Origin of the sequence: Enterobacter cloacae complex sp. IR5458 (assembly GCF_049238025.1) — a bacterium.
In the GTDB taxonomy this organism is placed as follows: domain Bacteria; phylum Pseudomonadota; class Gammaproteobacteria; order Enterobacterales; family Enterobacteriaceae; genus Enterobacter; species Enterobacter kobei.
Window position 1 is genome coordinate 57,672 of sequence record NZ_JBMKIF010000017.1, and the last position, 57,671, is coordinate 115,342.

Consider the following 57,671-nt stretch of genomic DNA (forward strand, 5'->3'; position numbering starts at 1 on the left):
TCGCCCGCAACCAGGCCAGCGACTGGCAGCAGTACAATATTAAGCAGAACGGTGATGAGTTTGTCCTGACGCCGAAAGGCAGCAACGGCAACCTGAAGCAGTTCACCATCAACGTCAGCACCAACGGGACCATCAATCAGTTCGGCGCGGTTGAGCAGGACGATCAGCGCAGCAGCTACCAGCTCAAGTCTCAGCAGAACGGCGCCGTGGATGCTTCGAAATTCACCTTCACCCCGCCGCAGGGCGTAACGGTGGACGACCAACGCAATAAGTAAGAGGCATGAGTGAGCAATCTGTCGCTCGATTTTTCAGATAATGCGTTTCAACCTCTGGCCGCTCGTATGCGGCCAGAAAATTTAGCGCAGTACATCGGCCAGCAGCACCTGCTGGCTGCGGGGAAACCCTTGCCGCGGGCCATTGAGGCCGGGCATTTGCACTCCATGATCCTCTGGGGACCACCCGGGACCGGTAAAACGACCCTCGCTGAAGTGATTGCCCGCTATGCCAACGCTGACGTCGAACGTATCTCGGCGGTCACGTCTGGCGTAAAGGAGATCCGCGAGGCAATCGAGCGCGCGCGCCAGAACCGTAATGCCGGGCGCCGCACCATCCTCTTTGTCGACGAAGTTCACCGCTTCAACAAGAGCCAGCAGGATGCTTTTTTACCGCATATTGAAGACGGCACAATTTTCTTCATCGGCGCGACCACCGAAAACCCCTCGTTTGAACTGAATTCGGCGCTGCTCTCTCGCGCCCGCGTTTACCTGCTCAAATCCCTGACCGCCGAGGATATCGAAAAGGTTTTGACCCAGGCGATGGACGATAAAGCACGCGGCTACGGCGGGCAGGATATCGTTCTGCCTGACGAAACGCGCAGGGCGATTGCGGAGCTGGTTAATGGCGATGCGCGCCGCGCGCTGAACACCCTGGAAATGATGGCCGATATGGCCGAAGTGGATGATGCCGGAAAGCGGGTGCTGAAGCCGGAACTCCTGACCGAAATTGCCGGTGAGCGCAGCGCGCGTTTTGATAATAAAGGCGATCGTTTCTACGACCTGATCTCGGCGTTGCATAAGTCCGTCCGCGGCAGCGCCCCGGATGCGGCGCTTTACTGGTACGCGCGCATAATCACCGCGGGTGGCGATCCGCTGTACGTGGCGCGCCGCTGTCTGGCGATTGCCTCAGAAGATGTCGGCAATGCTGACCCGCGCGCCATGCAGGTTGCCCTTTCTGCCTGGGACTGCTTTACCCGCGTGGGCCCAGCAGAAGGCGAGCGTGCGATTGCGCAGGCGATTGTCTATCTGGCCTGCGCGCCGAAAAGCAATGCTGTCTATACCGCCTTTAAGGCCGCGATGTCGGACGCACGTGAACGCCCGGATTACGATGTGCCGGTTCATCTGCGCAACGCGCCAACCAAACTGATGAAGGAGATGGGCTACGGGCAGGAGTATCGCTATGCGCATGACGAGCCCAACGCCTATGCCGCCGGGGAGGAGTATTTCCCGCAGGAAATGGCACAAACCCGCTATTATCACCCTACAAACAGAGGTCTTGAGGGCAAGATTGGTGAAAAGCTCACCTGGCTCGCCGGACAGGATCAAAATAGCCCTATAAAACGCTACCGTTAGTTCGATCGTTGCGGTAATGTTGGCATAGTATCCTTGTGACCGCAGGCTGTGGTCACATTTTCCTATTTTAATTCGATAAGCACAGGATAAGCATGCTCGATCCCAATCTGCTGCGTAATGAGCCAGACGCAGTCGCTGAAAAACTGGCACGCCGGGGCTTTAAGCTGGATGTAGATAAGCTGCGCGCTCTTGAAGAGCGTCGTAAAGTTCTGCAGGTACAAACTGAAAATCTGCAGGCAGAGCGTAATTCTCGATCGAAATCCATTGGCCAGGCGAAAGCGCGCGGGGAAGATATTGAGCCATTACGCCTGGAAGTGAACAAATTGGGTGAAGAGCTGGATCAGGCGAAAGCCGAGCTGGACGTTCTTCAGGCCGAAATTCGCGATATTGCGCTGGCGATCCCGAACATTCCTGACGACAGCGTGCCTGTCGGCAAAGACGAGAACGACAACGTTGAAGTGAAACGCTGGGGTACGCCTCGCGAGTTCGACTTCGAGGTGCGCGATCACGTCACGCTGGGCGAAATGCACGCGGGTCTGGACTTTGCGGCCGCGGTTAAGCTGACCGGTTCTCGCTTCGTGGTGATGAAAGGCCAGATTGCCCATCTGCACCGTGCGCTGGCCCAGTTCATGCTGGATCTGCACACCGAGCAGCACGGTTACAGCGAAACCTACGTCCCGTATCTGGTCAACCACGATACGCTGTACGGTACGGGTCAGCTGCCGAAATTTGCCGGCGACCTGTTCCATACCCGTCCGCTGGATGAAGAAGCAGACAGCAGCAACTATGCGCTGATCCCTACCGCAGAAGTGCCGCTGACTAACCTCGTGCGTGATGAGATCATCGACGAAGACGAACTGCCGATCAAACTGACCGCACACTCTCCGTGCTTCCGTTCTGAAGCGGGATCTTATGGCCGCGACACGCGTGGTCTGATCCGTATGCACCAGTTCGATAAAGTCGAGATGGTGCAGATTGTTCGTCCGGAAGACTCCATGGACGCGCTGGAAGAGATGACGGGTCACGCCGAGAAAGTCCTCGAGCTGCTGGGCCTGCCGTATCGTCGTATGGCGCTGTGCACCGGTGATATGGGCTTTGGTGCCTGCAAAACCTTCGACCTGGAAGTGTGGGTACCTGCGCAGAACACCTACCGTGAAATCTCCTCCTGCTCTAACGTCTGGGATTTCCAGGCGCGCCGCATGCAGGCACGCTGCCGCAGTAAATCTGACAAGAAAACCCGTCTGGTGCATACCCTGAACGGTTCTGGTCTGGCTGTGGGTCGTACGCTGGTTGCCGTGCTGGAAAACTATCAGCAGGCAGATGGCCGTATTGAGATCCCTGAAGTGCTGCGCCCATACATGAAAGGTCAGCAGTACATCGGCTAAATATGTGCCTCAAAACAAAAAAAGCGCCTTCGGGCGCTTTTTTTATGCCTGTGAATTGATACGACGCAATACCCCCTGCCTCTAAAGTAGTAATACTCCTCCGAATGAAAGTCAGCAGAAAAAGCTGATAACGAATAATTTCGTTATATATAAAACCACATAGCGGTTTGTGCCGCCTCTCTTTTCTTTGTGAGCAACCAAAGTGAGTCTCTATGAAAATCAACGCGCCTGAAGAATTGCTGGCTGCCGAGGTCACTCGCCGTGGTTTGATGAAAACCACGGCAATAGGCGGCCTGGCTGTAGCCAGCAGCGCTTTCACGCTCCCTTTTACCCGACTGGCGTCAGCGGCGGATGCACTATCCCCGGCCTCAGTCCCGGAAAAAGTGGTGTGGAGTGCCTGTACGGTAAACTGCGGTAGCCGTTGCCCGCTGCGTATGCACGTAGTGGATGGCGAAATAAAATATGTCGAAACCGACAATACCGGGGACGATAACTACGAAGGGTTACACCAGGTTCGCGCCTGTCTGCGTGGCCGCTCCATGCGTCGTCGCGTCTATAATCCGGATCGTCTTAAGTACCCAATGAAGCGCGTGGGTAAACGTGGGGAAGGGAAGTTCGAGCGCATTAGCTGGGATGAAGCCTACGATATTATCGCCACCAATATGCAGCGGCTGATCAAAGAGTATGGCAACGAATCCATCTACCTGAACTATGGTACCGGAACGCTGGGCGGCACGCTAACCCGCTCCTGGCCACCGGGAAAAACGCTGGTGGCGCGTCTGATGAACTGCTGCGGCGGTTATCTTAACCACTATGGTGACTACTCCTCTGCACAAATCGCCGCAGGACTGAAATACACCTACGGTGGCTGGGCAGACGGCAACAGCCCGTCTGATATCGAAAACAGCAAGCTGGTCGTTCTGTTCGGGAACAATCCGGGTGAAACGCGTATGAGCGGCGGCGGGGTGACCTACTACATCGAACAGGCGCGTGCTAAATCCAATGCCCGCATGATCATTATTGATCCACGCTATACCGACACCGGTGCAGGGCGCGAAGATGAGTGGATCCCAATCCGCCCAGGTACCGATGCCGCGCTGGTCTCCGCGCTGGCGTGGGTGATGATCACTGAAAATCTCGTCGATCAGCCGTTCCTGGATAAATACTGCGTCGGTTATGACGAGAAAACCCTGCCAGCCAGTGCCCCAGCTAATGGCCACTACAAGGCGTATATTCTCGGTCAGGGCAGCGACGGCGTGGCGAAAACGCCGGAGTGGGCGTCTACCATCACCGGTATTCCGGTCGAGCGTATTGTTCAACTGGCGCGTGAGATTGGCTCAGCAAAACCGGCCTATATCAGCCAGGGGTGGGGACCGCAGCGTCATGCGAACGGTGAAATTGCCACCCGCGCAATCTCCATGCTCTCCATTCTGACCGGCAACGTGGGTATTCATGGCGGTAACACTGGTGCGCGTGAAGGCTCATATGAAGTCCCGTTTGAACGTATGCCAACGCTGGACAACCCGGTGCAAACCAGCATTTCCATGTTTATGTGGACCGATGCGATTGAACGTGGCCCGGAAATGACCGCCTTGCGCGACGGCGTGCGCGGTAAGGACAAGCTGGACGTGCCGATCAAGATGATCTGGAACTACGCCGGTAACTGTCTTATCAACCAGCATTCGGAAATCAACCGCACTCATGAAATCCTGCAGGACGACAAGAAGTGCGAGATGATTGTGGTGATCGACTGCCACATGACCTCCTCGGCAAAATACGCCGACATTCTGCTGCCGGACTGCACCGCGTCTGAGCAGATGGACTTCGCGCTGGATGCCTCCTGCGGCAACATGTCTTACGTGATCTTCACCGATCAGGCGATCAAACCGCGCTTCGAGTGCAAAACCATCTATGAGATGACCTCCGAGCTGGCGAAGCGTCTGGGCGTTGAGCAGCAGTTTACCGAGGGACGTACTCAGGAAGGCTGGATGCGCCATCTGCATGAACTCTCCCGCAAAGCCATCCCAGACCTGCCGGATTTCGATACCTTCCGCAAGCAGGGCATGTACAAACAGCGCGATCCTGAAGGGCATCACGTTGCCTACAAAGCGTTCCGCGAAGATCCGCAGGCGAACCCGCTGACTACGCCGTCGGGCAAAATTGAAATCTACTCCGAAGAACTGGCAAAAATTGCGTCTACCTGGGAGCTGCCGGAGGGGGACGTTATCGATCCGCTGCCGATCTATACGCCAGGATTCGAAAACTATAACGATCCGCTCACGGCGAAATTCCCGCTGCAGTTGACCGGTTTCCACTATAAAGCGCGCGTTCACTCCACCTACGGTAACGTCGACGTACTGAAAGCCGCCTGCCGCCAGGAGATGTGGATCAACCCGATGGATGCGAAAGCGCGTGGTATTAACAATGGCGATCGCGTGCGCATCTTCAACGGCCGCGGGGAGGTGCACATTGAAGCCAAAGTCACGCCACGCATGATGCCAGGCGTCGTGGCGCTGGGAGAAGGGGCATGGTACAGCCCTGATGCCAACCGCATCGATCAGGCAGGCAGCATTAACGTACTGACCACGCAGCGTCCGTCGCCGCTGGCGAAAGGCAACCCGTCTCACACAAACCTTGTTCAGGTTGAAAAGGTTTAAGGAGTAACCGATGACAACCCAGTATGGATTTTTCATTGATTCCAGCCGTTGCACCGGGTGCAAAACCTGCGAGCTGGCCTGTAAAGATTACAAAGATCTCACCCCAGACGTGAGTTTCCGTCGCATCTACGAATACGCCGGAGGCGACTGGCAGGAAGATAATGGTGTCTGGCATCAGAACGTGTTTGCCTATTACCTGTCGATTGCCTGTAACCACTGCGAAGACCCGGCCTGTACGTAGGTCTGTCCGAGCGGGGCGATGCACAAGCGTGAAGACGGTTTCGTGGTCGTGGATGAAGATGTTTGTATCGGCTGCCGCTACTGCCATATGGCCTGCCCGTACGGCGCACCTCAGTACAATGCCGCCAAAGGGCATATGACCAAGTGCGACGGCTGCCACTCTCGCGTCGCGGATGGCAAAAAACCGATCTGCGTCGAGTCCTGTCCGCTGCGCGCGCTGGACTTTGGCCCTATAGAAGAACTGCGTCAAAAACATGGTCAGCTTGCTGCGGTAGCACCGCTGCCGTCCGCGCACTTCACGAAGCCGAGTATTGTGATTAAACCCAACGCCAACAGCCGTCCTACAGGTGATACCACCGGCTACCTGGCAAACCCGAAGGAGGTGTGAGATGGGAAGTGGATGGCATGAATGGCCGCTGATGATCTTCACGGTCTTTGGTCAGTGCGTGGCGGGTGGCTTCATCGTGCTCGCGCTGGCACTGCTGAAAGGTCAACTCACCGCTGAACAGCAGCAGCGTTTAGTGTTGAGCATGTTTGGCCTGTGGGTGCTGATGGGGATTGGTTTTATCGCCTCTACGCTGCACCTGGGCTCACCGATGCGCGCGTTTAACTCGCTTAACCGCGTGGGGGCATCGTCCCTCAGTAACGAGATTGCCAGCGGGGCGATTTTCTTCGCCATCGGCGGGCTGGGCTGGTTGCTGGCAGCGCTTAAAAAATTGCCTGCAGGTCTGCGTAGCCTCTGGCTGATCGTGACCATGGTGCTGGGCGTGGTGTTTGTGTGGATGATGGTGCGTGTCTATAACACCATTGATACCGTCCCTACCTGGTACAGCGTCTGGACGCCAATGAGCTTCTTCCTGACGATGTTTATCGGCGGGCCGCTGCTCGGCTATCTGCTGTTGCGCGTGGCGGGGGTAGACGGCTGGGCCATGCGTTTGCTGCCAGCCGTATCGCTGCTGGCGCTGGTGGTGAGTGCAATTGTTGCTCTGATGCAGGGCGCTGAGCTGGCCACCATTCATAGCTCCATTCAGCAGGCCTCTGCGCTGGTGCCGGATTACGGTTCTCTGATGGCCTGGCGTATCGTGCTGCTGGTAGCGGCGTTGGTATTCTGGATCGCGCCTCAGCTAAAAGGCTACCAGCCTGCTCTGCCGTTGTTATCACTGGCCTTTGTGCTGGTGCTGGCAGGGGAGTTGATTGGTCGTGGCGTCTTTTATGGTCTGCATATGACGGTCGGTATGGCCATCGCCAGCTAATCTTATTTTTTGTTATAAAAAGCCGGGACATAGCGCCCGGCTTTTCTTTTTTCATTCATGAAATTTTTCGACTGACGTTTTGTTTTAATTTCTACCATTAATAAATAAAAACAGAGACATAATTAATATCTATAGCAGGCACTGCATTAGCAGGATAAGTTTTTTAAATCGACAGGGAACATATCGTGCGAGCCGGCTAAATCAGTGGATTGACTTTGTTTTTGCCAGTGGCATGATGCGCACGAAATCTGAACTTCCTCACGGTTTTTAATCCATGACCACCTATACCCGGCCAGTGCTACTGTTGCTCTGTGGCCTGCTTCTGCTGACCCTGGCGATCGCAGTGTTGAATACGCTCGTCCCGCTGTGGCTCGCCCATGAAAACTTACCGACCTGGCAGGTGGGTATGGTTAGCTCGTCCTTTTTCACCGGGAACCTGCTGGGCACATTATTAACCGGTAGCATGATTAAACGCTTTGGCTTTAATCGCAGCTATTATCTGGCTTCGCTGATTTTCGCCGTCGGGTGTGCCGGGTTGGGCCTGATGGTCGGCTTCTGGAGCTGGATGGCGTGGCGCTTTATCGCCGGTGTCGGTTGCGCGATGATTTGGGTGGTTGTTGAAAGTGCGCTGATGTGCAGCGGTACGTCACGTAACCGCGGACGCCTGCTGGCAGCCTATATGATGGTTTACTATGTGGGCACCGTGCTGGGACAACTGATGGTCAGCAAACTGCCAACGGACCTGATGAGCGTGCTGCCATGGGTAACCGGTATGGTGCTGGCGGCGATCCTGCCGCTGCTCTTTACGCGTATCGTTAACCAGAAAAGTGAGCATCAGGAAGCGACCCACATCTGGCCGATGCTGAGGCTGCGCCAGGCGCGTCTGGGAGTTAATGGCTGCATTATCTCGGGGATTGTTCTGGGCTCGCTCTATGGTCTTATGCCGCTCTACCTGAACCATCAGGGCGTCAGCGATGCCGGGATTGGTTTCTGGATGGCGGTCATGGTGAGCGCGGGGATTGTCGGCCAGTGGCCGATTGGCCGCCTGGCCGATCGCTTCGGTCGCCTGCTGGTGCTGCGCGTTCAGGTCTTTGTGGTGATCATGGGCTGTTTTGCTATGCTCAGCAACGCCGCGATGGCCCCAGCGCTGTTTATCCTTGGGGCAGCGGGGTTCACGCTTTATCCGGTCGCGATGGCGTGGGCCTGTGAGAAAGTTGAACATCACCAGCTGGTAGCGATGAACCAGGCGCTGTTATTAAGCTATACCATCGGCAGCCTGCTGGGACCAACATTTACCGCGATGCTGATGCAGAATTATTCTGACAATTTGCTGTTTATCATGATCGCCAGCGTGTCGTTTATTTATCTCTTAATGCTGCTGCGCAAAGCAGGCGAGCATCCAACGCCTGTGGCGCACGCCTGATTAAATAAAAGCCTGTCAATGACAGGCTTTTTTGTCCCTGTCATATATAAGACTTTTACGTATTGTTTGTTTTCCCCGCCCGGCGATAATTCAAATGAGTTCTACCACTAAAAGGCAACAATCATGTCTAAACGTCGTTTTTCCACTACCGCACTTGCCGTAGTGTTGTCTTTAACGTTTGCAGCGGCTCCGGTCATGGCTAATCCAGGAAACGGGAATGGCGGTGGTCACGGCAACGGTGGCGGACAAGGTAATGGCGGCAATCATGGTAACGGGAACTCTGGTAACCATGGTAATAAGCAAAATAGCGGTCAGGATAACCCAGGGAAATCTGATAAGAGCTTTAAAAGCAGCAAAGATGTCGGCAATGATGTTGACGCTCGCGTGAGCTTCGATCATGCCCGTCACCTGGCACTGAATTACGGCTTAACGGGCTATGAGTCTCTGCCTCCGGGTATTGCGAAAAACCTGGCCCGCGGTAAACCACTTCCTCCGGGTATTGCGAAGAAAACCGTGCCAGCCTCTATGCTTGGCCAGCTTCCATCCTACCCAGGTTATGAATGGCGCGTGGTGGGTGACGATCTGGTCTTAATTGCGCTGAGTACGGCGATTGTGACTTCCGTTATTAACGGCGTCTTTAAATAGAATTAAAAAAGGCCCGGTTCTCACCGGGCCTTTTCTTTAATACATGACCTTGTGGCCATACTGCTCAAGAATACCTTTCACGCGCTCCATCGTCTCTTTTTTCGGTGGCTTCACGCCATCAAGTTTGTACTCTTCACCCATCGCCACCCATTTATGTTTGCCGAGTTCGTGATAGGGCAGAAGCTCAATTTTCTCGACGTTGCCCATGTCGCGGGTAAATTCCCCCAGGCGGTGCGCAGAGTCGTCATCATCTGACCAGCCGGGAACAACAACATAGCGGATCCAGGTTTTGATGCCTTTGTCGGCAATGTATTTCGCAAATTCCAGCGTACGGTGGTTGGAAACGCCAACCAGATTCTGGTGGATCTCATCATTCATCTGTTTGAGATCGAGCATCACCAGATCGGTCACTTCGAGCAGTTCATCAATAACCGGATCGTAGCGGCGCACGAAACCGTTGGTATCGAGACAGGTGTGAATGCCTTCTTTGCGGCAGGCGCGGAACCAGTCGCGGACAAATTCAGCCTGAAGAATGGCTTCGCCGCCGGATGCGGTCACGCCGCCGCCGGACGCGTTCATAAAGTGGCGGTAGGTCACCACCTCTTTCATCAGATCTTCCACGGTGACTTCTTTCCCACCATGAGTGTCCCACGTGTCGCGGTTGTGGCAGTACAGGCAGCGCATCAGGCAGCCCTGGAAGAAGGTAATAAAGCGGATACCCGGGCCATCGACGGTGCCACAGGATTCAAAGGAGTGAATGCGACCAATAGTTGACATTGCGGTGAGATCTCCGAATTTGGCCCATCCGGGGGCCTATGTAGTTGCACAGCTCAAAGGCTATGTCGAGTCTGTTTTGGCTGTTATCCATTCAGTATAGATAGCGGACAAAAGAGACTGATGAAGCGAGGGTGTGAAAAAGGCCCCACTTGCGTGGAGCCTTTATTGTACGCCTTTTAACGCGTGATTTCAGTCAATTCCACTTACATGGACTGAGTGAAAGTACGGGTGATAACGTCCTGCTGCTGTTCTTTAGTCAGGGAGTTAAAACGTACTGCGTAGCCAGATACACGGATGGTCAGCTGAGGATATTTCTCAGGGTGTTCCATCGCATCGAGCAGCATTTCACGGTTCATTACGTTCACGTTCAGGTGCTGACCACCTTCGATGGACGCTTCGTGGTGGAAGTAACCATCCATCAGACCCGCGAGGTTAGTTTTACGTACTTCGTCATCTTTACCCAGCGCGTTTGGCACGATAGAGAAGGTGTAAGAAATACCATCTTTCGCGTAGGCAAACGGCAGTTTAGCAACGGAGGTCAGAGAGGCAACCGCACCTTTCTGGTCACGACCGTGCATTGGGTTAGCACCTGGGCCGAATGGCGCGCCAGCACGACGACCGTCTGGGGTGTTACCGGTTTTCTTACCATACACAACGTTAGAGGTGATGGTCAGAACAGACTGAGTCGGGATAGCGTTACGGTAGGTAGTGAGTTTCTGAATTTTCTTCATGAAACGTTCTACCAGGTCAACCGCCATGTCATCAACGCGAGCGTCGTTGTTACCAAACTGCGGGTATTCGCCTTCGATTTCGAAGTCGATAGCCAGACCGTCTTCGTCACGAATTGGTTTAACTTTCGCATATTTGATTGCAGACAGGGAGTCAGCCGCAACGGACAGGCCTGCGATACCACACGCCATGGTGCGAACCACGTCACGGTCGTGCAGCGCCATCAGAGAGGCTTCGTAGCTGTACTTGTCGTGCATGTAGTGGATAACGTTCAGTGCAGTCACGTACTGCTTCGCCAGCCAGTCCATGAAGTGGTCCATGCGCTCCATGACTTCGTCATAGTTCAGCACGTCGCCTTTGATAGGTTCAGACTTAGGACCCACCTGCATTTTCAGTTTTTCATCAACGCCGCCGTTGATGGCGTACAGCATGGTTTTCGCCAGGTTTGCACGCGCACCGAAGAACTGCATTTGCTTACCAACAACCATTGGGCTTACGCAGCACGCGATAGCGTAGTCGTCGTTGTTGAAGTCCGGACGCATCAGGTCATCGTTCTCATACTGCAGAGAAGAGGTGTCGATGGACACTTTAGCGGCGAATTTCTTGAAGTTCAGAGGCAGTTTTTCAGACCACAGAACGGTGATGTTCGGCTCCGGAGAAGGACCCATGGTGTACAGGGTGTTCAGGAAGCGGAAGCTGTTTTTGGTTACCAGAGTACGGCCATCTACGCCCATACCGCCGATAGATTCGGTTGCCCAGATTGGGTCACCAGAGAACAGCTCATCATATTCTGGAGTACGCAGGAAGCGAACCATACGCAGCTTCATGACCAGGTGGTCAATCATTTCCTGAGCGTCTTGCTCGGTGATTTTACCTGCTTTCAGGTCACGTTCGATATACGCATCCAGGAAGGTGGATACGCGGCCGAAGGACATTGCTGCACCGTTCTGAGACTTAACAGCGGCCAGGTAGCCGAAGTAGGTCCACTGGATAGCTTCCTGAGCGTTGGTTGCAGGACCAGAGATATCGCAGCCATATTTCGCTGCCATCTCTTTGATCTGACCTAGCGCACGGTGCTGTTCAGCAATCTCTTCACGCAGACGGATAGTCGCTTCCAGGTTTACGCCGTTTTCCAGGTCAGACTGGAGAGAGACGAACTGTGCGTATTTGTCTTTCATCAGGAAGTCGATACCGTACAGCGCAACGCGACGGTAGTCACCAATGATACGGCCACGGCCATACGCATCTGGCAGACCAGTCAGAACGCCAGATTTACGGCAGTTCAGAATGTCTTTGGTGTAAACATCGAATACACCCTGGTTGTGGGTTTTACGGTATTCGGTGAAGATTTTTTTCAGCATTGGGTCCAGCTCGCGGTTATACGCTTTGCAGGAACCTTCAACCATTTTGATACCACCGAACGGGATGATTGCGCGTTTCAGTGGTGCTTCAGTCTGCAGACCAACGATTTTCTCAAGGGCTTTGTTGATATAGCCAGCATCGTGAGAAGTGATGGTGGAAGCAACGGAGGTGTCAAAATCAACTGGCGCGTGAGTGCGGTTTTCCAGTTTAACGCCTTCCATTACGCTGTCCCACAGCTTGGTGGTCGCGTCAGTTGCGCCAGCCAGGAAGGATTCGTCACCTTCATACGGGGTATAGTTTTTCTGAATGAAGTCACGGACGTTGACTTCATTCTGCCAGTCACCTTTCGCAAAACCTTCCCAGGCTGTGGCTAACTTTTCATTAAGCTCGGACATGTAACACCTACCTTCTTAAGTGGATTTTTTATTTACTGCCTGAGATAACCATCAATGATGGTCGTCGCCACGCAGGTAAATGACCCAGTATGTCAACCCAACTAACAGACCCCCACCGATAATGTTCCCGATAGTGACGGGGATCAGGTTATCAGTAATGAAATTCATAATAGTCAGGTGAGAGAAACTTTCCGGGGATGAACCAATTGCGGTCCAGAACTCCGGGCTTGCAAAGTTGCGGATAACAATCCCCATCGGGATCATGAACATATTCGCAATACTGTGCTCAAAGCCGCTGGCAACAAACATCGCAACCGGCAGAACCATAATCATGGCTTTATCCATCAGGCTACGACCAGAATAGCTCATCCAGACCGCCAGGCAGACCATCAGGTTTGCAAGGATGCCGAGAGCAACGGCTTCGATAAATGTGTGGTGCATTTTGTGGTCGGCGGTTTGCAGGACGTTAAGCCCCCAGCCGCCGTTGGCGGTCATGTACTCGCCAGAAAGCCACATCAACAGAACAAAGAGCAGACAGCCAATCAGGTTGCCAACGTAGACGTTAAGCCAGTTGCGCGCCAGTTGACCCCAGGTAATTCTTCCGCTGGCTTTTGCCACGACAATCAGCACCGTTGAGGTGAAGAGGTCGGCACCGCAGATGACGCAAAGAATCAGACCCAGTGAGAAGCAAATGCCGCCAATCAGTTTGGCTATGCCGAAAGGCATGGCAGCAGTACCGGTAGTGGCAGTGATGTAGAAGACGAAAGCGATTGAGATGAACACACCAGCAGTAATCGCCAGATAGAACGTCTTCATCGGGTGTTTCGTTGCTTTATAGACACCCGCTTCTTCGGCAACTTTTGCCATCGCGGCGGGGAGTAAAAGATCAAAAGGGTTGTCAGCTTTCACACTAACTCTCTCTTTATTAAGTCGGCGACGAGATACTAACAAAGCATTATAGAAGAGAAATTGATATAGATCATATCTCGCCTGGCTTATAGGCCCGCAGTGTGTATGGTTTTACAGCGAATGCGGAGTAAGTAATTGATTATCCGTATAAAAATAAATTTTAAAAGTTATTAAAAGAGTTGAATTATTTCGTTCGGCCCCCTCCGAAACAGTTAATTAATATGGAGTATTTACCATAAAAAGTAACAATAAAGCCCGGGTAAAGATTATTATATTTACCCATGTTTAACTTTATTATTACAATCAGCAATCATTACCGAAAAAAATAAAAAACGGGGCAATGAAATTGCCCCGTAATATAGCCCAGACGATTGAATACGCCTACTGCTGCTAATGTTATATGCGCTTATTTTGACCAGTAAGCGGCTTTTGCTTTCTGCAGCTTTTCATAGGCCTTGAGCAGCGACTGATGCGCCGGGAAGGCTTTCAGATCGCTGTCCACGGCCTGCAGACCGTAGAATGGCTCTTCACCGCTGAGCGCCGCGCTGGCGGCTTCAACCGCTTCAGCACCGTACATACGCACGAAAGCGTTCAGGTATTGCAGTGGCTCACGATCCTCTTCCTGCGAAAGCAGCAGCAGGGTTTGCAGGCAACGGTAATAGTTGGTGCGCTCGGCAGAGAAGACCGACTGGTTGAATTCCATCGTCCATTCCGTCCAGGCCAGGGCCTGATCCAGATCGCCGCCAGCCAGCGCCAGCATCGCTTTCAGCTCCCCGATACGCAGGGTATGCCAGCCGTTGTCTTTACCCGTCGCCAGGCCCAGCAGTTCACGCACGCGAGTGAAATCATCGTGACCTTCTTCGTCCAGTTGGGCGATCAGGTTCAGATAATCCTCTTTTTCCCACTCGCTGCCTGGCAGAGCAAGCAGGGTTTCGCGCAGGTGTGCGCCCATGCTGTTGTTCGCCAGCCACAGATCTTCAGCAGGGTAGATGTCGGACATGCCCGGCACAATGATGCGGCATGCGTAAACGCCCAGGTGTTCGTAGTCGGCAATGTAGACTTCCTGATCTTCGGCGTTAAAGATGGCCATCAGCGTGGCGAACTCTTCTTCCGTGGTGCCGGCAAAGCTCCAGTCTACGAACGGATAGTCTGCGTCCTGCTTAAACATATCCCAGGAGATCAGGCCGCTGGAATCGATGAAGTGGGTTTCGAGGTTGGTATGCTCCGCCACTTCTTCATCGTCAAAGGTTGGCGGTGTGAAGACGTCGAGATCTTTCAGGCTACGGCCCTGCAGCAGTTCGGTGACGGTACGCTCCAGCGCCACGCCGAAGTCAGGGTGCGCGCCGAAGGAGGCGAAGCAGGTGCCGTTTTCTGGGTTAAACAGCACCACGCAGATCACCGGATATTTTCCGCCCAGTGAGCCATCGTAGGCGAAGATTGGGAAACCTTCCGCTTCGAGTTTGGCGATGGACTCCACCACGCCTGGGTAGCGCGCCAGCACGTCGGCCGGAATTTCAGGCAGGCTGATAGATTCGGCAATAATGCGGTTTTTAATGTGACGCTCGAACACTTCTGACAAGCCCTGAACGCGCGCTTCGTTGCGGGTGTTACCGGCGGACATGCCGTTAGACACATACAGGTTGCCGACGATGTTCATCGGAATATACACGGTCTGCTCGTCAGACTGGCGGGTGAACGGCAGGGCGCAGATACCACGATCTTCGTTACCAGACTGCAGATCGATCAGCATGCTGGCGGTCAGTTCGTTTTCTGGATCATAGAACGCACGCAGGCGGGCGTCGAGAATACCTTCCGGCAGTTCATCGTCTTCGGTCAGCGGGAACCATTTTTCGTTCGGATAGTGAACGAATGGGCCGTTAGCGATGGTTTCGCCCAACCAGAAGTCAGCGAAGAAATAGTTGGTGGACAGACGCTCAAAATACTCACCCAGCGCGGAGGCCAGTGCCGCTTTTTTAGTCGCGCCTTTCCCGTTGGTAAAGCACAGGGCACACTCTTTGTCGCGAATATGGACGGACCAGACATGGGGCACCGGATTGAGCCAGGAGGCTTCTTCGATGTTAAAACCCAGGTCGGTCAGTTTCTGCTGGAAGCGAGCGATGGAATCTTCCAGAGCGGCGTCTTTGCCGGGGATAAACGTTTGAGTCATGGCGTTCACTTTTATCGTACGTAAAGCGCGCAATGATACGGGTTTTGCGTGACGGGTGCTATCTTCGGCGAAAATAAAAGGCTGGGCTATGCTTAGTGGCAGTAACTGACTGTTAAGGCATAGAAAAATGAAAGCATTTGATCTCCAGCGGATGGCGTTTGATAAAGTTCCCCCCGAGTTTTTAGGCGAAGTGGCTTTGCGGAGCCTGTATACCTTCGTTCTTGTCTTTCTGTTTCTTAAGATTACTGGCCGTCGCGGTGTGCGGCAGATGTCGCTTTTTGAAGTGTTAATCATCCTCACGCTGGGGTCAGCGGCGGGGGATGTCGCCTTTTATGACGATGTGCCGATGGTGCCGGTCTTTATCGTCTTTGTCTCGCTGGCGCTGCTGTACCGCCTTGTGATGTGGCTGATGTCGAAGAGCGAAAAGCTGGAAGATCTGCTGGAAGGGAAGCCTGTGGTGATTGTCGAAGACGGACAGTTGGCCTGGGAAAATGTGCAAAGTGCCAATATGACCGAGTTCGAATTTTTTATGGAATTGCGTCTGAACAGCGTCGAACAACTCGGACAGGTGCGTCTGGCCATTATGGAAACGAACGGTCAAATCAGCGTGTATTACTATCATGATGACGAGGTGAAGCCGGGGTTATGCATCCTGCCGGATATGCTCATTGAGCGATACAAAACCGTCCCCGATGCGGGCGAATATGCCTGTATAAAATGTAGTCATGTGGTGGTGATGAAGGCAGGCGATCATCAATTATGCCCTCGCTGTACGAATCCAGAATGGACGAAGGTTAGCCGGGCTAAACGGATCACCTGACAGCCATTTTGTCGGTTTTGTCCTGGCGAGGCGGCAGATTGTTTTGTGTGATGTGAGCCACATTTCACGGGTCATAAGTTTTAGACATTGCGGCGCGTGTCACTGAATGATAAAACCGATATCCACAGTTATAACTTATGGCTTTTAGCGTGGTGAGGGGAAATGGCTCAAGTCTTTAATTTCAGTTCAGGTCCGGCGATGTTACCGGCAGACGTGCTTAAACAGGCTCAACAGGAACTTTGTGACTGGAACGGTCTCGGTACGTCGGTGATGGAAATCAGCCACCGTGGTAAAGAGTTTATTCAGGTGGCGGAAGAGGCAGAAAAGGATTTTCGCGATCTGCTGAATATTCCCTCGAACTACAAAGTATTGTTCTGTCACGGCGGCGGACGCGGCCAGTTTGCTGGCGTACCGCTGAATATCCTTGGCGATAAAACGACGGCTGACTACGTTGATGCGGGCTACTGGGCGGCAAGCGCCGTTAAAGAAGCGCACAAATACTGCACGCCGAACGTTATCGACGCCAAAGTGACCGTTGACGGTCTGCGCGCCGTGAAGCCCATGAGCGAATGGCAGCTTTCTGATAACGCAGCCTATCTCCACTACTGCCCGAACGAAACTATCGACGGGATTGCCATCGACGAGACGCCAAACTTCGCCAGCGATGTTGTGGTTGCCGCCGACTTCTCCTCCACCATTCTTTCTGCCCCGATTGATGTCAGCCGCTACGGCGTTATCTATGCAGGCGCACAGAAAAATATCGGTCCTGCAGGCCTGACAATCGTCATTGTACGTGAAGATCTGCTGGGGAAAGCCCATACGTCTTGCCCGTCAATTCTCGACTACACCGTGCTGAACGATAACGACTCCATGTTCAACACGCCACCGACGTTTGCCTGGTACCTTTCGGGCCTGGTCTTCAAATGGCTGAAGCAAAACGGCGGTGTGGCGCAGATGGACAAGGTCAATCAGCAGAAAGCTGAACTGCTGTACGGCGTGATCGACAAAAGCGATTTCTACCGTAACGATGTGGCGAAAGCTAACCGCTCCCGCATGAACGTGCCGTTCCAGCTGGCAGACAGCAACCTGGACAACGTGTTCCTGAAAGAGTCCTTCGCGGCAGGTCTGCACGCGCTGAAAGGCCACCGTGTGGTGGGGGGGATGCGCGCCTCTATTTATAACGCGATGCCGCTGGAAGGCGTTAAAGCCCTGACTGATTTCATGATCGATTTCGAACGTCGTCACGGTTAATTTGCTGTTTTTCACCCCCGCAGCGTCCCTGCGGGGTTTTTATTATGTTGAGTTGAGAGTTAAGTTTCATGGAATCCCTGACGTTACAACCTATCGCGCGGGTAGATGGCACCATCAATCTGCCTGGTTCAAAAAGTGTCTCGAACCGCGCTCTGCTGCTGGCAGCTCTGGCAAACGGCACCACCGTCCTTACAAACCTGCTGGACAGCGATGACGTACGCCACATGCTCAATGCGCTGAAAGCGTTGGGTGTTCATTACACTCTCTCTGACGATCGTACCCGCTGTGAAGTGACCGGCAACGGCGGCGCGCTGCGTTCGGGTGAAGAGCTCGAGCTGTTTCTGGGCAACGCGGGTACCGCGATGCGTCCATTGGCGGCGGCGCTGTGTCTGGGCAGCAATAACATCGTGCTGACCGGCGAGCCGCGCATGAAAGAGCGTCCGATCGGCCATCTGGTCGATGCCCTGCGTCAGGGTGGCGCGCAGATTGAGTATCTTGAGCAGGAAAATTATCCGCCACTGCGTCTGCGCGGGGGCTTTAGCGGCGGTGACGTCGAGGTGGACGGTAGCGTTTCCAGCCAGTTCCTGACGGCCCTGCTGATGACCGCGCCGCTGGCACCGCAGGATACGGTTATCACGATTAAAGGTGAGCTGGTCTCCAGACCGTACATTGATATTACGCTGCACCTGATGAAAACCTTCGGCGTTGAGGTGGAAAACCAGTCTTATCAGCGTTTTGTGGTGCGTGGGGCGCAGCAGTATCAGTCTCCGGGTAATTACCTGGTTGAAGGCGATGCGTCATCGGCCTCTTACTTCCTGGCTGCGGGCGCGATCAAAGGCGGCACCGTGAAGGTGACCGGGATTGGCCGCAACAGCGTGCAGGGCGACATCCGTTTTGCCGACGTGCTGGAGAAAATGGGCGCCACTGTCACCTGGGGCGATGACTTCATCTCCTGTACCCGCGGCGAGCTGAATGCCATTGATATGGACATGAACCACATTCCGGATGCGGCGATGACCATTGCCACGGCTGCGCTGTTTGCCAAAGGCACCACCACGCTGCGTAACATCTACAACTGGCGCGTGAAAGAGACTGACCGCCTGTATGCGATGGCGACCGAGCTGCGTAAAGTGGGTGCTGAGGTGGAAGAGGGCGAAGACTACATTCGCGTCACCCCTCCGGCAAAACTGCAGTTCGCAGAAATTGGCACCTACAACGATCACCGTATGGCGATGTGCTTCTCGCTGGTGGCGCTGTCCGACACGCCTGTGACCATTCTTGACCCGAAATGTACGGCGAAAACTTTCCCGGACTACTTCGAGCAGCTGGCGCGCATCAGTACGCTGGCCTGATAGCGTTATGCCGCATCCTTCGATGCGGCATTTCCTTACGCTTCCTGACGAACACTTCCGCTCATTTCTTCTACACTCTGCTTCAATCATTCCGTAATTTGCACGCAAAGGTAACAGTTGCGCACGTTGGCGCGTATAATGCGCGGCGTTCATGTTAACGGTATGCCTTATTTAAGGAGAAAAAGATGACGGCAGTTGCCCCGGTAATCACCATTGATGGGCCGAGTGGCGCAGGGAAAGGTACCCTGTGCAAAGCGATGGCGGAAGCATTGCAATGGCATCTTTTAGATTCGGGCGCAATTTATCGCGTGCTGGCGCTGGCTGCGCTGCATCATCATGTCGATGTCGCCTCTGAAGAAGCGCTGGTACCGCTGGCTGCGCACCTGGATGTCCGTTTTGTGTCTACCGATGGCAACCTGGAAGTGATCCTTGAAGGGGAAGACGTGAGCGGTGAAATCCGTACGCAGGAAGTGGCGAATGCGGCCTCCCAGGTTGCGGCCTTCCCGCGTGTGCGCGAGGCGCTGTTACGTCGCCAGCGTGCGTTCCGCGAAGCCCCGGGGTTGATCGCCGACGGACGCGATATGGGCACCGTGGTATTCCCTGATGCGCCTGTAAAAATTTTCCTTGACGCCTCCTCAGAAGAACGTGCTCAACGCCGCATGCTTCAGTTGCAGGAGAAGGGGTTTAGTGTTAACTTTGATCGCCTTTTATCCGAGATAAAAGAGCGCGATGATCGCGATCGTAACCGCGCTGTCGCGCCACTTGTTCCTGCAGAAGATGCATTAGTTCTGGATTCAACCAGTTTAACTATTGAGCAAGTGATTGAAAAAGCGCTACAATATGCGCGCCAAAAACTGGCACTCGCGTAAACGCGACCGATTTAGCAGTACCCCCGCTGCAATGGATTGACGGCGGGTATGTGAAACAACCCCATCCGGCACGGAGCCAGGTGGACGTTAATATTAACCTGAAGATTAAACATGACTGAATCTTTTGCTCAACTGTTTGAAGAATCCTTAAAAGAAATCGAAACCCGTCCGGGTTCCATCGTTCGTGGTGTTGTTGTTGCTATCGACAAAGACGTAGTACTGGTTGACGCCGGTCTGAAATCTGAGTCCGCCATCCCGGCAGAGCAGTTCAAAAACGCCCAGGGCGAGCTGGAAATCCAGGTTGGTGACGAAGTTGACGTTGCGCTGGACGCAGTAGAAGACGGCTTCGGTGAAACCCTGCTTTCTCGTGAGAAAGCTAAACGTCACGAAGCATGGATCACCCTGGAAAAAGCTTACGAAGAAGCTGAAACTGTGGTCGGTGTTATCAACGGCAAAGTTAAAGGTGGCTTCACTGTTGAGCTGAATGGTATTCGTGCGTTCCTGCCAGGTTCTCTGGTAGACGTTCGTCCAGTCCGTGACACCCTGCACCTGGAAGGCAAAGAGCTTGAGTTCAAAGTCATCAAGCTGGACCAGAAGCGTAACAACGTTGTTGTATCCCGTCGTGCCGTTATCGAATCCGAAAACAGCGCAGAACGCGATCAGCTGCTGGAAAACCTGCAGGAAGGCATGGAAGTCAAAGGTATCGTTAAGAACCTCACTGACTACGGCGCATTCGTTGACCTGGGCGGCGTTGATGGCCTGCTGCACATCACCGACATGGCGTGGAAACGCGTTAAGCACCCAAGCGAAATCGTGAACGTGGGCGACGAAATCACTGTTAAAGTGCTGAAGTTCGACCGCGAGCGTACTCGTGTATCCCTCGGCCTGAAACAGCTGGGCGAAGATCCATGGGTAGCTATCGCTAAGCGTTACCCAGAAGGTACTAAACTGACTGGTCGCGTAACCAACCTGACCGACTACGGCTGCTTCGTTGAAATCGAAGAAGGCGTTGAAGGCCTGGTGCACGTTTCCGAAATGGACTGGACCAACAAAAACATCCACCCATCCAAAGTTGTTAACGTTGGTGATGTAGTGGAAGTGATGGTTCTGGATATCGACGAAGAACGTCGTCGTATCTCCCTGGGCCTGAAACAGTGCAAAAACAACCCATGGCAGCAGTTCGCGGAAACCCACAACAAGGGCGACCGTGTTGAAGGTAAAATCAAGTCTATCACTGACTTCGGTATCTTCATCGGCCTGGACGGCGGCATCGATGGCCTGGTTCACCTGTCTGACATCTCCTGGAACGTTGCAGGCGAAGAAGCAGTTCGTGAATACAAAAAAGGCGACGAAATCGCTGCAGTTGTTCTGCAGGTTGACGCAGAGCGTGAGCGTATCTCTCTGGGCGTTAAACAGCTCGCAGAAGATCCGTTCAACAACTGGGTTGCACTGAACAAGAAAGGCGCAATCGTAAACGGTAAAGTAACTGCAGTTGACGCTAAAGGCGCAACCGTAGAGCTGGCTGACGGCGTTGAAGGTTACCTGCGCGCTTCTGAAGCTTCCCGTGACCGCGTTGAAGATGCCACTCTGGTTCTGAACGTAGGCGACGACGTTGAAGCTAAGTTCACCGGTGTTGACCGTAAGAACCGTGCAATCAGCCTGTCTGTTCGTGCTAAAGACGAAGCTGATGAGAAAGATGCAATCGCAACTGTTAACAAACAGGAAGATGCAAACTTCTCTAACAACGCAATGGCTGAAGCTTTCAAAGCAGCTAAAGGCGAGTAATATCAGGTTCTCAGCATCATTTGAGCTGTAACGCATTTACAGCGCGAAGGATGAAGAGCAAACTTGACAGATTACAGGATCCGTCCTGTAATCAATAACAAAGGGCGGCTACGGCCGCCCTTGTTTAATGAGCTGTTCAGCTAATTGGTTTGAAAGGAACCGGAGGAATCATGACCAAGTCAGAATTGATTGAAAGACTTGCCAGTCAGCAACCGCATATCCCTGCCAAGGCAGTGGAAGATGCCGTAAAAGAGATGCTGGAGCATATGGCCTCCACTCTTGCCCAGGGCGAGCGCATTGAAATCCGCGGTTTCGGTAGTTTTTCTCTGCACTATCGTGCTCCACGCACCGGGCGTAACCCGAAAACGGGTGATAAAGTCGAGCTGGAAGGTAAGTACGTTCCACACTTTAAACCGGGTAAAGAACTGCGCGATCGCGCCAATATTTACGGCAACTGAGTTTAGCCAGCCGGTTAAACTGGGTTCGAAAGAAAGCACCTGCGGGTGCTTTTTTTGTTCCTGTCGTTTTCTTCTGGAAGGCATCCCTCATTTCCCGCTGCGTTTTCTGCAACCTGTTAAAAACCTTGCTGCGCTTGCTGTAAATCCAATTCTTCACAACTGACGAGCCGCATCACTCACGAGCATACTGCCACCCTGAAACAGGGAGGTAGCAATGGGAATTCCCGCTTTATGTATCTGCGCCATTCTGGCGATAGCCCCGTTACTCTGGTTACCTGAACTGCCATCACGCTATACCGTCTGGATAATGCTGGCGGGCGGGGTGGTGCTGGGCACATGCCAAAACGTGCGCCTGAAGTATGTGGGGACCGCGCTGTTATTTTGCGCGTGGGGCCTTCTGGCCGCGCAGGAGAGCGTCTGGCCGATGCAGCATTTAACCACGGGAGCCGTGCAGGCCGAGGTAGAGATCACCGCCACTGATGGTGCAACTCAGCATCAGGGAAAGATTCGTACCGTAAACGGCCGGCGCTGGTGGGCGTCCACCGGCGTAACGCTGTATGGCAATTATTTGCCACAGAGATCATGTGCTGGCCAGCGCTGGGCGATGATGCTCAGGCTAAAACCTGCACACGGCGAGCTGAACGACGGAGGCTATGATCCCCAACGTAGCGCCATTGCCCGACACCAAACGCTGAGCGGGCGCTTCACCCATGCGGAACTTGTTGATGGACACTGCAGCCTGCGAGCGCAATACCTGATGTCGCTGCAAAACCGACTTTCTGATTATCGCTGGGGAGCGGTTATCCTCGGGCTGGGGATGGGAGAGCGTCTGGATGTCCCCCGAGAAATAAAAGACCTGATGCGTGAAACCGGCACACTGCATCTGATGGCGATTTCGGGCCTGCATATCACGCTGGCGGCATCCCTCGTCTGGTTACTCGCGCGTGCGATCCAGTTTATATTCCCCAGCCACCGGGTCCACTGGCAAATGCCACTCCTGGCCGGGTTGTTCTTCGCCGCTTTCTACGCCTGGCTTACCGGTCTGCAGCCTCCTGCACTACGAACGGTCATCGCACTTGCCGTGCTGGCGGCGATGCGAATCGGTTCCCGCCAATGGTCGCCGTGGCAGGTATGGTGTTGCTGTGTCGCGGCGATCCTGATAAGCGATCCCTTAGCCATACTTTCTGAGAGTCTGCTCCTGTCCGCATTTGCCGTCGCGGCGCTGATTTTCTGGTTTCAGTGGCTGCCTCTTCCTCGCTGGCAGTGGGCCCGACGCATACGGCCACTACTTAATCTGATCTATCTGCAGGTTGGCATGCTGGTGTTGCTCATGCCGTTACAGGTGCTGATTTTCCACGGCTTCAGTATCTCCTCTCTGGTCGCCAATCTCTTTGCCGTGCCGATAGTGACGTTTGTCAGCGTACCGCTGATTTTACTCGGAATGTTGCTCCATCTGTTACCGCTGGGGGGAATGGAAAGTGCCATCTGGTTTGCAGCCGATAAGTCCCTTGCCGGGTTGTTCTGGCTACTGATGCGCTTGCCAGACGGCTGGCAGAGTGTGGATCAGCGCTGGCAGTACATGACGCTACTGCCCTGGCTTATCATCATCGGCTGGCGTTTGCGAGCCTGGAAAACCGTTCCAGCCGTGTGTCTGGCTGGGAGTCTGTTGCTGGCATTTCCCCTCTGGCGAACGGCTAAAAGTGATGCCTGGACGCTACATATGCTGGATGTGGGGCAGGGGCTGGCCATGGTCATCGAACGGCAGGGAAAAGCGATTCTCTTTGATACCGGGCTCGCCTGGCCAGGGGGAGATAGCGCACAGCGGTTAATTATCCCCTGGCTGCGCTGGCACCATCTGCGGCCAGATGGCGTGATTCTCAGCCATGAACATCTTGACCATGCAGGAGGTCTCGCATCGCTGCAAAAAGCATGGCCGGAGATGTGGGTAAGAAGTCCATTACGTCTGGCGGGGCACCGGCCCTGCTTTCGTGGGCAGAGCTGGAGATGGCAGGGATTAACCTTCGCCGTCCACTGGCCCTTGGAAAATGACCCGGCTCGGGGAAACAACCGCTCCTGCGTGGTGAAAGTGGACGATGGTGAGCAGAGTATACTGCTGACGGGAGACATTGAAGCGCCAGCAGAACAGGCTATGCTTAGCCATTACTGGCAACATCTTGCGTCGACGTTAATCCAGGTTCCCCATCATGGCAGCAATACCTCATCGTCATTGGCGCTGGTACAACGGGTGGAGGGAAACATTGCGCTGGATTCAGCAGCGCGCTATAACGCCTGGCGGTTTCCGTCGGCGAATGTGGTCCGACGTTATCGAAAAGAGGGGTATATCTGGCAAGATACCCCCCATTCCGGGCAAATATCGGTGACATTCTCGCAACATCGCTGGCAAATCCGGCGCTTGCGGGATCAATTTTTACCACGTTGGTATCATCAGTGGTTTGGCGCGCCCGTAGATAACGGGTAGAATATGCGGCTATTTCAACAAATGCTGGTTTTTTGAATGCATAACGACAAAGATCTCTCCACGTGGCAAACCTTCCGCCGACTCTGGCCGATGATTGCACCTTTTAAAGCAGGCTTGATCGTGGCGGGTGTAGCGTTAATCCTCAACGCAGCCAGCGATACTTTTATGTTATCGCTCCTTAAACCGTTACTGGACGACGGTTTTGGTAAAACGGATCGCTCAGTGTTGCTATGGATGCCGCTGGTGGTTATCGGGCTGATGATCTTACGTGGTATCACCAGCTATATCTCCAGCTACTGCATCTCCTGGGTATCCGGGAAAGTGGTTATGACCATGCGCCGTCGTCTGTTCAGCCACATGATGGGCATGCCGGTCTCATTCTTTGACAAGCAATCTACGGGGACACTGCTGTCCCGTATTACCTACGATTCAGAGCAGGTTGCGTCCTCCTCCTCAAGCGCGTTGATTACCGTCGTGCGTGAAGGGGCGTCGATCATCGGCCTGTTTATCATGATGTTCTATTACAGCTGGCAGCTGTCGCTCATCCTGATCGTTTTGGCTCCGGTTGTCTCCATTGCCATCCGCGTTGTGTCCAAGCGTTTCCGCAATATCAGTAAAAATATGCAGAATACGATGGGGCAGGTAACAACCAGCGCCGAACAGATGCTGAAAGGACACAAAGAGGTGTTAATTTTCGGTGGCCAGGACGTCGAAACCAAACGCTTTGACAAAGTCAGCAACAAAATGCGTCTTCAGGGGATGAAAATGGTCTCGGCCTCTTCCATCTCTGACCCGATCATTCAGCTGATTGCCTCACTGGCGCTGGCGTTTGTCCTTTATGCGGCAAGCTTCCCAAGCGTGATGGAGACGCTGACGGCGGGTACCATCACCGTGGTCTTCTCCTCGATGATCGCCCTGATGCGTCCCCTGAAATCTCTGACTAACGTGAATGCCCAGTTCCAGCGCGGGATGGCGGCTTGTCAGACATTGTTCAGCATTCTGGATTCCGAGCAGGAAAAAGACGAAGGTACACGCGAGATTGAGCGCGCCCGTGGCGATGTTGAATTCCACAACGTGACCTTCACCTATCCGGGCCGCGATACGCCCGCTCTGCGCAATATCAACCTGACGATTCCGGCGGGTAAAACGGTGGCGCTGGTAGGCCGTTCTGGCTCCGGTAAATCCACCATTGCCAGCCTCATCACCCGTTTCTACGACATCAACGAAGGTGAAATTCTCCTGGACGGTCACGACCTGCGGGAGTACACCCTGCAGTCGCTGCGTAACCAGGTTGCGCTGGTTTCTCAGAACGTGCATCTGTTTAACGATACGGTCGCCAACAACATCGCTTATGCGCGCACTGACGAGTACAGCCGCGAGCAGATCGAGAATGCCGCACGCATGGCCTATGCGATGGACTTTATCAACAAGATGGATAACGGTCTGGATACCATCATTGGTGAAAATGGCGTGCTCCTGTCCGGTGGTCAGCGTCAGCGTATTGCGATTGCGCGCGCGCTGCTGCGTGACAGCCCAATCCTGATTCTGGATGAAGCGACGTCCGCACTGGATACCGAATCTGAACGCGCTATTCAGTCGGCGCTGGACGAACTGCAAAAGAACCGTACCTCACTGGTGATTGCACACCGTCTGTCGACTATCGAGCAGGCGGATGAGATCGTGGTGGTTGAGGATGGCGTCATTGTTGAACGCGGAAGCCACGCAGCTTTGCTGGAACACCGCGGCGTATACGCCCAGCTTCATAAGATGCAGTTCGGCGAATGATTGCACGCATCTGGTCCGGTGAATCCCCGCTGTGGCTGCTGCTTTTGCCGCTCTCCTGGCTTTACGGCCTGGTGAGCGGCATCATTCGTCTGCTTTACCGTCTGGGGATCAAGCGGGCCTGGCGTGCGCCAGTGCCGGTTGTGGTTGTGGGCAATCTTACGGCGGGCGGCAACGGTAAAACGCCGGTGGTGATCTGGCTCGTGGAACAGCTGCAAAAACGCGGTATCCGCCCGGGTGTGGTCTCGCGTGGGTATGGCGGTAAAGCGGCGCAGTACCCCCTGCTGCTGGCAGAGAAAACCACCACTGCCGAAGCGGGTGATGAACCGGTATTGATTTTCCAGCGTACTGGCGCGCCGGTGGCAGTCTCCCCGGTTCGCAGCGACGCCGTGCAGGCGCTGCTTGCCGAACACGCGGTACAAATTATCATCACTGACGATGGTCTGCAGCATTACGCGCTGGCGCGTGATAAAGAGATTGTGGTCATCGACGGGGTTCGCCGTTTCGGTAACGGATGGTGGCTGCCAGCCGGCCCTATGCGTGAACGCGCTTCACGTCTGAAGTCCGTTGATGCGGTGATTGTAAACGGTGGTGAGGCAAAAGCGGGTGAAATCCCTATGCACCTGTTGCCGGGACTGGCGGTAAACCTGGTGACAGGTGAACGCCGGGCGGTTGCTGAGCTGCCTTCGCTGGTGGCAATGGCAGGGATTGGTCATCCTCCGCGCTTCTTCGCAACGCTTGAGCAGTGTGGTGCCAGGCTTGAAAAACGCATTCCACTGGCTGACCATCAGGCGCTGGTGGCAGAGCAGGTTGATGCGCTCACGGCGTTGGGACAAACGCTCATTATGACCGAAAAAGATGCGGTGAAATGCCGTGCCTTTGCGAAAGAAAACTGGTGGTATCTGCCGGTTGACGCTGTACTCAGCGGCGAGCAGCCGGAACACTTGCTCAAGGAACTGATTGCGTTAGTGCAGTGAGGGCTTACGCGGTTCTGGTAGCGCTTTGACTGACAGGAAAACGCATGTCTCTACCGCAACTCTCGCTTACAGCTGCACGTCATTTACACCTCGCCGCGCAGGGGCTGCTCAAAAAGCCCCGTCGCCGCGCACAGCCTGCCGATATCCTCTCTGCCATCCAGCGCATGTCGCTGCTGCAAATCGACACCATTAATATTGTTGCCCGTAGCCCTTACCTGGTGCTGTTCAGCCGCCTGGGCCACTATCCCTCTCACTGGCTTGATGAGGCGCTCAGCAAAGGGGAGCTCATGGAGTACTGGGCGCACGAAGCCTGTTTCCTGCCCCGCAGCGATTTTGCCCTGGTGCGTCACCGCATGCTTGCCCCAGAAAAGATGGGCTGGAAATACCGACAGGCGTGGATGCAGGAGCACGCGGCCGAAATAGAGCAACTGATCAGCCATATTCAGGAAAAGGGACCAGTGCGTTCCGCTGATTTTGAACATCCGCGAAAAGGCTCAAGCGGCTGGTGGGAGTGGAAACCGCACAAACGTCATCTTGAAGGGTTATTCACCTCCGGCCAGGTCATGGTGATTGAACGGCGTAATTTTCAGCGCGTCTATGACCTGACCCAGCGCGTGATGCCACACTGGGACGACGAACGTGACCTGCTTACCCAGGAGGCTGCCGAGGCCATCATGCTGGAAAACAGCGCCCGCAGTCTGGGCATTTTCCGGCCGCAATGGCTGGCAGATTATTACCGCCTGCGCCAGCCCGCGCTGAAGCCGCTGCTGGAGATGTGGCAACGCGAACAGCGCGTTATTCCCGTCACGGTAGAAACGCTGGGAGAGATGTGGCTGCATGCGGATCTCCTTCCTTTGCTGCCCAAGGCGCTGGATGGAAATCTCCAGGCAACCCACAGCGCAGTGTTGTCGCCTTTCGACCCGGTGGTCTGGGACCGAAAACGCGCCGAACAGTTGTTCGATTTCAGCTACCGGCTGGAGTGTTATACCCCGGCACCAAAGCGTCAGTACGGCTATTTTGTTTTACCCCTGCTGCATAAGGGGCGGCTGGTCGGGCGCATGGATGCCAAAATGCACCGCAAAACCGGCACGCTTGAAGTCATTGCGCTCTATCTGGAAGAGGGGGTCAGGGTGACGGCGAGTCTGGAGAAGGGCTTAACGTCCGCCATTAGCGAGTTCGCCCTCTGGCAGGGGGCTCGCGACGTCACGCTGGGACGCGTTCCCGAAGGGTTATTTATATCCTGTCGAAGTGGCTGGGAAACAGACACGCCCTGAAAAAGGAATGTGTTAAGCTTTAGCGATTACCCATACGGAGGAACTATGGATCACCGTTTACTTGAAATTATTGCCTGCCCGGTGTGCAACGGCAAACTCTACTACAGCCAGGACAAACAGGAGCTGATTTGCAAGCTGGACAGTCTGGCTTTCCCGCTGCGTGACGGCATTCCGGTGTTGCTGGAAAACGAAGCCCGTTCCCTGGTGGCAGAAGAGAGCAAACCATGAGTTTTGTTGTCATTATTCCTGCTCGTTATGCCTCAACGCGTCTGCCGGGTAAACCGCTGGTGGATATCAACGGCAAGCCAATGATTGTGCACGTCCTTGAACGCGCCCGTGAATCCGGTGCCGATCGCGTGATTGTTGCCACCGATCATCCGGACGTCGCCCGTGCGGTTGAAGCCGCAGGCGGTGAAGTGTGCATGACCCGCGTCGATCACCAGTCCGGCACCGAGCGTCTCGCCGAAGTCGTTGAGAAATGTGGTTTCAGCGATGATACCGTCATTGTGAACGTGCAGGGCGACGAGCCGATGATCCCGGCCGTTATTATCCGTCAGGTGGCAGAAAACCTGGCGCAGCGTCAGGTGGGTATGGCGACGCTAGCGGTGCCTGTTCACCACGCTGAAGAGGCATTTAACCCGAATGCGGTGAAAGTGGTGATGGATGCCGAAGGCTATGCGCTCTATTTCTCCCGCGCCACCATTCCATGGGATCGCGACCGCTTTGCGCTCTCGAAAGAGACCATCGGGGATTCCTTCCTGCGCCATCTGGGGATTTACGGCTATCGCGCCGGTTTCATTCGCCGCTATGTCACCTGGGCACCCAGCCCGCTGGAGCATATCGAAATGCTGGAGCAGCTTCGTGTGCTCTGGTATGGCGAGAAAATTCACGTTGCTGCTGCCAAAGAAGTACCAGGAACGGGCGTTGATACGCCGGAAGATCTTGAGCGCGTTCGCGCCGAATTACGTTAATACCGTCTGCATCCCTCCTTTCGGAGGGATGTCCTCTCGCCACAATTTTCGCTTTTCTTTTCCCTGATTGATCTCTACCGGGTGACATCTTCATTCTGCGCGCTCATTATAAAAGCAGTAGCATTAATGGGGGTAATCTCATATGGAACAGCTGCGTGCCGAACTTAGCCATCTGCTGGGTGAGAAATTAAGCCGGGTCGAGTGTGTGAGTGAAAAGGCCGATACCGCGCTCTGGTCGTTGTATGACAGTCAGGGAAACCCAATGCCGCTGATGGCGCGAAGTTTCACGTCGCCGGGTGTTGCCAGGCAGCTCGCCTGGAAAATGTCGATGCTGGCGCGGGAGGGTACCGTCCGAATGCCGACCGTGTACGGCGTCATGACGCACGAGGAACACCCCGGCCCCGATGTCCTGTTGATAGAGCGTTTACGCGGCGTGCCTGTTGAAGCACCCGCGCGCACGCCGGAACGCTGGGAGCAGCTGAAAGACCAGATTGTCGAGGCGCTGCTGGCCTGGCATCGCCAGGATAGCCGTGGGCTCGTGGGGCCGGTCGACAGCACCCAGGAGAACCTGTGGCCGCTGTGGTATCGCCAGCGGGTGGAGGTGCTGTGGGGAACGCTCAACCAGTTCAATAACACCGGTTTGACCATGCAGGACAAACGTATTCTTTTTCGCACTCGTGAATGCTTGCCAGCGCTGTTCGACGGTTTTAATGATAACTGCGTGCTGATCCACGGCAATTTTACCCTGCGGAGTATGCTGAAAGACTCCCGCAGCGATCAGCTGCTGGCGATGTTGGGGCCTGGAATAATGCTGTGGGCCCCACGTGAATATGAGTTGTTCAGGCTCAGCGACAGCGCGGCGGCAGAAGGGTTACTGTGGCACTACCTTCAGCGTGCGCCCGTTGCCGAAGCGTTTCTCTGGCGGCGCTGGTTGTACCTGCTCTGGGATGAAGTCGCGCAACTGGTCAATACCGGGCGTTTCAATCGCGCAAACTTCGATCTCGCGGCTAAGTCACTCTTGCCCTGGCTCGTCTGAGGAACCTTTCAGCCACTGCCAGAGACGGCCGAGCGTCTCGTAGCCGACGCGATCGCTATGCATCAGCCACATCGGGGAGGGGATCACGCGTTCCCATGGGTTAAGTGGCGCATTGATGGCCATCTGGTTTGCCGGTGCGGGAAGCGGGTGCAGGCCCTGCTTTTCAAAGAAAATCATCGCCCGTGGCAGGTGTGAGGCGGAGGTGACCAGCAAGAATGGAACATCGCCAATCGCCTGCTTCACCGCAGCGGCTTCTTCTTCGGTATCTTTTGGACTGTCCAGAGTGATGATAGCGGAACGCGGTACGCCGAGGGATTCCGCAACTCTGGCACCCGCTTCAGCCGTACTCACCGGGTTCGTTTTTGCTGCGGCGCCGGTGAAGATCATTTTTGATCCCGGGTTCGCCTGCCACAGGCGAATCCCTTCGTTTAGCCGTGGCAGGCTGTTGTTGATCAGATTCGAGCTGGGGGCCCAGTCAGGATCCCAGGTATACCCACCGCCCAGCACCACGATGTATTCCACTTTCTGATTTCCCTGCCATGTCGGGTACTTATCTTCAATGGGGCGTAACAGGCCATCCGCGACCGGCTGCAGGCTCAGCAGCAGTAAGACAAGCCAGCCGAACGTGATGAGCGTTTTGCCACTTTTCTGAAAGCGGCTGAACCACACCAGCGCCAGCCCCAGCGCGATGATGATGAGCAGCAGCGGAAGGGGAAGCATCATCCCTCCAATGTATTTCTTAAGGGTAAAAAGCATCCTTTTTGGTTCCTTTTTTGACCATATAGCAGGTGATTACCGGTGATATTACACCAGAGAGGTTCATTCTCCGCGCGGGTGTGACAAAATAGCGGTTTTGCAGTTAGCGAGTGGAACTCTCCCAATGCGGGATCGCAATTTTGATGACATCGCGGAAAAGTTTTCGCGCAACATTTATGGCACCACAAAGGGGCAGCTCCGTCAGACGATCCTCTGGCAGGATCTGGACACCATTCTGGCCACTTTTGGCGACCAGACGTTGCGCGTGCTGGACGCCGGTGGCGGCGAAGGACAAACGGCGATAAAAATGGCCGAGCGCGGTCATCACGTCACGCTTTGCGATCTTTCGGCTGAAATGGTCGCCCGCGCGACGCGTGCTGCAGATGAGAAAGGTGTGAGCGACAACATGCATTTTATACAATGCGCCGCTCAGGACATCGCACAGCATTTGGAAACCCAGGTTGATCTGATATTGTTTCATGCGGTGCTGGAGTGGGTGGCCGATCCGCAAAGCGTGTTACAAACCCTGTGGTCGATGTTGCGCCCGGGCGGCACGCTGTCGCTGATGTTCTACAATGCTAACGGCTTCCTGATGCACAACATGGTTGCAGGTAACTTTGACTATGTGCAGGTCGGGATGCCTAAAAAGAAAAAGCGCACGCTTTCCCCGGACTATCCGCGCGATCCGCAGCAGGTTTACGGCTGGCTGGAAGAGATTGGCTGGCAGATTGTCGGGAAAACGGGCGTCAGGGTGTTTCATGATTATCTGCGTGAAAAACACAAACAGCGTGACTGTTTTGACACCTTAACAGAATTAGAAACGCGGTATTGCCGTCAGGAGCCATTTGTCAGCCTTGGCCGCTATATTCACGTCACCGCGCACAAGCCGCAGATGCAAGGATAACCTATGAGTGAATTTTCCCAGACAGTCCCCGAACTGGTTGCCTGGGCCAGGAAAAACGATTTCTCCATCTCGCTGCCGGTAGACAGACTCTCTTTCCTGCTGGCGGTTGCCACGCTGAACGGCGAACGGCTGGATGGCGAAATGAGCGAGGGTGAACTGGTGGATGCGTTCCGCCATGTCAGTGATGCGTTTGAGCAAACCAGCGAAACCATTAGCGTGCGTGCCAACAACGCAATCAACGATATGGTGCGTCAACGTCTGCTGAACCGCTTTACCAGCGAGCAGGCGGAAGGAAACGCCATCTATCGCCTGACGCCGTTGGGTATCGGCATCACCGATTACTACATTCGCCAGCGCGAATTTTCCACGCTGCGTCTTTCCATGCAGCTCTCGATCGTGGCGGGTGAGCTTAAGCGTGCCGCCGATGCTGCAGATGAAAACGGTGATGAATTCCACTGGCACCGCAACGTTTACGCGCCGCTGAAATATTCGGTGGCCGAGATTTTCGACAGCATCGATCTTACCCAGCGTTTGATGGACGAACAGCAGCAGCAGGTCAAAGACGACATCGCGCAGCTGCTGAATAAAGACTGGCGTGCGGCCATCTCCAGCTGCGAACTTTTACTGTCAGAAACCTCCGGTACGCTGCGTGAACTGCAGGATACGCTGGAGGCGGCAGGGGATAAGCTGCAGGCCAACCTGCTGCGCATCCAGGACGCGACGCTGGCGCATGACGATCTGCATTTTATCGACCGTCTGGTGTTCGATCTGCAGAGCAAGCTCGACCGCATCATTAGCTGGGGACAGCAGTCGATCGACCTGTGGATCGGCTACGACCGACACGTGCATAAGTTTATCCGCACCGCGATTGATATGGATAAAAACCGCGTCTTTGCTCAGCGTCTGCGCCAGTCGGTTCAGACCTACTTCGATGCGCCATGGGCGCTGACCTACGCCAATGCCGATCGTCTGCTGGATATGCGCGACGAAGAGATGGCCCTGCGCGATGAAGAGGTGACCGGTGAACTGCCGCCGGATCTGGAGTTTGAAGAATTCAACGAAATTCGTGAACAACTTGCGGCGATGATCGAAGAACAGCTCGCTGTCTACAAAACCAGACAAGCTCCGCTGGATCTTGGACTCGTGGTGCGCGACTATCTGGCGCAATATCCGCGCGCGCGCCACTTCGACGTTGCCCGCATTGTGGTAGACCAGGCGGTGCGCCTGGGTATCGCGCAAGCAGATTTCACCGGACTGCCGCCGAAGTGGCAGCCAATTAACGATTACGGAGCCAAGGTACAGGCGCATGTCATTGACAAATATTGAACAAGTGATGCCGGTTAAGCTGGCACAGGCGCTGGCGAATCCGTTATTTCCGGCGCTGGACAGCCAGCTGCGTGCCGGTCGTCACATTGGCTTAGACGAGCTGGATAATCACGCCTTTTTGATGGACTTCCAGGAGTACCTGGAAGAGTTTTACGCCCGCTACAACGTGGAGCTGATTCGCGCGCCGGAAGGTTTTTTCTACCTGCGCCCGCGCTCCACGACACTGATCCCGCGCTCCGTGCTCTCCGAGCTGGATATGATGGTCGGCAAAATTCTTTGCTATCTCTATCTCAGCCCGGAACGTCTGGCGAATGAAGGCATCTTCACCCAGCAGGAACTCTACGATGAGCTACTGACGCTAGCGGATGAGAGCAAGCTGCTCAAGCTGGTGAACAACCGTTCGACCGGATCGGATCTTGACCGTCAGAAATTACAGGAAAAGGTGCGCTCTTCCCTGAACCGTCTGCGTCGTCTGGGGATGGTCTGGTTTATGGGCCACGACAGCAGCAAATTCCGCATTACGGAATCAGTCTTCCGCTTCGGCGCCGATGTGCGTGCGGGGGATGACGCGCGTGAAGCGCAGCTTCGCATGATCCGTGACGGTGAAGCGATGCCGGTGGAAAACCATTTGCAGCTCAATGACGAGCATGAAGAGAATCTGCCGGATAGCGGGGAGGAAGAGTAATGATTGAACGCGGTAAATTTCGCTCACTAACGCTGATTAACTGGAACGGCTTCTTTGCCCGAACCTTCGATCTGGACGAGCTGGTCACGACGCTCTCCGGCGGTAACGGGGCGGGGAAATCCACCACCATGGCGGCGTTTGTGACGGCGCTGATCCCCGACCTGACGTTGCTTCACTTCCGTAACACCACTGAAGCAGGCGCGACAAGCGGCTCCCGCGATAAAGGTCTGCACGGTAAGCTGAAAGCGGGCGTCTGTTATTCCGTTCTGGACGTCATTAACTCTCGTCACCAGCGCGTGGTGGTGGGGGTTCGTTTGCAGCAGGTTGCCGGTCGCGACCGTAAAGTGGATATCAAACCGTTTGCTATCCAGGGGCTGCCAACCTCCGTGCAGCCGACCGCGCTGCTGACGGAAACCCTGAATGAACGCCAGGCGCGCGTGCTGACGTTACAGGAACTGAAAGACAAGCTCGAAGCCATTGAGGGCGTGCAGTTCAAGCAGTTCAACTCCATCACCGACTACCACTCCCTGATGTTCGATCTGGGCGTGGTGGCGCGTCGTCTGCGTACCGCTTCAGACCGTAGCAAATACTACCGTCTGATCGAAGCGTCCCTGTACGGCGGTATCTCCAGCGCCATTACCCGCTCCCTGCGCGACTACCTGTTGCCGGAGAACAGCGGCGTGCGTAAGGCGTTCCAGGATATGGAAGCGGCGCTGCGTGAAAACCGCATGACGCTGGAAGCGATTCGCGTGACCCAGTCAGACCGTGACCTGTTTAAACACCTGATCAGCGAAGCCACCAACTACGTGGCGGCGGACTACATGCGTCACGCCAATGAGCGCCGCGTCCATCTCGATCAGGCATTAGAATACCGCCGCGAACTGTTTACCTCCCGTAAACAGCTGGTGGCAGAGCAGTATAAGCACGTCGAAATGGCGCGCGAGCTGGGCGAGCACAACGGTGCTGAAGGTGATCTGGAAGCCGACTACCAGGCCGCCAGCGATCACCTGAACCTGGTGCAGACCGCGCTGCGCCAGCAGGAGAAAATCGAGCGCTACGAAGCGGATCTCGATGAGCTGCAAATTCGTCTCGAAGAGCAAAATGAAGTGGTGGCCGAAGCCGCCGAGATGCAGGAAGAGAACGAAGCCCGCGCCGAAGCCGCCGAGCTGGAAGTGGATGAGCTGAAAAGCCAGCTTGCTGATTACCAGCAGGCATTGGACGTGCAGCAGACGCGTGCGATTCAGTACACCCAGGCACTGCAGGCGTTACAGCGCGCGAAAGAGCTGTGCCATCTGCCTGACCTGACGCCGGAAAGCGCCGACGAGTGGCTGGATACCTTCCAGGCCAAAGAGCAGGAAGCCACCGAGAAACTGCTCTCTCTTGAACAGAAAATGAGCGTCGCGCAAACGGCGCACAGCCAGTTTGAACAAGCGTATCAGCTGGTGGTCGCCATTAATGGCCCGCTGGCGCGTAACGAAGCCTGGAACGTTGCCCGTGAACTGCTGCGCGACGGCGTCAACCAGCGCCATCTGGCCGAGCAGGTGCAGCCGCTGCGTATGCGCCTGAACGAACTGGAACAGCGCCTGCGTGAGCAGCAGGAAGCCGAGCGTTTGCTGGCTGAGTTCTGTAAGCGTCAGGGTAAACATTACGATTTCGACGAGCTTGAGGCGCTGCATCAGGAGCTGGAAGCGCGTATCGCTGCGCTTTCTGATACGGTCTCCAGCGCCAGTGAGCAGCGCATGACCCTGCGCCAGGAGCTGGAACAGCTTCAGTCCCGTTCTAAAAGGCTCCTGGAACGCGCGCCGGTCTGGCTGGCGGCGCAAAGCAGCCTTAACCAGCTCAGCGAACAGTGCGGCGAACAGTTCGAATCCAGCCAGCAGGTGACCGAATACCTGCAACAGCTGCTGGAGCGTGAGCGCGAAGCCATTGTTGAGCGTGATGAAGTCGGCGCACGTAAGCGTGACGTCGATGAAGAAATTGAGCGCTTAAGCCAGCCGGGCGGGTCAGAAGATCCGCGCCTCAATGCCTTAGCCGAGCGTTTTGGTGGCGTACTGCTGTCTGAGATTTACGACGATGTCGGCCTGGACGATGCGCCATACTTCTCCGCATTGTACGGTCCATCCCGTAACGCGATTGTGGTGCCGGATCTGTCGCTGATTTCTGACCAGCTCGCCGGGCTGGAAGATTGCCCGGAAGATCTCTATCTGATCGAAGGGGATCCGCAGTCGTTCGATGACAGCGTGTTTAGCGTTGACGAGCTGGAAAAAGCGGTGGTGGTGAAAATCGCTGACCGCCAGTGGCGTTACTCCCGCTTCCCGGAACTGCCGCTGTTTGGCCGTGCCGCGCGTGAAAGCCGTATTGAGAGCCTCCATGCCGAGCGTGAAACGCTGTCGGAACGTTTTGCGACCCTGTCGTTTGATGTACAGAAAACCCAGCGTCTGCATCAGGCGTTCAGCCGCTTTATCGGTAGCCATCTGGGTGTGGCGTTTGAAGCCGACCCGGAAGCGGAAATCCGCAAACTCAATACCCGCCGCGGCGAGCTGGAACGCGCCATTGCCAGTCATGAAAGTGACAACCAGCAGAGTCGCGTCCAGTTTGAACAGGCGAAAGAGGGCGTCGCGGCCCTTAACCGCATCCTGCCGCGCCTCAACCTGCTGGCAGATGACACGCTGGCCGATCGCGTGGATGAGATCCAGGAACGTCTGGATGAAGCCCAGGAAGCCGCGCGTTTCGTGCAGCAGCACGGCAATCAGCTGGCGAAGCTGGAGCCCGTGGTGTCTGTCCTGCAGAGCGACCCGGAACAGTTCGAGCAGTTAAAAGAAGATTATGCCTGGTCGCAGCAGGTGCAGCGCGAAGCGCGTCAGCAGGCGTTTGCCCTGACGGAAGTCGTGCAGCGTCGCGCGCACTTCGGCTATTCCGATTCGGCTGAAATGCTGAGCGGTAACAGCGACCTGAATGAAAAGCTGCGTCAACGTCTTGAGCAGGCAGAAGCGGAACGTACCCGAGCACGCGAAGCGATGCGCAGCCACTCCGCTCAGCTTAATCAGTACAACCAGGTGCTGGCCTCGCTGAAAAGCTCCTTCGACACTAAGAAAGAGCTGTTAAACGACCTGCAGAAAGAGTTGCAGGACATTGGCGTGCGTGCCGACAACGGGGCGGAAGAGCGCGCCCGTCTTCGTCGCGATGAACTGCATAGCCAGCTCAGCAATAACCGTGCGCGTCGTAATCAGCTGGAAAAAGCGCTGACCTTCTGCGAAGCCGAAATGGATAACCTGACCCGTCGCCTGCGCAAGCTGGAACGCGACTATCACGAGATGCGCGAGCAGGTGGTGACGGCGAAAGCGGGCTGGTGTGCGGTCATGCGGATGGTGAAAGACAACAACGTGGAGCGTCGCCTGCACCGTCGCGAACTGGCGTACCTCTCAGCCGATGAGCTGCGTTCAATGTCGGATAAGGCGTTGGGTGCGCTGCGCCTGGCGGTGGCGGATAACGAGCACCTGCGCGATGTGCTGCGCATGTCAGAAGATCCGAAACGTCCGGAGCGTAAAATTCAGTTCTTCGTGGCGGTTTATCAGCATCTGCGCGAGCGTATTCGTCAGGATATCATCCGTACCGACGATCCGGTCGAAGCCATCGAACAGATGGAAATTGAGCTGGGGCGTCTGACGGAAGAGCTGACTTCCCGCGAGCAGAAGCTGGCTATCAGCTCCCGCAGCGTGGCGAATATTATTCGCAAAACCATTCAGCGTGAGCAGAACCGTATCCGCCAGTTGAACCAGGGTCTGCAGAGCGTGTCGTTTGGTCAGGTGAACAGCGTGCGTCTCAACGTCAACGTGCGTGAAGCCCACGCGACGCTGCTGGACGTGCTCTCTGAGCAGCACGAGCAGCATCAGGATCTGTTCAACAGCAACCGTCTGACCTTCTCTGAAGCGCTGGCGAAGCTGTACCAGCGTCTGAACCCGCAGATTGATATGGGTCAGCGCACGCCGCAAACCATCGGTGAAGAACTGCTGGATTACCGTAACTACCTGGAAATGGAAGTTGAGGTTAACCGTGGTTCAGACGGCTGGCTGCGTGCGGAATCCGGGGCGCTCTCTACCGGTGAAGCGATCGGTACCGGGATGTCCATTCTGGTGATGGTTGTACAGAGCTGGGAAGATGAAGCGCGCCGTCTGCGCGGTAAAGACATCTCTCCATGCCGCCTGCTGTTCCTGGATGAAGCGGCGCGTCTTGATGCCCGCTCTATTGCCACGCTGTTTGAGCTTTGCGAGCGTCTTGATATGCAGCTCATCATTGCGGCACCGGAAAACATCAGCCCTGAAAAAGGGACCACCTATAAACTGGTGCGTAAAGTGTTCCAGAACAGCGAACACGTTCATGTTGTCGGGTTGCGTGGTTTTGCGCCGCAGCCTCCGGAGTCATTGCCGGAAACCACAGCAGACGCTTCCTGAGGCGTTTTGTTACAAAGAGCGGCGCAAAAGCGCCGCTTTTTTTATTCACTTAACTTGTGCTTAGGGCTGCGTTATCTTTAAACTTCTTTACATAAGGTAAGGCAACAGGTTTGCCGTCTACCTATAATAAAAGAAAGCCCCACCGTGATGGGCATGTCGTGAAAACAGGGGGCAAGGGATGTTGCTAAAGAAAGAATGTGGTCGTCAGCTGTCTGCGCTGAGTTTATGCCTGGCAGTGATGTTTGCTCCACTGTTAACCGCCCAGGCCGACGAGCCTGAAATTGTGCCGACGGACAGCTCCGCAGCGACAGGCGCGCAGCCGACATCATTGTCTCAGCCGCTGGAACAGTCTCCGGCGACCGCCGTCATGGCCGGCATTAAGCCGTTGCCGGAAGGCATCGATATCGAATCGCTTAGCCAGCAGCTCCTCTCAGGGTTGCCGTCAGGCTACACGCCCGCCTATATCAATCAGCTCACGCTGCTTTATGCTGCCCGGGACATGAAACCCATGTGGGAAGACCGTGATGCCGTGCGCGCGTTCCAGCAGCAGCTGGCAGAAGTGGCGATTGCGGGTTTTCAGCCGCAGTTTACGAAGTGGGTTGAGCTGTTAACCGATCCAGCCGTCACTGGCCAGGCGCGGGACGTGGTGCTTTCCGATGCCATGATGGGCTATCTGCAGTTTGTGGCGGGTATTCCGGTCAACGGCAACCGCTGGTTATATAGCGATAAGCCCTACAAGCTGGCGACGCCAGCGCTGTCGGTGATCAACCAGTGGCAGCTGGCGCTGGATAATGGCGATCTGCCGCGCTTTATTGCCAGTCTCGCCCCGGCGCACCCGCAGTATGCCACCCTGCATGAGTCGCTCCTCGCGCTGGTGGGCGACTCGCGTCCCTGGCCGCAAATGCGGGGTACCGCGACGCTGCGTCCAGGCCAGTGGAGCAGCGATGTTCCTGCTCTGCGCGAAATCCTGAAACGCTCCGGTATTCTTGAGGGCGGGCCGAAGATTGCCCTGCCGGGCGACGATCCGCAAAGCGCGGTTGTGAGCCCGTCAGCGCCGGTGAAAGAGAAGAAGGCCGCTCTCCTGAGCGATAAACCTGCGGCATACGATCGCGAACTGGTTGCTGCGGTTAAGCAATTCCAGGCTGCGCAGGGGCTGGGTGCCGACGGGGTAATAGGCCCGTCAACGCGCGACTGGCTTAACGTCTCTCCTGCGCAGCGGGCAGGGGTGCTGGCACTGAATATTCAGCGTTTGCGCCTGCTGCCGGGCACCTTGTCCACAGGCATTATGGTTAATATTCCGGCCTATTCCCTGGTCTATTATCAGGATGGCAGCGAAAAACTGGCCTCGCGCGTCATTGTCGGGCGTCCGGATCGTAAAACACCGATGATGAGCAGCGCGTTAAATAACGTGGTGGTTAACCCACCGTGGAACGTGCCGCCGACGCTGGCACGTAAAGACATTCTGCCAAAGGTCTGGAACGATCCGGGTTATCTGGAACGTCATGGCTATACGGTGATGCGCGGCTGGAACAGTAAAGAGGCGATTGATCCTTACATGGTCGACTGGTCGACGATTACGGCTTCCAACCTGCCGTTCCGCTTCCAGCAGGCTCCCGGGGCGCATAACTCCCTGGGGCGTTACAAATTCAATATGCCGAGTTCAGATGCTATCTATCTGCACGATACGCCGAACCACAACTTGTTCCAGAAAGATACCCGCGCCCTCAGTTCAGGCTGCGTGCGCGTAAACAAAGCCTCGGAGCTGGCCAATATGCTGTTGCAGGATGCGGGCTGGAACGATACGCGTATTTTTGACGCCCTGAAACAGGGGGATACGCGCTACGTGAATATTCGACACAACATTCCGGTCAATCTTTACTATCTGACGGCGTTTGTGGGTGAAGACGGGCGCACTCAGTATCGTACAGATATTTACAATTATGATCTCACTGCGCGATCCGGCGCACAAATTTTGCCAAAAGCGGAACAATTAATCAGGTAAATGAAGTAGTTCGGGAAAAATGATTGTCGTAAGTTATGGTGAATAGGGGGCGATATCGCTGTAAGCCGCGTATTCACTGGGGTTGGGCGCCTTGACGTACCCCGTTTTGCCAGTTAAGGTGCCCTTCGTGCGCTAAGCATACTTACGATTTCATTGACCTGTAGACCTGATTATCATGGACAAATTTGACGCTAATCGCCGCAAACTGCTGGCGTTAGGTGGTGTTGCGCTTGGCGCAGCGGCCATCTTGCCGACGCCAGCATTTGCCACCCTCTCGACACCTCGTCCGCGAGTTTTAACGCTCAACAATCTTCATACCGGTGAGTCGCTAAAAGCGGAGTTTTTCGATGGCAGAGGCTATATTCAGGATGAATTAGCAAGACTCAACCATTTTTTCCGTGATTTCCGCGCGAATAAAGTAAAAGCCATCGACCCAGGATTGTTTGATCAGTTGTTCCGCCTTCAGGGCCTGCTGGGCACCAGGAAGCCCGTGCAGCTCATTTCTGGTTATCGCTCACTGGATACCAATAATGAACTACGCGCCCATAGCCGTGGGGTAGCGAAAAAAAGCTATCACACGAAGGGACAGGCAATGGATTTCCATATTGAAGGCGTTTCGTTAGCCAATATTCGCAAAGCTGCGTTATCTATGCGCGCAGGTGGTGTAGGATATTATCCCAGCAGCAACTTTGTGCATATTGATACCGGTCCGGTCCGGCACTGGTAATAACGAAACACAGGAGCAGTATGAACTATCGTATTATTCCGGTTACCGCGTTCTCCCAGAACTGTTCATTGATCTGGTGCGAGCAAACCAAACTGGCCGCGCTTGTTGATCCCGGCGGTGACGCCGAGAAAATCAAGCAGGACGTCGCCGACAGCGGTGTGACGCTGATGCAGATTTTACTGACGCATGGTCATCTCGATCATGTTGGCGCAGCGGCAGAGCTGGCACAGCATTTTGGTGTGCCGATCATCGGTCCGGAAAAAGAAGATGAGTTCTGGCTGCAGGGGTTACCTGCCCAAAGCCGCATGTTTGGCCTTGATGAGTGTCAGCCTCTGACGCCCGATCGCTGGCTGAACGAAGGAGAGCGCGTTAACGTAGGGAATGTGACTTTACAGGTGTTGCATTGTCCTGGGCATACGCCAGGCCATATCGTCTTCTTTGATGACCAGTCTCGTCTGCTGATTTCTGGCGACGTGATTTTCAAAGGCGGCGTAGGACGCAGCGATTTTCCGCGCGGCGATCACGGGCAGCTGATTCAGTCGATCAAACAGAAGTTATTGCCGCTGGGTGATGACGTGACGTTTATCCCTGGACACGGTCCGATGTCGACGCTGGGCTATGAACGGCTCCATAATCCGTTCCTTCAGGATGAGATGCCTGTCTGGTAAACCTGGTTAAATAAAAAAGCCTGCTGAACGCAGGCTTTTTTGTGGGCGTAAATTACAGTACGGCGACAATCGCTTCGCACAGAGGCGCCATGTTGTCAGGCGTCATCCCTGCCACGTTCACGCGACCGGAAGCCACGGCGTATACGCCAAACTCTTCACGCAGACGCAGAACCTGCTCTTTGGTCAGGCCGCTGAAAGAGAACATGCCGTTCTGTTTGATGATGAAGCTGAAGTCACGGTCTGCGCCTTTCTCGGCCAGAGTATTAACAAACAGCAGACGCATACGCTGGATACGCTGGCGCATATCGTTCAGCTCTTGTTCCCAGATCGCGCGCAGCGCATCGTTGCTGAGAATGGTCGCAACAACGGACGCGCCGTGTGCCGGTGGGTTAGAGTAGTTCGCGCGGATAACCGATTTCATCTGGCTGAAGGCACGATCGACGGTTTCGTCGTTAGCCGCAACCAGCGTACAGGCACCTACGCGCTCATTGTACAGACCGAAGTTCTTGGAGTAGGAGCTGGCAACGATCAATTCCTGGTGCACGGCTGCAAAAGCGCGCAGGCCTTCTGCATCTTCTTCCAGTCCACGGGCGAAGCCCTGATAGGCGAAGTCAAACAGCGGCAGCCAGCCTTTCTCTACGGAGAGTTTAGCCAGCTGTTCCCACTGCTCAAGCGTCGGGTCGATACCGGTTGGGTTATGGCAGCAGCCGTGGAACAGCACCACATCACCCGCCTGCGCTTCGTTCAGGCTTGCCAGCAGGCCATCAAAGTCGAGAGCATGGTTTGCCGCGTCGTAGTAAGCGTATTCGCGCACTTCCAGACCTGCAGAGTTAAAGACGCTCTTGTGGTTCGGCCAGCTTGGGTTGCTCACCCAGACACGCTTAACAGAGGTGTTTTTCGCAAGGAAATCCGCCGCCACACGCAGTGCGCCGGTACCGCCTGGGGTCTGTGCTGTACGCGCACGTTTGTCACTCACAATTGCGCTACCTTTACCGAACAGCAGCTCCTGCGTGCAGCGACCAAATTCAGGAATACCATCAATACCGAGGTAGTTTTTGGTGGTTTCATTTTCCAGCAGATACTGCTCAGCTTTCTTAACGCTGGTCAGTACCGGGGTTTTGCCGGTTTCATCTTTATATACACCAATACCCAGGTTGATTTTGCCAGGGCGGTCGTCGGCACGAAACAGATCGGCCAGGCCCAGAATTGGGTCGGCAGGAGCGGCGGTAATGTTCTCAAACATGACGAAGTTCCATTGTGATTACAGAAGTGAAATCCGCTATCAGGTTAACGGTAGATTTACAAAATGCCAACCGTTTGCGACGAAAAGCGTGCGGCTTTTCAAAAGTCGCCATTATTTTCTGTCAGGCATAAAAAAACAGGGCCGAAGCCCTGTTCATTAAGCATATAACAAAGTGGTGTTCTGATTAGAACTGGTAGGTTACACCCACAGCAGCCATATCGTCGTTGCCGTTCAGACCGCCAACCGCTTTCGCGTAGTCGGTGTCTTTGTCCAGCAGGTTGATGTAGTAGTCAGCCCACACGTTGAAGTTTTTGTTGAAGTAGTAAGTGGTACCCACCTGGATGAATTTAGCCAGGTCTGCATCGCCACCGCTGAAGCCGCCGACGGCAGCCAGGTCTTTACCTTTGGTCTGCACGTAGGAGATGGCTGGACGCAGGCCGAAGTCGAACTGGTACTGAGCAACCACTTCGAAGTTCTGCGTTTTGTTAGCAAAACCAGCATCACCGCTAGAACCGGTACGGGTGGTGTTACGGGTTTCAGCATAGGTGGTTGCCAGGTACAGGTTGTTAGCGTCATATTTCAGACCAACACCCCATGCTTCAGCTTTGTCACCCTGACCATCAGCTTTCTGGTTCAGAGTACGGTTAGCGTTGCTGTAAGATGCGATTGCACCGAAGCCTTCGCCGAAGTCGTAACCCAGGGAGTAACCTACGCCGTCACCGTTAGAGGTTTTAACGTCAGCACGATCGTTTTTACCCTGGTACTGTACGCCCAGGCTCAGACCGTCAACCAGACCGAAGAAATCGCTGTTACGGTAGGTCAGCAGGCCGGTGCTACGGCTGGTCATAAAGTTATCAACGTAGTTACCGCCCCAGGTCATACCTGAGAAGGACGGTGCCATATCGGTGTATGACTCAACGTCGTAAACGATACCGTAGTTACGACCGTAGTCGATGCTGCCAGCGTCACCCGCTTTCAGACCGGCAAAGGCCAGACGGTTTTTGTTTTTCTGTGCAGTGTTTTCCGCATCATTGGCCATGAAGCGGTATTCCCACTGGCCGTAACCGGTCAGCTGGTCGTTGATCTGAGTTTCGCCTTTGAAACCGATCTGCGCGTAAGTTGCGTCGTTGTTGTTAGTGTTATCACCAGAGGTCACGAAATCGTGCTCGGCGTTAACTTTCCCGTAGAAGTCCAGTTTGTTGCCGTTCTTGTTATAGATTTCTGCAGCGTTAGCTGCACCGGCTACCAGCAGGGCAGGGATTACCACTGCCAGAATATTGCGCTTCATCATTATTTATTACCCTCATTGGTTTTTTTATGACACTCGCCACTGCCGTCAATAAATTCTGTCAATAAATATTTCCGGAACTATTGATGAGAGTTAGGTGTCTTTATGTATCTGGCAGGCATCTTTCCATTCACTGAAGCGTTTCGCTAGCCTGAAAGTGCTACAATTCTCAAGATTGAGTTACAAAAAGAAAATATGTGTAACTAAATGTGTATTTTTCGGAACTTTGTGAACCATCTCAAATTTCAGAACGCCCTGGCGAATTAAACAGCAGAATGTTTCCTATATATATGAATTCCTTATGATTAATTTGGATAAAGGCAATTCCTATAAACAGATGTTAAACGATTCGTTTTTTCTTATGACCGAAAAAAGACTTCTGGATGGCTGAAAAAGTGGTTGAAAATTGTGCTATTGCTTGAGGGTGTAATAATCGCAATAAGAATAGGGCTTATTTTTTGTGGCTAGATGTTTCTCGGAAACAAAACGTAACAGGTAGTGGTTGTGACGGGGTGGTGCTTTAAAAACACTGACTTTGCGCTGACGAAAACTGACAGTGCAGAATAAAATAATGGCCAGCAAATGCTGGCCATGGTCTGTTTTTTTGCTCTTAGAAGCTGGCGTTACGTGGCGTACGCGGGAACGGAATCACATCACGCACGTTCTGAACACCGGTAACGTAGGCGATCAGACGCTCGAAGCCCAGGCCGAAACCTGAATGCGGAACGGTGCCGTAACGACGAAGATCGCGATACCAGCTGTAGTCCGCAGGATTGAGACCCATCTCTTCCATGCGCGCGTCCAGCACATCCAGACGTTCTTCACGCTGAGAACCACCGATGATTTCACCGATGCCAGGCGCCAGGACGTCCATCGCTGCGACGGTTTTACCGTCTTCGTTAAGGCGCATATAGAAGGCCTTGATGTCCTTCGGGTAGTTTTTAACGACAACCGGCGCTTTGAAATGTTTCTCGGCCAGATAGCGTTCGTGCTCAGACGCCAGGTCAACGCCCCAGTAAACCGGGTTCTCGAACTTCTCACCGCATTTCTCGAGGATCGCAACCGCGTCGGTATAGTCCACCTGCGCAAAGTCGGCAGAGACAAAACGTTCCAGACGGGCGACCGCATCGCTGTCTACGCGCTCAGCGAAGAACTTCATATCGTCCGGACGCTCTTCCAGCACCGCTTTGAAGACGTACTTCAGCATCGCTTCTGCCAGACCGGCGACATCGTCGAGGTTAGCAAACGCCACTTCCGGCTCCAGCATCCAGAATTCCGCCAGGTGGCGGCTGGTGTTGGAGTTTTCTGCACGGAAGGTTGGGCCGAAGGTATAAATCTTAGACAGTGCACAGGCGTAGGTTTCGCCGTTGAGCTGACCGGATACCGTCAGGAATGCCTCTTTACCAAAGAAGTCTTTGTCATAGTCCACTTTACCTTCTGGCGTGCGCGGCAGGTTTTCCATGTCCAGCGTCGAGACGCGGAACATTTCACCCGCACCTTCCGTATCGGAGGCGGTGATCAGTGGGGTAGACACCCAGAAGTAACCCTGCTCATCGAAGAAGCGATGCAGCGCCTGAGCCAGCGTATGGCGCACGCGTGCCACCGCGCCGATCAGGTTGGTACGTGGACGCAGGTGCGCCACTTCACGCAGGTACTCAATGCTGTGACGTTTTGCCGCCATCGGGTAGGTGTCCGGATCTTCAACCCAGCCGGTCACTTCAATCGCAGAGGCCTGAATTTCGAAACTCTGGCCCTGACCCGGAGACGCCACAACCACGCCGGTCACAATGACGGAACAGCCGGTTGTCAGGTGCAGAACGTCATCATTGTAATTGGGCAGAGAATTATTAATGACGGCCTGTACAGGATCAAAGCAGGAACCGTCATAGACGGCGAGGAAGGAGATGCCAGCTTTAGAATCTCGGCGGGTACGCACCCATCCGCGCACGGTGACTTCCTGGTCAACGGCGACACGGCCCTGGAGTACGTCGGCTACAGGCACAACGCTCATAATATTCTCTCTGTTAATAGTCGGAAAAAATAAACACTTGTCCACCCTTATGGGGGGATATCTATGTTACCTGCCATCCGCTATCAGACAAGTAAATTTCGCAGTCAAAAGAGAAGAATTGAGAAATAAATAAGGGAAGGGAGCCCTTCAGGCTCCCGTAAGCGCTTAACTGGCTTTTTTGATCTGCGGGAGATCGAAGGCTTTGCGCAATGCGCGGACAAACGCTTTGTCATGGCAGATGGTTTTACCCGGGCTGTCGGAGAGTTTCGCCACCGGCTTGCCGTTACATTCCACCAGCTTTATAACAATATTCAGAGGTTTTACCTGAGGAATGTCGCAGGTCAAACGGGTACCAATCCCGAAGCTCAGGTTCACTCGGGTGTTGAAATGGCGATAAAGTTCAACCGCTTTTGCCAGGTCAAGATTATCGGAGAAAACCAGCACCTTGCTCATCGGGTCAATGCCGAGTTTTTGGTAATGGGCTATCGCCTTCTCGCCCCATTCAACCGGGTCCCCGGAATCGTGGCGTAACCCCTGATAACGCTCAGCAAATTCGGGACCGAAGTCACGCAGGAAGGCATCCATCGTAATGCAGTCGGTGAGGGCGATCCCGAGTTGATTCGGGTACTCCTCAAGCCATGCGGCGAGGGCCGCGCGCTGGCTGTTAGCCAGATCCGGGCTGATTTGCTGATGTGCCTGGAACCACTCGTGCGCCTGGGTGCCCATCGGCGTCAGGTTGAGTCGACGCGCCAGGTCGTAGTTACTGGTGCCCACGAACCACGGCTCCTGCTGCAGACGTTTAACGATGGCCTGCTGAACCTCGCGAGAGAAACGGCGACGGGTGCCGAAATCCATCAGGCGGAAGCGGGACATATCCAGCCCTTCGGTCAGCGTGGTGAAGGCTGCAAGTTTATTTTCCAGCGAGGCGACCGCCTGGGCGACGCCCATTTCCGGCGAACGGTAGCGGTGAGCCAACTCGCTGATCACTGCCAGCAGCGGCACTTCCCACATGATCACTTCCCGCCACGGACCTTCAAGGCGAATATCCAGCTTGCCGTTCTCGTTGGTCACGGTGACCTGCTCCGGCTTATAGCGGAAATCACGCAGCCAGTTCAGGTAATCGGTTTTAAAGAAAGGCAGGCCAGAAAGCCACTGGTATTCATCGTCCTGCAGCGTCAGATGCTGCATCGCATCGACCTGTTCACGAATGGAGTCTGCGTAGATACCGAGCAAATCGTCACCACGGCAGCGGAATTCCGCCGCGACGTGAACGTCATAGTAATGGTGGAAAACGGCTTGCTGCATATGCAGTTTATACGCGTCGGTATCCAGCAACGTATGCAGAACCGGAGAAGCGAATTGAGTCATAGGTGCGCTGTAGCATCCTCTCACGGGAGCGTTTAGTACAATAAACAACTCCGGAGTATACCTTGTTTAGTGATTTATTGAACCCCGATCACAACATAAGCACACTTTATGGTCGAGGGCATTTTGTGCCCCGTGTTATACAAATGTAGCAACAGGGCTGCTAACCACTTGAATTTAAGGTTTTCTACTGCGCTACTATCATGCTTTGGGGCAGCGATGGGGCAATGTGTGAAAGCGCCTTGTTGAGCAGAGTAACCTGTTCGCCGCTCTTCTCTGACATCCACTTTCCATACACCTTGTAAACCATCTGTGCATCTGTATGCCCCATTTGGGTTGCTATAAAGTTTGGGTTCGCCCCGGCTGACAATGACCAGCACGCATAGGTATGCCGTGACTGATACGCGTTGCGGTACCGTATACCGGCGCGCTTGATTATCGGGCCCCAAATTTTATTAATCGAATTAACCGCGTAATGATATCCTCTTCGTGACCCACGCTTGACGCATTGAGGGCTGAAAACGAAAGTGCATGGATGTATGACTGACTGGCCATATTCACGCAAATTCACTTCAACCTCATGCTGCCGGCCAAGGCGCGTAAGTTGGGCCTGATTCCTGAGGGCATCAATAGCTGGTTGTATGAGATAAATCACCCTGTCAGTGCCTGCCTCGGTTTTTGGCAGGGTGAACTCATACGTTTGGGTAAGGTTACGCTTAACCGTAATAGTTCCCGCAGTGAGATCGATGTCTTCCCATGCAAGACCACATAATTCCCCATGCCTCATTCCGGTATAAACGGCGACGGTCCAGAGATTTCGCATCTGCTGGTGGCCGCATGCCTGAATGAACCTGATGAACTCATCTGTCGTGAGTGGATCTGGTTCGTCTTTTGCCTTCCTGAGACGGTTAATTCCGCTAAACGGGTTTTCCTTTGCGTAGCCGTTATCAGCTCCAAACTGGAAGATCTCGGCCATCAGCATCATGTAATTATTCACCGTGGAAGACTTCCGGCCTTTTACCTGTGTCCGGTGATCCTTCTTCATTACATGGAAGCCCGTCAGCAACTCCTTCCTGACATACAGCAAATCTTCAGTGGTAACCGCAGAAACCATTTTATTTTCGCCGATGCGCGGAAGCATGTTTTTTATGATGGATTCGTACCTACTCATGGTGTTAGAGCTGATCTCCATTCTCTTCAGCTCTGACCATCTTTCGGTAATCTCCAGCACAGTAATTTCCTTTCTATCCTGACCGAACCGGGCAAGGTTCGGTGAGTTTGGGAATTTTTCTGCATAGTTAAAATTTCCCATCCTTATCGCAAAACAAACCGAAGAACGCAGCTCACCAGCTATCTTGCGATTTTTTGCAGTGTCAGGGACACCGAGGTTTTCCCTGACACGTTTACCTTTATAAAGAAACCAGATGCGGAGCGAACCGCCGTGGTTTTCGACGCCTGTCGGGTATGATGCATTAGCCATTGATCCCTCCTGACGTCCAGGAGCGTGGACGAGTGTACTGCTTTTCATGCTGTCTTCGCACCTGGTTGATTTTTTTTCTGCGCCTCGATCCACTGATCAACGGCTTTCCTGTTGTACATGCATTCGCTCGAAGGCTTGGGATTACCATCTGGTGAAATGTGCAGGTACTCGCGGCCCAGCATCCAGGATTCTTTTCTGGCGCGGGTGATGGTTCCGGGCTTGAGCCCGGTAACCGCAATCAGAACCTTTTCGCTAACCCAGTCATTCGGCACCAGAAGAACGATTTCAGCACTGGTTTGCATGGATCTCCTCCATTTTCTCTTTAGCCAGACGCACGCAACGCGCAAAAGAGGAGGGCGTTACAATTTCGCGCAGAGCCTGAACCAGGAAGTCGTTGTGCTGCTGGTGCAGCTGCAGGTTGCGTTCTTTTTCCTCATGACGCAGGACTGCCAGACGGGCTGTGATGATTCGACGCTTCCCTTTGATCAGCCGCAGCGCGTTCTCTGCCTTTTTGCGCCATGTACTCCAGTCACTACTGCTGTTCGATCTCGCCAGTTGCTCTTCAATACTGAGCTGCGCTTCTTCTGCGTTAACAAGCTGCTGCAGGCAATCGCCGATAGTGTTCAGGTTGTCAGTCTTGACGAAAAATTTTTGCATTCTTAACCCTCCCACCCAATCGCCTGGAACAGGCCCATTTTAGGGTGATACCAGCGGGTGCCGCGCGGTTCAGCTTCTGACATCATCTGGCGAAACGCGGCCATAAACGGCTCAAGTTCGACGATAGCCCTACGTGACAACAATCCGTCTGGAGTCATAAATTCGTGCGTATCTGTCGGGATGCGGTAGGCATTGACCAGATTTCGGCACTTAGCGTCACTCATTCCGCTTTTAGCGACCACCTGACGGTAACCGACATAACCGGCGCGCATGGTCCCGCGTTTGATGTTCTCCACAGCTTCTGTGACCGTTTCGATCTGCTCTTCAACATGATTCAGGCGCTTCTGCTGGCGAACGGCATCGGCGGCCATTGCGGCGATCATCTCGATTTCCGTCAGCGGCGCGCGAGTGCGGAAATAGCTGTTAACCAGTTCGCGCTGAACCTGCCAGGCCAGATCGTCGGTAAAGGATTTCACCAACATCAGATAACCGGATTCGACCAGTACAATTCCTGATGCTGCAAATTTGGAGAAAGTACCGTCAGGGAGGTGTCGACGAATTTCGTCGGAACCTAATTCGAAGTAGTCCTCTCCTTCAATAAGTCGAGACTTGTTTTCACGGAAATTACGTCCAGCAGTTCCATCAGGGCGCTGGTGGACTTCATCAATCATCGCCAGCGTCACAACGCGCTGACCGCGATACTCGACTGCCGGCAGCTGTTTGTTGTTGATCGTTACAGTGTTCATTTTCGTCCTCCTCAGTGCATAACCGGCATGTCAGGCATACCTTCTTTCTGAATCTGTTCAATGAAGCTGTCATGCAGGAGATTAAAACCTTCCCGCCCCATTTTTGAGAGTCGAAGCCCGTTCTCAGCGTCCGTATCTAACATGTCCCGGTACATGCGCAGCGCCATCTGCTGGCCGAGTTCCTGACCGTATTTCTCAATAGCTAATCCTTCCACATGGCTTGAGAGTGCGAACCGCTCTGGCGCAGGATAAACACTGATTGAACCGCGCTGTCCGGAGTAGATAACTGCGGTGTCAAACCCTCCAGAATCGTTGGCAACCTCAACTGTGCCGTTCTTTGCCTGTTCCTCGGTAATGAAGACGACAACAAGCATCCAGCGCCAAATGATGATTTCGCTCTCGATGCCCGGGGTAAACCAGCCGCTTTCAATCGCTTCCATGATGCAAGCCAGCAGATCTAATCCATCCGGAATTCGTTTGTCATAGTTGCCATTGTCGAGCTGGCGAACCGCGGCGGAATAACCAATGACGCGGTTACCAAAACGGATGCCTGTTGATGTCGGCTCCGGAGTAAAGGCTGAATTAACCATCACTGAACTCCTTTCGGCTTGATGGCCTGCAGTGCATCAACCTCTTTAACGAATCGGTCATGCATCGCGTCCCATTTCTCACACCATTTCTCCATTTCTCGCTTGCGCGCCAGGATGCGACGCAGACGGCGAACACAACGCTGGTGTGCCATGAAATACTCGGTCGTTACGCCGCCACGCTGCCAACAATTCAGCTCTGGATTGAGTGGGTGGACTGCCTGCACATCCGGGTGCCGCTGCTCGAAGCCGGAGCGATAAAATGCTTCTGAAGTCATAAAGAACGCCAGATAGCGGATCGCCGTATCTCGCGTGAAGCATTTTTTTATACGTCCGTGGCGTACTGCTACGAACAGTGGGCCAACAGGCGTATCGTGTTTCTGTAATGCAAGGTCAATCATGCTCACGGTGCGCTTATCGTTCATTTCCGATCCTTAACTTTGCTGTAACGTTCGTGGCTCATTACTTCCCAGTTCTGGCCGCCGTCTCGGGACAGCAGCCGCCAGCGGCGATTAACCCTCAGGCTCAGGTTTCCGGAGCCGCGCATACGGCAGGGATGAATCCGCCTGGCCCTGAACTGGCGGAGTACATGGACCGCCTGCAGGTGTACCCACTCAGGAATTCGTATCGCTGTCAGCGCCATCAGATCCGGGCCTCCACTTTTTGTTTTTTGACGAACTCAACCAGCTCAGAAATGAGATCGTCGATTAATTCCTTTCCGCTATCTGTGAGGAATTCACCGCTGCCATTAACATCAACAGCGCTGCTGTAAATTCCCTTGATAGCTTTTACGCCTTCGACATTCCCGTACTTACTGATCGCGAGCCTTTCGAATTTTCGTAATAATCCATCAAGTAAAATCTCTGTTAACTCGACTGTGTTAATGCCGCCTTTATTGAGCTTTATAACAAGGCAGTTACTGCCAGTTTTACGCTGGTGGCGTAATAACGCTGCCTTTAAAATTCTGCGTCGATAAGTATTAATTAAACTATTCATTTTTATTTACCGTAAGCCTTTTTTAAATAAAGCATGGCTATAGACCAATAACCGTCTGAGACAAATAACTGAGCTGTTTTAAATGCTTGTCGATTAATCATCGTTACCCTTAATTTGGTTGCAGGAATCCCCAGGGTTTTTCCTGTAATTAAAATGACTAATTAATTTTTAAGCCGGGTTTTTAGACTCTTGCTCGATAAGGTAAGCCGCAACCGGTCCAATGAGATCCGCCAAAAGTGATGCAACGGACTCCACATCTGAGTCGGTCAGTTTATGAGGATAGTTCTCAAGCATTCTCGAAACAATCTCAGCCTGGTAAGCCTTTGATGCAGCTTTATGCAAAGTGATATCAGACATTTTTTGCATCCTTATAACCGGAGGAATATGTAGCAGAGTTAGCTATTTTATTTGTTGCTATTGCTAATTCAGCAAGGTCTGCAATTACACCAGAAAGCATCATTATTTTATCTTTATTAAGCCTCTTTTCTTCTGCCTCGCTCATTATGCTAACGCCGATATGGTTGATGGCTTGCAAAATAGAGATTGTTTTCGTATCGCAGTCAGTTGAAATTTTGTCGAAATCAATGTTTTGACATTTCTCTTTATCAGAAGAGAAACGGTAATCGGGTATATCTACAAGTTGAAAAAATTTCTCTGTACTCATCTTTTGTACTCCATTAATCCGCCAACGCATAAACAATACATAACGTATTAAATAAGATCAATACAAAATGGAGTATTTGAGTGTATTATTTTACATCGTTTTGTTTTTCAAGGTTTTTTAGTTGAAAGGAGGGTGTTGGAGGCAAAAAAAAAGCCGCTTTCGCGGCCAATTTACGGGAGGTTGGTGATTTTTGCGTCTACCACAACCCCTATAATACGGCAGTTGCCATTGATTGGGATTATTGGATATTGGGGATTGAGGGGTTTGAGAAATCTTTGACCGGCATCGATAACAAGCTTTTTGAATGTAGCTTCATTGTCACCGTCAAGTTTCGCTACAACCAATTTTCCGTTGATTGCTTCCACTTGGGGATCGACAAGTATCACCATCCCTTCCGGTATGCTCAGCCCTGCTGGTGATGTCATGGAATCGCCTCTGACATCTAACCAGAACGAATCCTCAGAACATTCAACGGTGGTTTCATACCAGCGATCTATCGCTCTACGGTGATACGGTTCTACTGCATCCATCCAGTCTCCAGCGCTAACCCAGCTTATTACAGGGTAACTTCCTTTGGATTCGTTAATGCTATTAAAACTTACATTGTGATCGGCTCTTGAGTCGCTGACCGTGCCGTCAGCGTTTACTACGAAGCCGGGCATTTTCAATATGTTAAAAATCTTCGCTATAACCTCTAGGTTCGGTTCGCGTCTGGCATTTAACCAATGACCTAGCCCGCCCTGCGTTATGCCGAGCGCCTCTGCCAGCTGTTCTTGAGTCATGCCGACTTCTTTCATCCTGGTTTTGGCCAGGTCCTGCCATCTCTGTTTCATAGCCATGATTATTACATTCCGTATTTAGTGAGCAACTTCCATTTTGTATTATTCTTGTAAGTGTGTATAGTACGTTATGTATTATTTATGCGAGACTAATCGAATGAGTGGAATCAAGAGCCTTAGACGCAAAGCAAAGGTAACTCAGGGAGAGCTGGCCGCGCTGATTGATAGCTCTCAGGGGGCCGTTAGCCACTACGAAACAGGAAGAAGGATTCCTGATGTTGCAGTCGGAAAGCGGATCGTCAGCGCGTTTAAACAGCTTGGCCTAGATACAAGTTTGGACGAGGTATTTTCAGATGATGTTGCACGGGATGAGGCCTGATCACGGTTTGCTCCCATCTGTGTATGCATCTGCAGATGAAGAGTGGATCAAGCAGCAGTTACTGAGTCTGACACCAGCCGCACGACAAAAAGCCATTCAGCGTTATGCAGCTGTGTATCAGGAATCGTTCGGAGCCGAGCCCGTTTCATACCGCAAGGAGAACCGGGCAAGGCATGAAGCAAATATGCGGCTTCGCCTGTTTGTGAGAAATCACGGCAGGGCTTTACAGGGGTATACCGCCGAACCTCCCTTGGCCGGAACGCCACCGCGTTCCTGATTGTTGCGGGTTTAAAGGTACCCGGACAAAAGCAGGCTTAAAGGTGCCTGTTCAGGTTGGCAACCCACTAACTCAATTCCCCGTATGTACTAGGTAAGTAGTACGTTTTTATGGGGAAGAGGGAAAGGGGGGTAAGGGGGGATTGGGTGTAGGGGTAGGAATAGGGTCTTTTCCAACAGGAGAGATCCATTGGTTAAGTAGATCACTGTCTTAAGGGCGCAATAAAAAAAACGCCCGTATCAGCAAACCAGTACAAAGCGCTCAGGCGCTGAGAAACAAAAAGGGTTCTTTCTGGAAGAGTGATTTTTCAGGGGAGCTGAATCAGAAGGGAGGCTGGCAGCCTTTGGGGAGGCCACCAGCCATGTGAGGGGGAATCCATGAAAACCACATCACAGAATTATTATCTCATCACCGCGGGGTCCGCACAATGCAGCTGACGATCACACCGAATTTTGCACAGGAACGAGCACTTAACCAGCTGCGCCGTAACTGGAAGGATACGCAAACCTTCATGGTGTACTCGCCGACGGGCAGCGGTAAAACAGGACTGGCCGCCTTCATCGTTGCGGGGTTCGTCAGTCGTGGCATGCGGGTAATGTTTTGCGCGCCTTACCAGATCCTCATTACCCAAACAGCAAACCGTTTTGTGGAGTATGGTTTGCCGGGTGATGAAATCGGCTATGTATGGGCGGATCACCCAAACTACGATCCTACCCTCAAAATACAAATCGCCAGCGCCGATACGCTTATTCGTCGCGTGTTCCCTGACAATATCGATCTGCTGATTATCGACGAAGCGCACCTGCGAAAAAAACGCATCCTGCAGGATATCGAACGCCTGCGCGAAAAAGGCGTGAAAGTGATCGGCCTGTCGGGGACACCGTTTTCCCCGTTCCTGGGCAAATACTATGACCGACTGATTAAGCCAACCACCATCGGCGAGCTGATCCAGCGCGGCGACCTGAGCAAATACGAATTTTACGCGCCCACGAAGCCGGATCTGAAAGGGGTTACAACCTCTCCGTCCCTGCAGTACGGTACCGACTACAACGAGGCGCAGCTGGCGGAGATCATGTGCGGTTCCACGCTGGTGGGCGATATCGTCCAAAACTGGCTGGAGAACGGTCGGGACCTGCCGACAATCGCGTTCTGCGTCAACGTAGACCACGCTAATTTTCTGACTATTCAGTTTAACCAGGCTGGCGTAAATGCAGAGGTTATGACTGCAGAAACGCCTGCGGAAGAACGACAAACCATCATTCACCGCTTCGAAACTGGCGCCACAAAAATCATCGTCAGTGTGGGCGTACTGGTTGCCGGGTTCGACAGCGATGTTCGCTGCATCATCTACGCCAGGCCAACAAAGAGCGAAATTCGCTGGCTGCAGGCGCTCGGACGTGGCTTGCGCACCGCACCGGGTAAAGAGTCCTGCCTCATCTTCGACCACAGTGGCACCGTGCACCGCCTGGGTTATCCAGACTCTATCGAATATGACGATCTTCCGGGTAAATCTGACGGGATGGAGGAGGGCGCGCGCCGCGCAGCTGAGGAACGAGCAGAGAAGCTGCCTCACGAATGCCCACAATGCCACTTCATGAAGCCTGCAGGCGTCTATGTCTGCCCGAAGTGTGGCCACAAACCGCTGGCCGGTGAGGACATCGATACAGACACCGGGCGCAAACTCAAAAAACTGGGTAGCGAGCCGCGCCAGCCGACGAAAGCAGAGAAACAGGCCTGGTGGAGTCAGATCAAATTCTATCAACGCCAGCGCGTATCGTTGGGGAAAAAGCCTGTCAGCGATGCCTGGTGTGCTCACACCTTCCGCGAACGTTTTGGAGAATGGCCAAACGGCCTGAGCGATTACCCGATGGACATCACACCAACAGTCTCGAACTTTATTACGCACAAGCTGATCCGCTTTGCTAGACAACGCAAAAAAGAGCAATGCGTGCAGATGAACAACGAACAACAGCAGAAGCCTATCGCTCCAAAAGTTCAAAGAGCCATAGACCGGATTAGTGACATCAGACAGAAATTATCTAAGCGAGTGCAGGCATGAAAACGGTAGAAGCAGCAAAAGGCCATTGGGCCATGATTTTTGAGCATTACGGACTGCCGCCGATCACCGGTAAAAATCACTTTAAGGGGAAGTGCCCGCTGTGTGATTCGGTTGGAAAATTCCGCATCGACGACCGCGACGGCGCGGGGACATGGATCTGCACCTGCGGCAGCGGTGACGGGCTTAAGCTGGTTACCGAAACCCAGGGCAAACCATTTAACGAGGTTTGTCGGGAAATCGATGCACTGATCGGTAATATATTCAGACGTGACAAAGTTCCCGAGGCTAGCGACGCGTCTAAGCTGCGGAGAAAGGTACTCAACAACTTTGCAAAAATGCCTCCTCTGCGTGGTACATCCGGCGCTGAATACCTGAACTCACGCGGTATTTATCAGCTTCCAGCCGAGGCTGTGCGACTCAACCCCAAGCAACGGCATAACGGACGGGTGTACCAGTCTATTTATTCACTGGCAACAGACGATAAAGGGGAGCTGTGTTATCTCCATCAGACGTTATTGGATGGTGCAAAGAAGGCTGACATCGGGGCCAGCGCCAAGCGGCAGAAATCGCTGCAGGAAGATAACTATCTTGATCACGCTCGCTCAGTTGCGATCCGTATGTTCCCGGTCGCCAGCACACTTGGCATCGCTGAAGGTATCGAAACTGCACTGTCTGCACACCAGATTTACAAAGTGAATACCTGGGCGACCATGACCGCCAACTTCATGAAGAAGTTCCGGGTCCCGGCAGGCGTGAAGAATTTGATTATTTTTGCAGATCGAGACGTAAACAGCGCCACCGGATTGGCTGCGGCCACGGAATGCGCTCATACCAACTTAATGGCAAAAAATGACCTGCAAAAAATCAGCATCTACTACCCGGATAACGGGGATATTAACGACATGCTCATGAACGGCGATCAGGTTCGTGAAGTGGTTTTCTATAAAAAACAGCAGGTGGCCGCATGAAACTGGAAGCATCACTCAAACATTTTAGT

At 53.8% G+C, this 57,671-nt stretch carries 52 protein-coding genes and 1 pseudogene (2 of these 53 cut by a window edge); 33 read left to right on the forward strand and 20 right to left on the reverse strand.

Annotated features, from left to right (window positions below):
- The 8 genes and pseudogenes from lolA to ACOTYN_RS14950 form a co-directional block, all read left to right on the forward strand.
- A protein-coding gene (lolA, locus tag ACOTYN_RS14915; protein ID WP_014883204.1) for an outer membrane lipoprotein chaperone LolA crosses the window boundary here: on the forward strand, positions 1–275 show its 3' end. 340 nt of this gene lie to the left of the window's left edge; only the last 275 of its 615 coding nucleotides appear in the window; its start codon lies off the left edge, out of view; its stop codon occupies positions 273–275.
- 9 nt (positions 276–284) lie between these two features.
- Complete coding sequence (gene rarA / locus ACOTYN_RS14920) at positions 285–1,628, forward strand: replication-associated recombination protein RarA (RefSeq protein ID WP_014883205.1); 1,344 nt, start codon at positions 285–287, stop codon at positions 1,626–1,628.
- A gap of 92 nt (positions 1,629–1,720) precedes the next feature.
- On the forward strand, positions 1,721–3,013 hold the full coding sequence (gene serS, locus ACOTYN_RS14925) for a serine--tRNA ligase (protein ID WP_023332538.1): 1,293 nt from the start codon (positions 1,721–1,723) through the stop codon (positions 3,011–3,013).
- 212 nt (positions 3,014–3,225) lie between these two features.
- Positions 3,226–5,670, forward strand: a complete 2,445-nt coding sequence (gene dmsA / locus ACOTYN_RS14930; RefSeq protein ID WP_332958194.1) for a dimethylsulfoxide reductase subunit A — start codon at positions 3,226–3,228, stop codon at positions 5,668–5,670.
- Positions 5,671–5,680: 10 nt separating this feature from the next.
- Positions 5,681–6,298: pseudogene (locus ACOTYN_RS14935) on the forward strand (DMSO/selenate family reductase complex B subunit).
- A gap of 1 nt (position 6,299) precedes the next feature.
- On the forward strand, positions 6,300–7,163 hold the full coding sequence (locus ACOTYN_RS14940) for a dimethyl sulfoxide reductase anchor subunit family protein (RefSeq protein WP_014883209.1): 864 nt from the start codon (positions 6,300–6,302) through the stop codon (positions 7,161–7,163).
- A gap of 274 nt (positions 7,164–7,437) precedes the next feature.
- Positions 7,438–8,586: an MFS transporter gene (locus ACOTYN_RS14945; RefSeq protein WP_332958196.1), complete on the forward strand. Its 1,149-nt coding sequence runs from the start codon at positions 7,438–7,440 to the stop codon at positions 8,584–8,586.
- Between the two features lie 123 nt (positions 8,587–8,709).
- Positions 8,710–9,231 carry an anti-virulence regulator CigR family protein gene (locus tag ACOTYN_RS14950; protein ID WP_023332541.1) on the forward strand — a complete coding sequence of 174 codons (522 nt, stop codon included), beginning with the start codon at positions 8,710–8,712 and terminating at the stop codon, positions 9,229–9,231.
- A 36-nt stretch (positions 9,232–9,267) separates the two neighbouring features.
- Here the strand turns inward: ACOTYN_RS14950 and pflA are convergent, their stop codons facing one another.
- From pflA to ycaO, 4 genes are all read right to left on the reverse strand, one after another.
- Complete coding sequence (gene pflA / locus ACOTYN_RS14955; protein WP_014883212.1) at positions 9,268–10,008, reverse strand: pyruvate formate lyase 1-activating protein; 741 nt, start codon at positions 10,006–10,008, stop codon at positions 9,268–9,270.
- A gap of 203 nt (positions 10,009–10,211) precedes the next feature.
- Positions 10,212–12,494, reverse strand: coding sequence for a formate C-acetyltransferase (gene pflB, locus ACOTYN_RS14960; RefSeq protein ID WP_045282257.1), 2,283 nt, complete (start codon positions 12,492–12,494; stop codon positions 10,212–10,214).
- A gap of 51 nt (positions 12,495–12,545) precedes the next feature.
- The gene (gene focA / locus ACOTYN_RS14965; RefSeq protein ID WP_014883214.1) at positions 12,546–13,403 is read right to left on the reverse strand and encodes a formate transporter FocA; all 858 of its coding nucleotides are present in this window, start codon (positions 13,401–13,403) and stop codon (positions 12,546–12,548) included.
- 406 nt (positions 13,404–13,809) lie between these two features.
- Positions 13,810–15,570 (reverse strand): 30S ribosomal protein S12 methylthiotransferase accessory factor YcaO, encoded by a 1,761-nt coding sequence (gene ycaO, locus ACOTYN_RS14970; RefSeq protein WP_332958198.1) that lies wholly within the window; start codon positions 15,568–15,570, stop codon positions 13,810–13,812.
- A 127-nt stretch (positions 15,571–15,697) separates the two neighbouring features.
- On the opposite strand from ycaO, the gene ACOTYN_RS14975 reads away from it, so the two are divergent.
- The 13 genes from ACOTYN_RS14975 to ACOTYN_RS15035 all read left to right on the forward strand — a co-directional run bounded on the left by ACOTYN_RS14975 (position 15,698) and on the right by ACOTYN_RS15035 (position 30,624).
- On the forward strand, positions 15,698–16,390 hold the full coding sequence (locus ACOTYN_RS14975) for a DUF421 domain-containing protein (protein WP_014883216.1): 693 nt from the start codon (positions 15,698–15,700) through the stop codon (positions 16,388–16,390).
- 162 nt (positions 16,391–16,552) lie between these two features.
- Positions 16,553–17,641 (forward strand): 3-phosphoserine/phosphohydroxythreonine transaminase, encoded by a 1,089-nt coding sequence (serC, locus tag ACOTYN_RS14980; protein WP_014883217.1) that lies wholly within the window; start codon positions 16,553–16,555, stop codon positions 17,639–17,641.
- A gap of 68 nt (positions 17,642–17,709) precedes the next feature.
- The gene (gene aroA, locus ACOTYN_RS14985) at positions 17,710–18,993 is read left to right on the forward strand and encodes a 3-phosphoshikimate 1-carboxyvinyltransferase (RefSeq protein WP_071922418.1); all 1,284 of its coding nucleotides are present in this window, start codon (positions 17,710–17,712) and stop codon (positions 18,991–18,993) included.
- 185 nt (positions 18,994–19,178) lie between these two features.
- Complete coding sequence (gene cmk / locus ACOTYN_RS14990) at positions 19,179–19,862, forward strand: (d)CMP kinase (RefSeq protein WP_013097305.1); 684 nt, start codon at positions 19,179–19,181, stop codon at positions 19,860–19,862.
- A 111-nt stretch (positions 19,863–19,973) separates the two neighbouring features.
- The gene (rpsA, locus tag ACOTYN_RS14995) at positions 19,974–21,647 is read left to right on the forward strand and encodes a 30S ribosomal protein S1 (RefSeq protein ID WP_008499966.1); all 1,674 of its coding nucleotides are present in this window, start codon (positions 19,974–19,976) and stop codon (positions 21,645–21,647) included.
- A gap of 170 nt (positions 21,648–21,817) precedes the next feature.
- Positions 21,818–22,105, forward strand: a complete 288-nt coding sequence (ihfB, locus tag ACOTYN_RS15000; protein WP_008499965.1) for an integration host factor subunit beta — start codon at positions 21,818–21,820, stop codon at positions 22,103–22,105.
- A gap of 214 nt (positions 22,106–22,319) precedes the next feature.
- Positions 22,320–24,584: a ComEC family protein gene (locus ACOTYN_RS15005; RefSeq protein WP_071922417.1), complete on the forward strand. Its 2,265-nt coding sequence runs from the start codon at positions 22,320–22,322 to the stop codon at positions 24,582–24,584.
- A 36-nt stretch (positions 24,585–24,620) separates the two neighbouring features.
- Positions 24,621–26,369 carry a lipid A ABC transporter ATP-binding protein/permease MsbA gene (gene msbA, locus ACOTYN_RS15010; protein ID WP_014883220.1) on the forward strand — a complete coding sequence of 583 codons (1,749 nt, stop codon included), beginning with the start codon at positions 24,621–24,623 and terminating at the stop codon, positions 26,367–26,369.
- On the forward strand, positions 26,366–27,343 hold the full coding sequence (gene lpxK, locus ACOTYN_RS15015; protein WP_014883221.1) for a tetraacyldisaccharide 4'-kinase: 978 nt from the start codon (positions 26,366–26,368) through the stop codon (positions 27,341–27,343). The genes msbA and lpxK overlap by 4 nt, the downstream gene beginning before the upstream one ends.
- Before the next feature lie 44 nt (positions 27,344–27,387).
- The gene (locus ACOTYN_RS15020; protein ID WP_023337022.1) at positions 27,388–28,617 is read left to right on the forward strand and encodes a winged helix-turn-helix domain-containing protein; all 1,230 of its coding nucleotides are present in this window, start codon (positions 27,388–27,390) and stop codon (positions 28,615–28,617) included.
- 45 nt (positions 28,618–28,662) lie between these two features.
- A complete protein-coding gene (gene ycaR / locus ACOTYN_RS15025) occupies positions 28,663–28,845 on the forward strand; it encodes a protein YcaR (protein WP_006174474.1) in 183 nt (60 codons plus the stop codon).
- Positions 28,842–29,588: a 3-deoxy-manno-octulosonate cytidylyltransferase gene (gene kdsB, locus ACOTYN_RS15030; protein ID WP_332958205.1), complete on the forward strand. Its 747-nt coding sequence runs from the start codon at positions 28,842–28,844 to the stop codon at positions 29,586–29,588. Before ycaR ends, kdsB begins: the two co-directional genes overlap by 4 nt.
- 142 nt (positions 29,589–29,730) lie before the next feature.
- Complete coding sequence (locus ACOTYN_RS15035) at positions 29,731–30,624, forward strand: YcbJ family phosphotransferase (RefSeq protein ID WP_032637067.1); 894 nt, start codon at positions 29,731–29,733, stop codon at positions 30,622–30,624.
- On the opposite strand, the gene elyC is transcribed toward ACOTYN_RS15035, so the two are convergent.
- On the reverse strand, positions 30,601–31,380 hold the full coding sequence (gene elyC, locus ACOTYN_RS15040; protein WP_047343761.1) for an envelope biogenesis factor ElyC: 780 nt from the start codon (positions 31,378–31,380) through the stop codon (positions 30,601–30,603). The two genes, ACOTYN_RS15035 and elyC, sit on opposite strands and share 24 nt — an antisense overlap.
- Positions 31,381–31,504: 124 nt before the next feature.
- On the opposite strand from elyC, the gene cmoM reads away from it, so the two are divergent.
- The 7 genes from cmoM to ACOTYN_RS15075 all read left to right on the forward strand — a co-directional run bounded on the left by cmoM (position 31,505) and on the right by ACOTYN_RS15075 (position 42,143).
- On the forward strand, positions 31,505–32,284 hold the full coding sequence (gene cmoM / locus ACOTYN_RS15045) for a tRNA uridine 5-oxyacetic acid(34) methyltransferase CmoM (RefSeq protein WP_014883226.1): 780 nt from the start codon (positions 31,505–31,507) through the stop codon (positions 32,282–32,284).
- A 3-nt stretch (positions 32,285–32,287) separates the two neighbouring features.
- A complete protein-coding gene (mukF, locus tag ACOTYN_RS15050) occupies positions 32,288–33,610 on the forward strand; it encodes a chromosome partition protein MukF (RefSeq protein ID WP_014883227.1) in 1,323 nt (440 codons plus the stop codon).
- Positions 33,591–34,295: a chromosome partition protein MukE gene (mukE, locus tag ACOTYN_RS15055; RefSeq protein ID WP_008499954.1), complete on the forward strand. Its 705-nt coding sequence runs from the start codon at positions 33,591–33,593 to the stop codon at positions 34,293–34,295. The genes mukF and mukE overlap by 20 nt, the downstream gene beginning before the upstream one ends.
- Positions 34,295–38,746: a chromosome partition protein MukB gene (gene mukB, locus ACOTYN_RS15060; RefSeq protein ID WP_332958207.1), complete on the forward strand. Its 4,452-nt coding sequence runs from the start codon at positions 34,295–34,297 to the stop codon at positions 38,744–38,746. The genes mukE and mukB overlap by 1 nt, the downstream gene beginning before the upstream one ends.
- Positions 38,747–38,924: 178 nt before the next feature.
- Positions 38,925–40,748 carry a L,D-transpeptidase gene (gene ldtD / locus ACOTYN_RS15065; RefSeq protein WP_332958211.1) on the forward strand — a complete coding sequence of 608 codons (1,824 nt, stop codon included), beginning with the start codon at positions 38,925–38,927 and terminating at the stop codon, positions 40,746–40,748.
- Positions 40,749–40,923: 175 nt separating this feature from the next.
- Entirely contained in the window at positions 40,924–41,475 is a 552-nt protein-coding gene (locus ACOTYN_RS15070; RefSeq protein WP_014883230.1) for a YcbK family protein, read from the forward strand.
- A gap of 20 nt (positions 41,476–41,495) precedes the next feature.
- Positions 41,496–42,143: an MBL fold metallo-hydrolase gene (locus ACOTYN_RS15075; RefSeq protein ID WP_047027823.1), complete on the forward strand. Its 648-nt coding sequence runs from the start codon at positions 41,496–41,498 to the stop codon at positions 42,141–42,143.
- Between the two features lie 52 nt (positions 42,144–42,195).
- Here ACOTYN_RS15075 and aspC read toward each other — a convergent pair whose 3' ends face one another.
- From aspC to ACOTYN_RS15150, 15 genes are all read right to left on the reverse strand, one after another.
- A complete protein-coding gene (gene aspC / locus ACOTYN_RS15080) occupies positions 42,196–43,386 on the reverse strand; it encodes an aspartate transaminase (protein WP_014883232.1) in 1,191 nt (396 codons plus the stop codon).
- Positions 43,387–43,570: 184 nt separating this feature from the next.
- Entirely contained in the window at positions 43,571–44,677 is a 1,107-nt protein-coding gene (locus ACOTYN_RS15085) for a porin (protein ID WP_014883233.1), read from the reverse strand.
- Positions 44,678–45,284: 607 nt separating this feature from the next.
- Complete coding sequence (gene asnS / locus ACOTYN_RS15090) at positions 45,285–46,685, reverse strand: asparagine--tRNA ligase (RefSeq protein WP_014883234.1); 1,401 nt, start codon at positions 46,683–46,685, stop codon at positions 45,285–45,287.
- A 165-nt stretch (positions 46,686–46,850) separates the two neighbouring features.
- Positions 46,851–48,053 carry a nicotinate phosphoribosyltransferase gene (gene pncB, locus ACOTYN_RS15095; protein ID WP_023332556.1) on the reverse strand — a complete coding sequence of 401 codons (1,203 nt, stop codon included), beginning with the start codon at positions 48,051–48,053 and terminating at the stop codon, positions 46,851–46,853.
- A 184-nt stretch (positions 48,054–48,237) separates the two neighbouring features.
- A complete protein-coding gene (locus ACOTYN_RS15100) occupies positions 48,238–49,530 on the reverse strand; it encodes a tyrosine-type recombinase/integrase (protein ID WP_303756939.1) in 1,293 nt (430 codons plus the stop codon).
- 44 nt (positions 49,531–49,574) lie between these two features.
- Positions 49,575–49,832: an excisionase family protein gene (locus ACOTYN_RS15105; protein WP_013097283.1), complete on the reverse strand. Its 258-nt coding sequence runs from the start codon at positions 49,830–49,832 to the stop codon at positions 49,575–49,577.
- Positions 49,816–50,187 carry a hypothetical protein gene (locus ACOTYN_RS15110; protein ID WP_303756940.1) on the reverse strand — a complete coding sequence of 124 codons (372 nt, stop codon included), beginning with the start codon at positions 50,185–50,187 and terminating at the stop codon, positions 49,816–49,818. Before ACOTYN_RS15110 ends, ACOTYN_RS15105 begins: the two co-directional genes overlap by 17 nt.
- 2 nt (positions 50,188–50,189) lie before the next feature.
- Positions 50,190–50,933, reverse strand: coding sequence for an ORF6N domain-containing protein (locus ACOTYN_RS15115; RefSeq protein WP_059362046.1), 744 nt, complete (start codon positions 50,931–50,933; stop codon positions 50,190–50,192).
- An 11-nt stretch (positions 50,934–50,944) separates the two neighbouring features.
- Positions 50,945–51,523 (reverse strand): hypothetical protein, encoded by a 579-nt coding sequence (locus tag ACOTYN_RS15120; protein ID WP_332958221.1) that lies wholly within the window; start codon positions 51,521–51,523, stop codon positions 50,945–50,947.
- Positions 51,523–51,945, reverse strand: coding sequence for a hypothetical protein (locus tag ACOTYN_RS15125; protein WP_206462033.1), 423 nt, complete (start codon positions 51,943–51,945; stop codon positions 51,523–51,525). The genes ACOTYN_RS15120 and ACOTYN_RS15125 overlap by 1 nt, the downstream gene beginning before the upstream one ends.
- Positions 51,942–52,163 (reverse strand): hypothetical protein, encoded by a 222-nt coding sequence (locus ACOTYN_RS15130; RefSeq protein ID WP_332958225.1) that lies wholly within the window; start codon positions 52,161–52,163, stop codon positions 51,942–51,944. Before ACOTYN_RS15130 ends, ACOTYN_RS15125 begins: the two co-directional genes overlap by 4 nt.
- Positions 52,163–52,516 (reverse strand): hypothetical protein, encoded by a 354-nt coding sequence (locus ACOTYN_RS15135; protein ID WP_332958229.1) that lies wholly within the window; start codon positions 52,514–52,516, stop codon positions 52,163–52,165. The genes ACOTYN_RS15130 and ACOTYN_RS15135 overlap by 1 nt, the downstream gene beginning before the upstream one ends.
- A gap of 168 nt (positions 52,517–52,684) precedes the next feature.
- Complete coding sequence (locus ACOTYN_RS15140) at positions 52,685–52,873, reverse strand: hypothetical protein (RefSeq protein ID WP_332958232.1); 189 nt, start codon at positions 52,871–52,873, stop codon at positions 52,685–52,687.
- Positions 52,866–53,180 carry a hypothetical protein gene (locus ACOTYN_RS15145; RefSeq protein WP_063927703.1) on the reverse strand — a complete coding sequence of 105 codons (315 nt, stop codon included), beginning with the start codon at positions 53,178–53,180 and terminating at the stop codon, positions 52,866–52,868. Before ACOTYN_RS15145 ends, ACOTYN_RS15140 begins: the two co-directional genes overlap by 8 nt.
- Positions 53,181–53,350: 170 nt before the next feature.
- On the reverse strand, positions 53,351–54,019 hold the full coding sequence (locus tag ACOTYN_RS15150) for a LexA family transcriptional regulator (protein WP_332958235.1): 669 nt from the start codon (positions 54,017–54,019) through the stop codon (positions 53,351–53,353).
- Positions 54,020–54,116: 97 nt separating this feature from the next.
- Between ACOTYN_RS15150 and ACOTYN_RS15155 the strand changes: the two genes are divergently transcribed.
- From ACOTYN_RS15155 to ACOTYN_RS15175, 5 genes are all read left to right on the forward strand, one after another.
- Positions 54,117–54,338 carry a helix-turn-helix transcriptional regulator gene (locus ACOTYN_RS15155; RefSeq protein ID WP_000014299.1) on the forward strand — a complete coding sequence of 74 codons (222 nt, stop codon included), beginning with the start codon at positions 54,117–54,119 and terminating at the stop codon, positions 54,336–54,338.
- A complete protein-coding gene (locus ACOTYN_RS15160) occupies positions 54,313–54,615 on the forward strand; it encodes a hypothetical protein (RefSeq protein WP_332958240.1) in 303 nt (100 codons plus the stop codon). The genes ACOTYN_RS15155 and ACOTYN_RS15160 overlap by 26 nt, the downstream gene beginning before the upstream one ends.
- Positions 54,616–55,042: 427 nt before the next feature.
- The gene (locus tag ACOTYN_RS15165; protein WP_332958243.1) at positions 55,043–56,674 is read left to right on the forward strand and encodes a DEAD/DEAH box helicase; all 1,632 of its coding nucleotides are present in this window, start codon (positions 55,043–55,045) and stop codon (positions 56,672–56,674) included.
- Complete coding sequence (locus ACOTYN_RS15170; RefSeq protein WP_332958244.1) at positions 56,671–57,642, forward strand: toprim domain-containing protein; 972 nt, start codon at positions 56,671–56,673, stop codon at positions 57,640–57,642. The genes ACOTYN_RS15165 and ACOTYN_RS15170 overlap by 4 nt, the downstream gene beginning before the upstream one ends.
- Positions 57,639–57,671, forward strand: partial view of an antitermination protein gene (locus tag ACOTYN_RS15175; protein WP_332958245.1) — the 5' end (the start) only. Its footprint extends 750 nt past the window's final position; the window shows 33 of its 783 coding nt (coding positions 1–33); its start codon is at positions 57,639–57,641; its stop codon lies off the right edge, out of view. The genes ACOTYN_RS15170 and ACOTYN_RS15175 overlap by 4 nt, the downstream gene beginning before the upstream one ends.

Excerpts from the sequence above, each read along its gene's own strand:
- serS (WP_023332538.1), top strand. The coding sequence starts at position 1,721 with ATGCTCGATCCCAATCTGCTGCGTAATGAGCCAGACGCAGTCGCTGAA.
- dmsA (WP_332958194.1), top strand. The coding sequence starts at position 3,226 with ATGAAAATCAACGCGCCTGAAGAATTGCTGGCTGCCGAGGTCACTCGC.
- ACOTYN_RS14940 (WP_014883209.1), top strand. The coding sequence starts at position 6,300 with ATGGGAAGTGGATGGCATGAATGGCCGCTGATGATCTTCACGGTCTTT.
- ACOTYN_RS14945 (WP_332958196.1), top strand. The coding sequence starts at position 7,438 with ATGACCACCTATACCCGGCCAGTGCTACTGTTGCTCTGTGGCCTGCTT.
- ACOTYN_RS14950 (WP_023332541.1), top strand. The coding sequence starts at position 8,710 with ATGTCTAAACGTCGTTTTTCCACTACCGCACTTGCCGTAGTGTTGTCT.
- pflA (WP_014883212.1), bottom strand. The coding sequence starts at position 10,008 with ATGTCAACTATTGGTCGCATTCACTCCTTTGAATCCTGTGGCACCGTC.
- pflB (WP_045282257.1), bottom strand. The coding sequence starts at position 12,494 with ATGTCCGAGCTTAATGAAAAGTTAGCCACAGCCTGGGAAGGTTTTGCG.
- ycaO (WP_332958198.1), bottom strand. The coding sequence starts at position 15,570 with ATGACTCAAACGTTTATCCCCGGCAAAGACGCCGCTCTGGAAGATTCC.
- ACOTYN_RS14975 (WP_014883216.1), top strand. The coding sequence starts at position 15,698 with ATGAAAGCATTTGATCTCCAGCGGATGGCGTTTGATAAAGTTCCCCCC.
- serC (WP_014883217.1), top strand. The coding sequence starts at position 16,553 with ATGGCTCAAGTCTTTAATTTCAGTTCAGGTCCGGCGATGTTACCGGCA.
- aroA (WP_071922418.1), top strand. The coding sequence starts at position 17,710 with ATGGAATCCCTGACGTTACAACCTATCGCGCGGGTAGATGGCACCATC.
- cmk (WP_013097305.1), top strand. The coding sequence starts at position 19,179 with ATGACGGCAGTTGCCCCGGTAATCACCATTGATGGGCCGAGTGGCGCA.
- rpsA (WP_008499966.1), top strand. The coding sequence starts at position 19,974 with ATGACTGAATCTTTTGCTCAACTGTTTGAAGAATCCTTAAAAGAAATC.
- ihfB (WP_008499965.1), top strand. The coding sequence starts at position 21,818 with ATGACCAAGTCAGAATTGATTGAAAGACTTGCCAGTCAGCAACCGCAT.
- ACOTYN_RS15005 (WP_071922417.1), top strand. The coding sequence starts at position 22,320 with ATGGGAATTCCCGCTTTATGTATCTGCGCCATTCTGGCGATAGCCCCG.
- msbA (WP_014883220.1), top strand. The coding sequence starts at position 24,621 with ATGCATAACGACAAAGATCTCTCCACGTGGCAAACCTTCCGCCGACTC.
- lpxK (WP_014883221.1), top strand. The coding sequence starts at position 26,366 with ATGATTGCACGCATCTGGTCCGGTGAATCCCCGCTGTGGCTGCTGCTT.
- ACOTYN_RS15020 (WP_023337022.1), top strand. The coding sequence starts at position 27,388 with ATGTCTCTACCGCAACTCTCGCTTACAGCTGCACGTCATTTACACCTC.
- ycaR (WP_006174474.1), top strand. The coding sequence starts at position 28,663 with ATGGATCACCGTTTACTTGAAATTATTGCCTGCCCGGTGTGCAACGGC.
- kdsB (WP_332958205.1), top strand. The coding sequence starts at position 28,842 with ATGAGTTTTGTTGTCATTATTCCTGCTCGTTATGCCTCAACGCGTCTG.
- ACOTYN_RS15035 (WP_032637067.1), top strand. The coding sequence starts at position 29,731 with ATGGAACAGCTGCGTGCCGAACTTAGCCATCTGCTGGGTGAGAAATTA.
- elyC (WP_047343761.1), bottom strand. The coding sequence starts at position 31,380 with ATGCTTTTTACCCTTAAGAAATACATTGGAGGGATGATGCTTCCCCTT.
- cmoM (WP_014883226.1), top strand. The coding sequence starts at position 31,505 with ATGCGGGATCGCAATTTTGATGACATCGCGGAAAAGTTTTCGCGCAAC.
- mukF (WP_014883227.1), top strand. The coding sequence starts at position 32,288 with ATGAGTGAATTTTCCCAGACAGTCCCCGAACTGGTTGCCTGGGCCAGG.
- mukE (WP_008499954.1), top strand. The coding sequence starts at position 33,591 with ATGTCATTGACAAATATTGAACAAGTGATGCCGGTTAAGCTGGCACAG.
- mukB (WP_332958207.1), top strand. The coding sequence starts at position 34,295 with ATGATTGAACGCGGTAAATTTCGCTCACTAACGCTGATTAACTGGAAC.
- ldtD (WP_332958211.1), top strand. The coding sequence starts at position 38,925 with ATGTTGCTAAAGAAAGAATGTGGTCGTCAGCTGTCTGCGCTGAGTTTA.
- ACOTYN_RS15070 (WP_014883230.1), top strand. The coding sequence starts at position 40,924 with ATGGACAAATTTGACGCTAATCGCCGCAAACTGCTGGCGTTAGGTGGT.
- ACOTYN_RS15075 (WP_047027823.1), top strand. The coding sequence starts at position 41,496 with ATGAACTATCGTATTATTCCGGTTACCGCGTTCTCCCAGAACTGTTCA.
- aspC (WP_014883232.1), bottom strand. The coding sequence starts at position 43,386 with ATGTTTGAGAACATTACCGCCGCTCCTGCCGACCCAATTCTGGGCCTG.
- ACOTYN_RS15085 (WP_014883233.1), bottom strand. The coding sequence starts at position 44,677 with ATGATGAAGCGCAATATTCTGGCAGTGGTAATCCCTGCCCTGCTGGTA.
- asnS (WP_014883234.1), bottom strand. The coding sequence starts at position 46,685 with ATGAGCGTTGTGCCTGTAGCCGACGTACTCCAGGGCCGTGTCGCCGTT.
- pncB (WP_023332556.1), bottom strand. The coding sequence starts at position 48,053 with ATGACTCAATTCGCTTCTCCGGTTCTGCATACGTTGCTGGATACCGAC.
- ACOTYN_RS15100 (WP_303756939.1), bottom strand. The coding sequence starts at position 49,530 with ATGGCTAATGCATCATACCCGACAGGCGTCGAAAACCACGGCGGTTCG.
- ACOTYN_RS15105 (WP_013097283.1), bottom strand. The coding sequence starts at position 49,832 with ATGCAAACCAGTGCTGAAATCGTTCTTCTGGTGCCGAATGACTGGGTT.
- ACOTYN_RS15110 (WP_303756940.1), bottom strand. The coding sequence starts at position 50,187 with ATGCAAAAATTTTTCGTCAAGACTGACAACCTGAACACTATCGGCGAT.
- ACOTYN_RS15115 (WP_059362046.1), bottom strand. The coding sequence starts at position 50,933 with ATGAACACTGTAACGATCAACAACAAACAGCTGCCGGCAGTCGAGTAT.
- ACOTYN_RS15120 (WP_332958221.1), bottom strand. The coding sequence starts at position 51,523 with ATGGTTAATTCAGCCTTTACTCCGGAGCCGACATCAACAGGCATCCGT.
- ACOTYN_RS15125 (WP_206462033.1), bottom strand. The coding sequence starts at position 51,945 with ATGAACGATAAGCGCACCGTGAGCATGATTGACCTTGCATTACAGAAA.
- ACOTYN_RS15130 (WP_332958225.1), bottom strand. The coding sequence starts at position 52,163 with ATGGCGCTGACAGCGATACGAATTCCTGAGTGGGTACACCTGCAGGCG.
- ACOTYN_RS15135 (WP_332958229.1), bottom strand. The coding sequence starts at position 52,516 with ATGAATAGTTTAATTAATACTTATCGACGCAGAATTTTAAAGGCAGCG.
- ACOTYN_RS15140 (WP_332958232.1), bottom strand. The coding sequence starts at position 52,873 with ATGTCTGATATCACTTTGCATAAAGCTGCATCAAAGGCTTACCAGGCT.
- ACOTYN_RS15145 (WP_063927703.1), bottom strand. The coding sequence starts at position 53,180 with ATGAGTACAGAGAAATTTTTTCAACTTGTAGATATACCCGATTACCGT.
- ACOTYN_RS15150 (WP_332958235.1), bottom strand. The coding sequence starts at position 54,019 with ATGGCTATGAAACAGAGATGGCAGGACCTGGCCAAAACCAGGATGAAA.
- ACOTYN_RS15155 (WP_000014299.1), top strand. The coding sequence starts at position 54,117 with ATGAGTGGAATCAAGAGCCTTAGACGCAAAGCAAAGGTAACTCAGGGA.
- ACOTYN_RS15160 (WP_332958240.1), top strand. The coding sequence starts at position 54,313 with ATGATGTTGCACGGGATGAGGCCTGATCACGGTTTGCTCCCATCTGTG.
- ACOTYN_RS15165 (WP_332958243.1), top strand. The coding sequence starts at position 55,043 with ATGCAGCTGACGATCACACCGAATTTTGCACAGGAACGAGCACTTAAC.
- ACOTYN_RS15170 (WP_332958244.1), top strand. The coding sequence starts at position 56,671 with ATGAAAACGGTAGAAGCAGCAAAAGGCCATTGGGCCATGATTTTTGAG.